Source organism: Nonomuraea sp. NPDC050540 (genome assembly GCF_044457485.1).
Lineage (GTDB): Bacteria > Actinomycetota > Actinomycetes > Streptosporangiales > Streptosporangiaceae > Nonomuraea.
This window is the reverse complement of record NZ_JBITHA010000001.1, coordinates 258,533-316,203: the sequence shown is the minus strand read 5'-3', so window position 1 is coordinate 316,203 and position 57,671 is coordinate 258,533. Positions and strand designations below refer to the sequence as shown.

The 57,671-nt window shown below is 71.4% G+C and carries 43 protein-coding genes (2 of these 43 running past the window's edge); 24 read left to right on the top strand and 19 right to left on the bottom strand.

All coding sequences use genetic code 11. The features are described from left to right. Positions 1 to 1,730 carry the 3' portion of a CHAT domain-containing protein gene (locus ACIBI5_RS01425; RefSeq protein ID WP_397242011.1) on the top strand. 883 nt of this gene lie to the left of the window's left edge, so 1,730 of the gene's 2,613 nt are visible here — the last part of the coding sequence; the start codon falls outside the window, past its left edge; it ends in the stop codon at positions 1,728 to 1,730. A 40-nt stretch (positions 1,731 to 1,770) separates the two neighbouring features. On the opposite strand, the gene ACIBI5_RS01420 is transcribed toward ACIBI5_RS01425, so the two are convergent. The 4 genes from ACIBI5_RS01420 to ACIBI5_RS01405 form a co-directional block, all read right to left on the bottom strand. Further along, the gene (locus ACIBI5_RS01420; RefSeq protein ID WP_397242009.1) at positions 1,771 to 2,586 is read right to left on the bottom strand and encodes a sulfurtransferase; all 816 of its coding nucleotides are present in this window, start codon (positions 2,584 to 2,586) and stop codon (positions 1,771 to 1,773) included. Then, positions 2,583 to 3,710, bottom strand: a complete 1,128-nt coding sequence (locus ACIBI5_RS01415; RefSeq protein ID WP_397242007.1) for an alkaline phosphatase family protein — start codon at positions 3,708 to 3,710, stop codon at positions 2,583 to 2,585. Before ACIBI5_RS01415 ends, ACIBI5_RS01420 begins: the two co-directional genes overlap by 4 nt. Positions 3,711 to 4,036: 326 nt before the next feature. Continuing rightward, positions 4,037 to 4,627 carry a DUF5998 family protein gene (locus tag ACIBI5_RS01410; protein WP_184974372.1) on the bottom strand — a complete coding sequence of 197 codons (591 nt, stop codon included), beginning with the start codon at positions 4,625 to 4,627 and terminating at the stop codon, positions 4,037 to 4,039. Between the two features lie 515 nt (positions 4,628 to 5,142). Further along, positions 5,143 to 7,908 carry a GNAT family N-acetyltransferase gene (locus ACIBI5_RS01405; protein WP_397242005.1) on the bottom strand — a complete coding sequence of 922 codons (2,766 nt, stop codon included), beginning with the start codon at positions 7,906 to 7,908 and terminating at the stop codon, positions 5,143 to 5,145. A gap of 156 nt (positions 7,909 to 8,064) precedes the next feature. Here ACIBI5_RS01405 and ACIBI5_RS01400 point away from each other — a divergent pair, with 156 nt between their 5' ends. The 7 genes from ACIBI5_RS01400 to ACIBI5_RS01370 all read left to right on the top strand — a co-directional run bounded on the left by ACIBI5_RS01400 (position 8,065) and on the right by ACIBI5_RS01370 (position 20,742). After that, positions 8,065 to 8,958: a carbohydrate kinase family protein gene (locus ACIBI5_RS01400; protein ID WP_397242003.1), complete on the top strand. Its 894-nt coding sequence runs from the start codon at positions 8,065 to 8,067 to the stop codon at positions 8,956 to 8,958. A gap of 437 nt (positions 8,959 to 9,395) precedes the next feature. Then, on the top strand, positions 9,396 to 11,405 hold the full coding sequence (locus ACIBI5_RS01395; protein WP_397242001.1) for a hypothetical protein: 2,010 nt from the start codon (positions 9,396 to 9,398) through the stop codon (positions 11,403 to 11,405). Between the two features lie 8 nt (positions 11,406 to 11,413). Beyond that, a complete protein-coding gene (locus ACIBI5_RS01390; RefSeq protein ID WP_397241999.1) occupies positions 11,414 to 13,468 on the top strand; it encodes a hypothetical protein in 2,055 nt (684 codons plus the stop codon). A gap of 11 nt (positions 13,469 to 13,479) precedes the next feature. Continuing rightward, positions 13,480 to 15,627, top strand: coding sequence for a hypothetical protein (locus tag ACIBI5_RS01385; RefSeq protein WP_397241997.1), 2,148 nt, complete (start codon positions 13,480 to 13,482; stop codon positions 15,625 to 15,627). Beyond that, complete coding sequence (locus ACIBI5_RS01380; RefSeq protein ID WP_397241995.1) at positions 15,624 to 17,795, top strand: hypothetical protein; 2,172 nt, start codon at positions 15,624 to 15,626, stop codon at positions 17,793 to 17,795. Before ACIBI5_RS01385 ends, ACIBI5_RS01380 begins: the two co-directional genes overlap by 4 nt. A gap of 14 nt (positions 17,796 to 17,809) precedes the next feature. Continuing rightward, a complete protein-coding gene (locus ACIBI5_RS01375) occupies positions 17,810 to 19,945 on the top strand; it encodes a hypothetical protein (RefSeq protein ID WP_397241993.1) in 2,136 nt (711 codons plus the stop codon). Further along, entirely contained in the window at positions 19,942 to 20,742 is an 801-nt protein-coding gene (locus ACIBI5_RS01370; RefSeq protein WP_397241991.1) for a hypothetical protein, read from the top strand. Before ACIBI5_RS01375 ends, ACIBI5_RS01370 begins: the two co-directional genes overlap by 4 nt. On the opposite strand, the gene ACIBI5_RS01365 is transcribed toward ACIBI5_RS01370, so the two are convergent. Then, complete coding sequence (locus tag ACIBI5_RS01365) at positions 20,693 to 21,910, bottom strand: hypothetical protein (protein WP_397241990.1); 1,218 nt, start codon at positions 21,908 to 21,910, stop codon at positions 20,693 to 20,695. The two genes, ACIBI5_RS01370 and ACIBI5_RS01365, sit on opposite strands and share 50 nt — an antisense overlap. Further along, on the bottom strand, positions 21,907 to 23,007 hold the full coding sequence (locus tag ACIBI5_RS01360; protein ID WP_397241988.1) for a HesA/MoeB/ThiF family protein: 1,101 nt from the start codon (positions 23,005 to 23,007) through the stop codon (positions 21,907 to 21,909). Before ACIBI5_RS01360 ends, ACIBI5_RS01365 begins: the two co-directional genes overlap by 4 nt. Before the next feature lie 228 nt (positions 23,008 to 23,235). Here ACIBI5_RS01360 and ACIBI5_RS01355 point away from each other — a divergent pair, with 228 nt between their 5' ends. Beyond that, positions 23,236 to 26,061 (top strand): BTAD domain-containing putative transcriptional regulator, encoded by a 2,826-nt coding sequence (locus tag ACIBI5_RS01355; RefSeq protein ID WP_397241986.1) that lies wholly within the window; start codon positions 23,236 to 23,238, stop codon positions 26,059 to 26,061. 10 nt (positions 26,062 to 26,071) lie between these two features. Here the strand turns inward: ACIBI5_RS01355 and ACIBI5_RS01350 are convergent, their stop codons facing one another. From ACIBI5_RS01350 to ACIBI5_RS01340, 3 genes are all read right to left on the bottom strand, one after another. Then, positions 26,072 to 28,156 (bottom strand): RecQ family ATP-dependent DNA helicase, encoded by a 2,085-nt coding sequence (locus ACIBI5_RS01350; RefSeq protein WP_397241984.1) that lies wholly within the window; start codon positions 28,154 to 28,156, stop codon positions 26,072 to 26,074. A gap of 78 nt (positions 28,157 to 28,234) precedes the next feature. Further along, complete coding sequence (locus ACIBI5_RS01345; RefSeq protein ID WP_397241982.1) at positions 28,235 to 29,119, bottom strand: glycerophosphodiester phosphodiesterase; 885 nt, start codon at positions 29,117 to 29,119, stop codon at positions 28,235 to 28,237. Between the two features lie 77 nt (positions 29,120 to 29,196). Continuing rightward, positions 29,197 to 29,691 carry a beta-class carbonic anhydrase gene (locus ACIBI5_RS01340; protein WP_397241980.1) on the bottom strand — a complete coding sequence of 165 codons (495 nt, stop codon included), beginning with the start codon at positions 29,689 to 29,691 and terminating at the stop codon, positions 29,197 to 29,199. Positions 29,692 to 29,828: 137 nt separating this feature from the next. Here ACIBI5_RS01340 and ACIBI5_RS01335 point away from each other — a divergent pair, with 137 nt between their 5' ends. After that, positions 29,829 to 30,137 (top strand): hypothetical protein, encoded by a 309-nt coding sequence (locus ACIBI5_RS01335; RefSeq protein WP_379609509.1) that lies wholly within the window; start codon positions 29,829 to 29,831, stop codon positions 30,135 to 30,137. Between the two features lie 40 nt (positions 30,138 to 30,177). Further along, positions 30,178 to 30,564, top strand: coding sequence for a VOC family protein (locus tag ACIBI5_RS01330; protein WP_397241978.1), 387 nt, complete (start codon positions 30,178 to 30,180; stop codon positions 30,562 to 30,564). Here the strand turns inward: ACIBI5_RS01330 and ACIBI5_RS01325 are convergent. Beyond that, complete coding sequence (locus ACIBI5_RS01325) at positions 30,561 to 33,596, bottom strand: glycoside hydrolase family 3 N-terminal domain-containing protein (protein WP_397241976.1); 3,036 nt, start codon at positions 33,594 to 33,596, stop codon at positions 30,561 to 30,563. The genes ACIBI5_RS01330 and ACIBI5_RS01325 overlap by 4 nt on opposite strands. Positions 33,597 to 33,715: 119 nt before the next feature. Next, a complete protein-coding gene (locus tag ACIBI5_RS01320) occupies positions 33,716 to 36,226 on the bottom strand; it encodes a DNA topoisomerase (ATP-hydrolyzing) subunit A (protein WP_397241974.1) in 2,511 nt (836 codons plus the stop codon). Between the two features lie 85 nt (positions 36,227 to 36,311). On the opposite strand from ACIBI5_RS01320, the gene ACIBI5_RS01315 reads away from it, so the two are divergent. The 3 genes from ACIBI5_RS01315 (at position 36,312) to ACIBI5_RS01305 (ending at position 39,426) form a co-directional block, all read left to right on the top strand. Next, positions 36,312 to 37,136: a TauD/TfdA dioxygenase family protein gene (locus ACIBI5_RS01315; protein ID WP_397241972.1), complete on the top strand. Its 825-nt coding sequence runs from the start codon at positions 36,312 to 36,314 to the stop codon at positions 37,134 to 37,136. Positions 37,137 to 37,210: 74 nt separating this feature from the next. Continuing rightward, positions 37,211 to 38,470: a 6-phospho-beta-glucosidase gene (locus ACIBI5_RS01310; protein WP_397241970.1), complete on the top strand. Its 1,260-nt coding sequence runs from the start codon at positions 37,211 to 37,213 to the stop codon at positions 38,468 to 38,470. Further along, positions 38,467 to 39,426, top strand: coding sequence for an N-acetylglucosamine kinase (locus ACIBI5_RS01305; RefSeq protein WP_397241968.1), 960 nt, complete (start codon positions 38,467 to 38,469; stop codon positions 39,424 to 39,426). The genes ACIBI5_RS01310 and ACIBI5_RS01305 overlap by 4 nt, the downstream gene beginning before the upstream one ends. A 172-nt stretch (positions 39,427 to 39,598) precedes the next feature. Here the strand turns inward: ACIBI5_RS01305 and ACIBI5_RS01300 are convergent, their stop codons facing one another. After that, positions 39,599 to 41,653: a type IIA DNA topoisomerase subunit B gene (locus ACIBI5_RS01300; protein WP_397241966.1), complete on the bottom strand. Its 2,055-nt coding sequence runs from the start codon at positions 41,651 to 41,653 to the stop codon at positions 39,599 to 39,601. A 246-nt stretch (positions 41,654 to 41,899) separates the two neighbouring features. On the opposite strand from ACIBI5_RS01300, the gene ACIBI5_RS01295 reads away from it, so the two are divergent. Continuing rightward, entirely contained in the window at positions 41,900 to 42,130 is a 231-nt protein-coding gene (locus tag ACIBI5_RS01295) for a hypothetical protein (protein ID WP_312896826.1), read from the top strand. An 86-nt stretch (positions 42,131 to 42,216) separates the two neighbouring features. On the opposite strand, the gene ACIBI5_RS01290 is transcribed toward ACIBI5_RS01295, so the two are convergent. Then, entirely contained in the window at positions 42,217 to 42,972 is a 756-nt protein-coding gene (locus ACIBI5_RS01290; protein WP_397241964.1) for a GNAT family N-acetyltransferase, read from the bottom strand. A gap of 31 nt (positions 42,973 to 43,003) precedes the next feature. Here ACIBI5_RS01290 and ACIBI5_RS01285 point away from each other — a divergent pair, with 31 nt between their 5' ends. The 3 genes from ACIBI5_RS01285 to ACIBI5_RS01275 are packed head-to-tail and all read left to right on the top strand — an operon-like array spanning position 43,004 to position 44,789. Then, positions 43,004 to 43,630, top strand: a complete 627-nt coding sequence (locus ACIBI5_RS01285; protein ID WP_397241962.1) for a hypothetical protein — start codon at positions 43,004 to 43,006, stop codon at positions 43,628 to 43,630. Further along, positions 43,627 to 44,196 (top strand): hypothetical protein, encoded by a 570-nt coding sequence (locus tag ACIBI5_RS01280; protein WP_397241960.1) that lies wholly within the window; start codon positions 43,627 to 43,629, stop codon positions 44,194 to 44,196. The genes ACIBI5_RS01285 and ACIBI5_RS01280 overlap by 4 nt, the downstream gene beginning before the upstream one ends. After that, the gene (locus ACIBI5_RS01275; protein ID WP_397241958.1) at positions 44,193 to 44,789 is read left to right on the top strand and encodes a hypothetical protein; all 597 of its coding nucleotides are present in this window, start codon (positions 44,193 to 44,195) and stop codon (positions 44,787 to 44,789) included. The genes ACIBI5_RS01280 and ACIBI5_RS01275 overlap by 4 nt, the downstream gene beginning before the upstream one ends. Here the strand turns inward: ACIBI5_RS01275 and ACIBI5_RS01270 are convergent. Continuing rightward, a complete protein-coding gene (locus tag ACIBI5_RS01270) occupies positions 44,686 to 45,843 on the bottom strand; it encodes a hypothetical protein (RefSeq protein WP_397241956.1) in 1,158 nt (385 codons plus the stop codon). The two genes, ACIBI5_RS01275 and ACIBI5_RS01270, sit on opposite strands and share 104 nt — an antisense overlap. Before the next feature lie 88 nt (positions 45,844 to 45,931). Here ACIBI5_RS01270 and ACIBI5_RS01265 point away from each other — a divergent pair, with 88 nt between their 5' ends. Further along, positions 45,932 to 46,672: a YaaA family protein gene (locus tag ACIBI5_RS01265; protein WP_397241954.1), complete on the top strand. Its 741-nt coding sequence runs from the start codon at positions 45,932 to 45,934 to the stop codon at positions 46,670 to 46,672. 339 nt (positions 46,673 to 47,011) lie between these two features. Here ACIBI5_RS01265 and ACIBI5_RS01260 read toward each other — a convergent pair whose 3' ends face one another. Together ACIBI5_RS01260 and ACIBI5_RS01255 are read right to left on the bottom strand one after the other, a co-directional pair. Further along, positions 47,012 to 48,232, bottom strand: coding sequence for an MFS transporter (locus ACIBI5_RS01260; RefSeq protein WP_397241952.1), 1,221 nt, complete (start codon positions 48,230 to 48,232; stop codon positions 47,012 to 47,014). Between the two features lie 357 nt (positions 48,233 to 48,589). After that, entirely contained in the window at positions 48,590 to 49,177 is a 588-nt protein-coding gene (locus ACIBI5_RS01255) for a TetR/AcrR family transcriptional regulator (protein WP_397241950.1), read from the bottom strand. A 157-nt stretch (positions 49,178 to 49,334) separates the two neighbouring features. On the opposite strand from ACIBI5_RS01255, the gene ACIBI5_RS01250 reads away from it, so the two are divergent. Together ACIBI5_RS01250 and ACIBI5_RS01245 are read left to right on the top strand one after the other, a co-directional pair. Further along, on the top strand, positions 49,335 to 50,075 hold the full coding sequence (locus ACIBI5_RS01250; protein ID WP_397241948.1) for an ABC transporter permease: 741 nt from the start codon (positions 49,335 to 49,337) through the stop codon (positions 50,073 to 50,075). 140 nt (positions 50,076 to 50,215) lie between these two features. Then, positions 50,216 to 50,368 carry a hypothetical protein gene (locus tag ACIBI5_RS01245; protein WP_397241946.1) on the top strand — a complete coding sequence of 51 codons (153 nt, stop codon included), beginning with the start codon at positions 50,216 to 50,218 and terminating at the stop codon, positions 50,366 to 50,368. Between the two features lie 268 nt (positions 50,369 to 50,636). Here the strand turns inward: ACIBI5_RS01245 and ACIBI5_RS01240 are convergent, their stop codons facing one another. The 3 genes from ACIBI5_RS01240 to ACIBI5_RS01230 form a co-directional block, all read right to left on the bottom strand. Next, the gene (locus ACIBI5_RS01240; protein WP_397241944.1) at positions 50,637 to 52,277 is read right to left on the bottom strand and encodes an RNA polymerase sigma factor; all 1,641 of its coding nucleotides are present in this window, start codon (positions 52,275 to 52,277) and stop codon (positions 50,637 to 50,639) included. Positions 52,278 to 52,518: 241 nt separating this feature from the next. Continuing rightward, a complete protein-coding gene (locus ACIBI5_RS01235) occupies positions 52,519 to 54,612 on the bottom strand; it encodes a SpoIIE family protein phosphatase (protein WP_397241942.1) in 2,094 nt (697 codons plus the stop codon). Positions 54,613 to 54,818: 206 nt separating this feature from the next. After that, positions 54,819 to 55,388 carry an HhH-GPD-type base excision DNA repair protein gene (locus ACIBI5_RS01230; RefSeq protein WP_397241940.1) on the bottom strand — a complete coding sequence of 190 codons (570 nt, stop codon included), beginning with the start codon at positions 55,386 to 55,388 and terminating at the stop codon, positions 54,819 to 54,821. A 276-nt stretch (positions 55,389 to 55,664) separates the two neighbouring features. Between ACIBI5_RS01230 and ACIBI5_RS01225 the strand changes: the two genes are divergently transcribed. The 3 genes from ACIBI5_RS01225 to ACIBI5_RS01215 all read left to right on the top strand — a co-directional run. Further along, positions 55,665 to 55,820 carry a hypothetical protein gene (locus ACIBI5_RS01225; protein ID WP_379609489.1) on the top strand — a complete coding sequence of 52 codons (156 nt, stop codon included), beginning with the start codon at positions 55,665 to 55,667 and terminating at the stop codon, positions 55,818 to 55,820. Between the two features lie 105 nt (positions 55,821 to 55,925). Next, positions 55,926 to 57,497, top strand: coding sequence for a hypothetical protein (locus tag ACIBI5_RS01220; protein ID WP_397243759.1), 1,572 nt, complete (start codon positions 55,926 to 55,928; stop codon positions 57,495 to 57,497). Between the two features lie 10 nt (positions 57,498 to 57,507). Further along, positions 57,508 to 57,671: the 5' portion of a thioesterase family protein gene (locus ACIBI5_RS01215; protein ID WP_397241938.1), read on the top strand. 595 nt of this gene lie beyond the right edge of the window; only the first 164 of its 759 coding nucleotides appear in the window; its start codon is at positions 57,508 to 57,510; its stop codon lies beyond the right edge, outside the window.

Here is a 57,671-nt window from a genome sequence, read left to right as displayed (position 1 = left end):
CGGCCGAGCTCGCCGGGCAGGACCGCGAGTCGTGGCTGCCGCTGGCCAGGGAGGTGGAGCTGCGCGCCAGGCTGGCGCTCGGGCCCGTCACGCCCGCGCTGGTGCGCGAGCTGGCCGAGTGCGCCGAAGCGCTGGAGTTCGGTCCCGCGTGTGCCGTGGCCGCGGCGGCGCTGCGGCTGGCGGCGGCGGAGGCCGCGTTGTCGATCGACGATCATCCGACGGCGTCCGAGCAGCTCGGCTACCTCACGGCGCAATGCCGGCGGGTGCGGCCGTCGGCGGGGATTCCGCTGGCGTCCAAGGCGCAGGCGGCCCATCTGGCGCAGCCTTCGCCCACTCCGCCGCTCATCCGGCAGCATGCGCTGGCTCTTGAGGCGGCTTTGCAGGAGGACTCGGCGGGGGCGTTCCGCGCGGTGCGCGACGGGCTGGCCGAGGTCGGCGGGCAGGTGGAGTCGCTGGACGATCCGGCTCTGCGGGCGCATGCGGCTCGGGCCGGGGAGCGGCTGGCGGCGTTCGGGCTGGCGCTGGCCGTCCGGGGTGGGCGGGCCGAGGAGGTGTTCGAGTGGAGCGAGCACTGGCGGGCCGTCACCGGGCAGGTGCCGGGCGGGGCGGAGGAACTGGGGCTGTCGGGTACCGAGGCCGGAGGCGGGGTTGCCCGGCGACCGTCGCAGAGCGGCCCCGACACGGGCGCGAGCCGCCCGTCCGGTTCTGAGGCGCGGGCGTGGATGGCCGGGGCCGAAAGCGGTGCGGAACGTGGGGACGAGACGGAGGGATGGCTGCGGGAGGTTCAGGAGAACCTGGGCGGGGCCGCGCTGGTGGAGTACATCGTCGACCAAGGGGCCTTGCTCGCCGTCGTGGTCACCGCTGAACACGTGCGGATGCGGCGGCTGGCGGAGGTGTCCTCTCTGGGTGAGGCGGTGGTGCGCCTCCGGTACGCCATGCGGCGGGCGGCGCTGGGCGACTGTCCTGGGGCCGGGGGCGATGTGGTCATGTGCGGGCAGGAGGTGGACCAGATGATGTTCCGCCCGCTGGCCGGCTGGATCGGGGACCGGCCGCTGGTCGTCGTCCCTTCCGGACCGCTTTACACGCTGCCCTGGTCGGCGCTGCCGTACCTGCGTGGCCGGCCCGTGACCGTCACGGCCGCCGCACTGCCGTGGCTGCGCGCCCGCACCGCGCCACGCCCCGGCCGCGCGGCCCCCCTCGTGGCCGCGACCGCCGGTCCTGACCTGAACGAGGCGCCGGAAGAGGTACGGCAGGTGCTGACCTGTCACCCCGGCGGACGCGAGATCGAAGCCCGGATCGCGCCCGTGCTGCGGGCGCTCGCCGAGGTGGACGTCTTCCACGTGGCCGCGCACGGCGTCTTCCAGGCACGCAGCCCGCTGCTGTCGAGCATCACCCTGACCGACGGCCCGCTGATGGCCTACGACCTGCTCGGCCTGGAACACCCGCCGCGCCTGGTGATCCTGTCGTCGTGCGACGCCGGAATGGCGCGCGCCCCCTGCGAGGGCGCGCCGCTGGGGCTGGCGGGCACCTTCCTGGCACAGGGTACGGCGTGCGTCGTCGCCGGCATGGTGCCGGTGCGGGACGAGGAGGCGCTGGCCGTGATGACCTGCTTCCACGAACTCCTCGCCGCCGGCCACTCCCCCTCCAGGGCCCTGGCCGAGGCGACCGCGAAGACCGGCGTAACCGCCTTCGCCTGCTTCGGCGCCGGCGACCGCCCCCTGACCACCTGACCCGGACCCACCAGGCCGGCCGGGTAGCCGGGGTGGTGGGTTAGGCGGTGGCTATGGGGTGGGTGGGGTTGGCCACCCAGTTGGACCAGGAGCCGACGTAGAGGGCCGCGGGGTAGCCGGCCAGGTTCAGGGCGAGTACCTCGTGGGCAGCCGTGACGCCGGAGCCGCAGTAGGCGCCGACCGGGGTGCCGTCGGTCACGCCCAGTGCGGTGAAGCGGGCGTCCAGGTCCGAGGCGGCCAGGAAGCGGCCGTCGGCGGTGACGTTGTCGGTGGTGGGGGCGCTGACGGCGCCGGGGATGTGGCCGGCGACCGGGTCGATGGGCTCCACTTCGCCGCGGTAGCGCTCGGCGGATCGGGCGTCCAGCAGGACACCGGTGTTCGCCAGGGACGCGGCTTCGTCGGCGGTGAGGACGGGCATGCCGCCCGGCACGGCGGTGAAGTCGCCGGGCGCGACGGTGGGTTCGTCCTTGACGATCGGCAGGCCGAGGGCGTCCCAGGCGGGCAGGCCGCCGTCGAGAACCTTGACCTGGTCGTGGCCGAAGTAGCGCAGGTTCCACCAGGCGCGGGCGGCGATCGTGGAGCCGGCGTCGTCGTACACGACCACGGTCTTGCCCCGGGTGACGCCCAGGCGGCGCATCGCGTTCTGGAAGTGCTCGGCGGAGGGCAGCGGATGCCTTCCCCCGGCGCCGGGCGCGGCGGCCAGGTCGGCGTCGAGGTCGCAGAAGAGCGCTCCGGGCAGATGACCCTCGCGGTAGCGGTCGATGCCGGGCGGCCCGCTGATCCCGCCGCGTACATCCAGCAAGGTCACGACATCGCCTGGCTCGGCCAGCTCGGCCGGGGTGATGAGCGGGCTCATCTGCTGCTTACCTCCAGAAGTGGTATGAGTTGTTCGGCGGTGGTCATCGAGCCGTGGTAGCCCGTGAAGGCCGCCTCCAGCTTGTGGGCGGTGTTGACGATCGCCAGGTCGGTGTACGGCACGGCCACCACGTCACCGATGCGTTCGATCCACTCCGCCTTCACTTTCGGCCCGAACCAACCGGCATCGACGGCCTCCTGCCTGGACACCACCCATGCCCGCCCGGCAAGGGTCTCACGCCAGGCCTCGAGGACGGCGTGCGCCGCACCCGGTTCCGCGTACACGTGTCGCGCCCTCGCCTCCCCGCCCAGCATCGCGACGCCCGCGCGCAGTCCGGGCGTCTGGTCGGCCTCGATCTTGTCGCGGGCGTTGACCATGCCGTGGTCGGCGGTGACGTACAGGGCGCCGCCGGGGGGCAGGGCGGCGGCCAGGCGTTCGGCCAGGCGGTCGACGATGGCGAGCTGGTCGAGCCATTCGGGGGTGCCCCAGCCGGTGAGGTGGCCCATGGCGTCGAGGTCGCCGTAGTAGACGGTGACGTGGGCACGCGGCTCGGCCAGGGCAGCGGCGGCGGCCTCGACCCTTTGGTCGACGGTGTCGGCGCCGAGGTAGCGGATGCCGCGGTAGACGGCCTCGGTCAGGCCGGTTCCCTCGTACATGGCGGGCGCCACATAGCTGCAGGTCACGCCTGCGGCGGCGGCGCTCTGGTAGACGGTCTCGGCGGGCTGCCAGGTGAGGGGGTCCATGACCTGCTTGTCGGGCAGGGTCCAGCGCAGGCAGTTGAACAGGTGTCCGGCGCCGGGCACGGCGAGCATGAGGCCGAGCATGCCGTGTTCGCCGGGGGGCAGGCCGGTGCCGAGGGAGCAGAGGCTCGTGACCGTGGTGGCGGGGAACCCGGCGGTCAGCACCCTTTTCGTGGCGCCGGACAGGAACGGCGCGGTCTCGGGATGGGCGGCCAGAAGTTCGGCGCCCAGGCCGTCGACGAGGAACAGGCAGACGCTGCGGGCAGGTTCCAGCCCCAGCACGTTGCCGTCGCCCACACCGAGCGCGGCCATCAGGGAACGCGGCAGATCCGGCAACGAGGACCCACCATAACCGGGCACCAGCGGAACAGCGTCCAGACTCATGACCAGATCCTAATAACACCCACAAACCAGGGCATATCCCGACGCCTCCGGCAAATCCCATGAACCACCCTGAACCCGGTCACGCCAGAAGCCCCTGACCACGGCGCCCCTGCGCGCCCCAGGCTGTGTGCGACCTGGCCAAAGACCTCTTGGAGGCTGTGCCCGGCCTGTGGCGTGGGCTTCCAGCGGAGCCTTACGTGGGCAAGGGCGGAGTCGTCACGGCGGGACGTCCCGGGCGTTCACTACCGGCCGTGAAGGGCGCGCGCCATCGCGGCGGGTGGGGCAGGTCGGCACCGCCGTAACGGAAAGATCCCCCGAAAGCGCGACTACGACGAGGCGCGCGCAGTGGCTTCGGACAGTGTCTTGGCGAACGCCAGGACGTGGGACACCGCCTCGGGCCCGTCGGCGGCCTCGCTGACGCGCAGGGAGAGGTCGTCGGCGGTGATCGCGCCCGTGTAGCCGTGGTCGGCGTCGCAGTTCTCGTCGCCGCAGGTGGCGGGTTCGAGGTCGACGTGGGAGATGGCGCCCCAGCCGATCGTCAGCGTCACCTCGGTCGGCGGCACGCCGGGCACGTAGGACGCCGGGTCGGGGACCACCCTGGTCACGGCGACGGACTGCACGCGGCTCAGGCGCACCGCCTCGGTGGTGGTCGAGGCGTGCGAGGCCGAGACGCCTTCAACGGCCGGATGCTCGTCGGTATGGCAGACGAGCAGGCGCGAGGCGGACAGCACCAGCACGGTGACGTGCCTGCGCACCTCCATGGCGGGGTCGAACGTGGCCTCGTGATGGACCACATAGGCCGTCACGGCCTCCTTGCCCAGCGCGGATTCGACCGCATCCGTGACGAGGTCGGGGTAGTAGCCGCTGCGCTCGATCGCCTCACGCAGACCCGCGGCTGAGACTCGGGTTTCCCTCATGGGTCCATCCTGCCAGGGCTCGGCAATGCTCTCACCCACCGGACAGACCACCTTATACCCCACCCCATTCCTCCTTTCCTCGCCCATTCCCCTCTTACGGCTACCAGCCCTTTGCGGGGGTGCTCGCTCCCTTTCCGTTTCGAGCCGGCCTTTCCGTTACGGCAGGCCCCGCCCACCCCCACCCGCCGACCGTGGCCGGGGACATTCCAGGGTCACGGCAAGCAGGCCGCGCAAGCGCACCACCGCAACGCGCGCCCCATAACCACCCGAAAGCGCCCCAACCCCACCCGATCTTGCGACAGCCCGGCCCGTGGGCAGCCGAACCCGGTAGCCCGGTCACAGTCGGCGCGCCGACCAGGCGAACCCGGTCGCCGGCGCAGAGCGGTGGTCAGGCTGTTCGAGGGGTAAGGCCGTTCGGTGGAAAAGGTCGTACGGGGGAGGTCGTACGGGGGAGGTCGTACGGGGGAGGTCGTGCGGGCCGGGTTAGGCAGGGCGGGGGTTAGGCAGGGCGGGGGTTAGGTCAGGCGGCGGGGGCCGCCGTCCTGGCGGGGGCCGGGTGGGGTCTTGAGCACTGCCCTGGCGCCCAGGACGATGACCTCGCTCTCCCCGACCAGCACCTGGTCCAGGTCCAGCCGGGCGACCTCCGGGAGGTCGTGGGCCAGGCGGCCCACGCGCACCAGCAGGTCTTCCAGGGCTTCCACCGCCACCGGCGGGTAGCCGTACTCGCCGAACAGCAGCGGAGCCGCGCGGACCGACCGGATCAGTCCCGCCGCGTCCTCCGCCGTCAAAGGTGCCAGCCGGAACCCCTCGTCCTCCAGCAGCCGGGCGGTCACGTCTCCCAGGCCGAACGAGACGACCGGACCGAACGCCGGGTCCTCGGCCACTCCCACCACGGTGGGTACGGCGGGCTGCGGGACCATCCGCTGGACCGCCAGCTCGACGGCATCGCCGTACTGCCCGGCCAGCTCGGTGTAGGCCGCCCGGACGGCGTCGGGCCCGCCGAGCCCGAGCCTCACGGTCCCGGCCCGCCTGGCCGCCTCCGCCCCGGTCACCTTGACCACCACGGGCCACCCGAGCAGTTCGGCCGCCCGCGCCGCCTCGTCGGGCGAGCGCACGATCGGCGCCGGCCACACCGTGATCCCATAGCAGGCCAGCAACTCGGTGGCATCGATCTCCACCGGCCCCGCCCCGGCCTCCTGCGCCGGGAGACCGCCTGGCTCGAACCCCTCGTCCTCCCGGGCACCCTGCGGCCCGGCCTCAGGACCGGCGGCCCCCGTTTCCCTGGCCCCGCCGGTCTCGGAGGCGGCCTCCGCTTCAGGGCCGCCCGCCTCGGTGGGGGGCAGGTTGAGGTGGTGGGTGACGAGGGTGTGGGCGGCCTCCGGGTCCAGGTCGGGGAGTTCGGGGGGCGTGCCCGCGGGATGCGCCAGCCAGGCCGAGTACCGGACCACGTGGGCCAGGGCCCTGACCGCCTCCTCGGGCGCCGCGTATGACGGGATCGAGCCCCTGGCCGGGGTACGGCCCACGCGGAGATCCGGGTGCATGCCCAGGTGGCCTTCGAACGTGGCCAGGACGGGCTTGCCGGTGCCCTGGGAGACTTTCAGCAGTTCGGCGGCCACGCCGGCGGTGTCGCCGGGGATCGGCGGCATGTAGATGACCACGGCCGCGTCCACCTCGTCGGCGGCCAGAACGTCGGCGAGAGCCGTACCGAACTCGGAAGGGCCCGCGGAGGCGCCGAGGTTGACGGGCGGGCGGGGCTCAAGGCCGGCGTCGGCGCTGGCGTGGACGGCGAGCAGGCCCATCGCGTCGGAGTTGGTGACCAGGCCGACGCGGGGGCCCGCGGGCAGCGGCTGGTGGGCCAGGAGTTGTCCCACGTCGAAGAGCTGGATGAGGTCGTCGACGCGGATGAGCCCGGCCTGGGCGAACAGGGAGCTGATCGCGGAGTCCGGCAGGCGCAGGGCCCGCGCGGAGTGGCCGACGGGGGTGCCGCCGCTCTTCACCGCCACGATGGGCTTACGGCGGGCGATGCGCCTGGCCAGGCGCGTGAACTTGCGTGGGTTACCGAGCGATTCGAGGTAGAGGAGGATGACCTCGCTGGCCTCGTCCTCCTCCCAGTACTGCAGGAGGTCGTTGCCGGAGACGTCGGCCCGGTTGCCGGCCGACACGAACGACGAGATGCCCATCCCGCGCTGGGCGACCCGCTGGAGCAACGCGGTGCCGAGCGCGCCCGACTGGCTGAAGAAGCCGACCCGGCCGCGGCCGGGCAGGGTGGCGGCGAGGGTGGCGTTCAGGCGGGTGGCGGGGTCGGTGTTGGCGATGCCGAGACAGTTGGGGCCGACGACGCGCAGGCCGTAGGAGCGGGCGATGCTGGCGAGCTCGTCCTGTCTGGCCCGTCCGCCCGCGCCGGTCTCGCCGAAGCCGGAGGAGACCACGACCAGGCCGTGAACACCCTTCTCCGCGCACTCCTTCACCACGTCGAGAACACTTTCCGCGGGCACGGCCACGACCGCCAGATCCACCTCGCCGTCGATGGCGCCCACACTGGGGTACGCGCGCACGCCCGCCACCGCCCGCACCTCACGGTGCACCGGGTAGACCGGGCCGGTGAAGTCGGCGGCCAGCAGGTTGCGCAGAACGGTCTGGCCGACGCCGCCGGGTTCGCGCGAGGCGCCGATGACCGCGACGGAACCGGGCGTGAGCAGGCGTTCGATGGAACGCGCCTCGGCGCGGTGCTCGCGGGCGGCGGTCACCTCGGCGGAGGTCTCGGTGGGGGCGAGGTCGAGCGTCATCCGGACCACGCCGTCGGCGAAGCGGCTCTGCGCGGTGTAGCCGGCCTGGCGCAGCACGCCCATCATCTTCATGTTGGCGGGCAGAACGTCGGCGATGAACGTCTCGATGCCGTTCTCATGGGCGGTGGCCGCCAGGTGTTCGAGCAGGACGGAGGCGACGCCCCGGCCCTGGTGGGCGTCCTCGACGAGGAAGGCCACCTCGCCCTCGGTGGCGCTGACCCGGTCGTAACGGATGACCGCCACCATCTCCGTGCCGATCGTGGCGATCAGGGCGACCCGGTTGGCGTAGTCGACGTTGGTGAACCAGGCCACTTCCTTGTCCGACAGCTTCGGACGCGGGCCGAAGAAGCGGAAGTAGATGGATTCGTCGGACAGCCGCGAATAAAAGGCGAGCAGCCGGTCGGCGTCGGCCGGGCGGATCGGACGCACGTGCGCTGTGCCGCCGTCGGCCAGCACGACGTCGGCCTCCCAGTGGGCCGGATACTGTGCATCCACAGTCCCGAGCGTAGACCCGCATCCCAGATGCCAAGACCGTTGGGCAACGCTTGTGCATCGACTGGGCACCTGTGTCCGGTCTCTGCCCACGGGCAGGCCGAGAGCTGTTAGTTTTGCGGCGGCAGGCATAGCGAGAAGACGCAAGGTGGTGGCCTCATGACGCGGGTCGTCGTGGTGGGCGATCTCATGACCGACGCGGTGGCGCGCGCCCGTTATGCGCTCGCCAGAGCCAGCGACACACCCGCGATCGTGACGATGCACGGCGGCGGATCGGGGGCGAACATCGCTTCCTGGCTGGCCGTGGAAGGTGCCGAGGTGGCCTTCATCGGCCGCAGGGGCGCCGACATCACCGGCCGCAACCGCGACATGGAGCTGATGGGCTACGGCGTGGACGCCCGGCTCGTCATGGATCCCGAGCGGCCGACGGGCACCTGTGTGGTCCTCGTCACCCACAAGGGCGAGCGGACCATGCTCTCCGACCCCGGGGCCAACGCCGCCCTGTCGCCGGAGGACCTGCCGCGTGACCTGTTCAGCGGAGGTAGCCATCTCCACCTGTCCGGCTACACGCTGATCAACGAGGGTTCCCGCGACGCCGGTCTGGCCGCGCTGGACATGGCGCGTCGCGGCGGCATGACGATCTCGATCGACTGCTCGTCCTCGGCGCCGCTGGAGCGCACCGGGGCCGAGCCGTTCCTGGAGTGGACGAACGGAGCCAAGCTCCTGTTCGCCAACGCCGACCAGGCCAAGGTGCTGACCGGACGCGACGACCCCGAGGCCGCCGTCAAGGTGCTCACCGCGTGGTTCCCGCAGGTGGTGATCAAGCTCAACGCGGACGGCTCCCTCTGGTACACCAACGGCCGTCCGGACCCGGTCCGCGCCGCCGCGGAACCAGTCGACCGCATCGTGGACGGCACCGGCGCGGGCGACGCCTTCGCGGCCGGCTTCCTGCCGCCGTGGCTGGCCGGCAAGCCTCCGGCCGAGGCCCTGGCCGCAGGCAACCGCCTGGCCGCCAAGGCCATCGTCCACCTGGGCGCCCGCCCCCGCCTCTAATCCCACACCAACCCGGCGCACCCGGACACCTGGGCATCCGTCTCAACGAGACGAGACAGACCAGGAGCGGCCGCGCCGTCAACGCGTCGCCATGAACGTGTGTGGACACCACGGGCCGACAGCTCGGGTGGACTGCGCGTGCTGACAACTCCGCGGGTGTATCCGGTGTCGGTGGGCCCGCCCAGGGGGTGACCGTGCGCGCGTCGCGGCGGGTCAGCGGCGAGGCGGAGGAGCGTCACCCTGGAAGGGCGGTCACGCCTGACGGCGGGTGGGGGTGGGGCGGCTTGCCGTAACGGACAGGCCGCCCGTAGAAGAGCGGCACACGAAAGATCCGCGCGCAGAAACCAGTACACGCAAGATCTCCGCAGAGCACAACCAACGCGGCTGAGTACCCCCTACTCAGGCGGAGGAGGTGGGCGGGGCGGAGCATCGGCTGCATGACAGCGGCTGAATTCTCGCGTGCCCAGGACCGCTTCCGTATCCCGAGGGCGCGGCGTTTCGACTGGCTTGATCCTGTGGGCCCTCCGCTGCGGCGTTTTCCCGGCCGTGATCGGCGGTTGCCGCTGGTCTGGCCGGATCCGGTCATCCCCGAGTGGCCGGACTTCTGGCCGATCAATCCGCGCGGGTTCCCGCCGCTCCAACCCCCCTCCGGCACCGAACGCCACGAGCTGACCATCCCGGTCTCCCCCACCGACACCCCCGGCGACGACACCCGCTACGAGAGCGCCGACGGCTCCGCCATCCTGCTGCTGCCCCGCTACGACCTCGCCTTCGACCAGGAGGAGCCGCGCATCCTGATCGTGGACCGCGCGGGCACGCCGACGCTGGTCGTGGTGGTCGTGCAGGTTCCGACGGGGCTGGGTGAGCTGCCGCACGAGCTGTCGCTCTCGCTGCGCTACCGGGTGCCCGAGCTGACCGGCGGCTCCGTGGTGGTCGAGGTGGACTTCCCCGCGACCAGACTTGACGGCACCGGCACGGTGGTCTCGGCCGAACTGCCGCTGACCGGCCCCGGCCTGCGGCAGCAGCTGCTGGCGGCGATGAGCTCGCTGGAGGCCCGCGCGACGGTCGTGGTCAAGCGCGGCATCACGGTCGCGGTGCCCAACCCGATGCTGCTGATCGAGCCGCCGCCGCCCCAGACGTACCGCGAGGTGGCGCTGCTGCTGGAGTGCGTGGCCGGGCCGAGCCCGCTGCTGCTGTCGGACGCCCAGCGCGTACGGCTCGGCGGCGGCACCACCCCGACCGGCGTGCAGGGGATGCGCCGGCTGCGCGTTCAGCACGAGGGACGGGGGCATTCGTTCTGGCAGGACCCGGCCAGGCCCGAGCACTTCTACTTCCTGCCCGACCGGTTCCTGCTGGGGCGGCTGCCCGGGGCCGGACGCCGGCCCGCGCTGAACATCCGGGCGACCAGCGCCGCGCGGGAGGAGGACGTGCGGGTCACGGTCGAGTTCATGGCCAGGCCGGTCGTCTCGACCGAACGGCTGGCCGCGGCCGAGCCGGTGCTGGCCGAGGAGGCCGGGCGGATGGGTTCGACCGCGCCGGTCCGGATGGAGATCCTGCCCGACGCCCAGCCGATGCTGCGCCTGGCGCTGCCGCAGGACGGGGCGGCGCCGTCCGGGCTGACCGAGCGACCGAAGGCGCAGGTGGGGCTGGAACAGGGCGTCACCCATGCGGAGACGTTCACGCTCGATGACTTCAGGCTCGTGCACGCGGCCTTCTTCGGCGCCTCGCTGAACGTCATGAACGGCGAGGTCAGGGTGGGCGCGGGCGGCGGCCAGCCCGAGGACGTGGAGCTGGAGCTGCGCCTGGACGACACCGCCGGCGACGTCCTGGAGCTGGTGCCACTGACGGCCGTGCCCAAACGTGTCACCGCCCGGCTGGTGAACGCGATCGAGAGCCCGGTCCGCGTGGACCGGCTGAAGGCCGTGGCCGTCGCCGCCGGCCGACGGGTGCCGCTGACCGTCGAGGGCGGGCCGGCGGGCAAGCTGCTGGCGCCCGGCGAGGAGCTGGAGATCGCGCTGGTCCCGGCCGAGCCGCTGCCGGACACCGGCGCGTACACGATCGTGCTCGACCAGTCGGGCGTGGCGGTGCAGGTGGACAGGGAGGCGGTCTGGAAGGCGGTCTTCGACGACAGCGCCAAGCCGCGCCTGAGCCGGGAGGTGAGCGTGGTGGCGGTGCCGGCGATGTTCGGCGACCCCTCGGGGGACCGGGTGGCGCTGTTCGTGGTCTCGATCGTGGGCGCGCAGGGGTCGGTGCAGCTCAGCGAGACGGAGCTGAAGGCCACGACGCTCGTCCACGTGCCGGTGAGCTCGCTGCTGACCGGCGCCCCGATCCCGCCGCTGCGCTACAGGACCGAGACCATCTGGCAGTCCGGCCTGGTCGGCGTCAGCCCGGTGCGCGAGACCGACGCGACGATCCTGCCGCCGATCAAGACCCGACCGAACGCGTAGGAGGAGCGATGAGCGTGCTGCAAGGGCTGCCCGACCTGGGCGCCCCCGCCGGCTCCGGGTTCGCGGCGTTCGGCAGGGAGGGCCTGGTCGTCTCGGTGCCCGACCGCCTGGAGCTGGCCCGCCGCGACGGCGTGCCCGAGCTGCTGGTGTCGTTGGAACGTTCCCTGACCTTTCCGCCGTCCGGGCTGCTGGAGCTCGCCTTCACCGCGCTGTCGTCCACGCCGGGAGTGCCCGCCGACGTGCGCGAGAGCGTGCTGGAGCTCTCGGTCGTGCTCGGGCCGATCTCACCGCCCGCGGCGCTGGCCGCCGACCAGCTCCTGGGCGCGCGGCTGGCCATCGCGCTGACGCCGGAGGCGGCGCAGGTGATCGCGCGCCTGGTCGAGGACGCCACCCTCCCGATCGACGCCGCGGTACGGCTGGCCGTGCGGGCCGTGGCCCCGAGGGCGGCGTTCCAGACCGAGTTCGACCCCCGTGACCTCGCCGCCCGCCTGGCCACCCGCCTGGGGAGCGGCGCCCGGGTCACCCGCTCCGCGCTGGCCCTGACGCTGGCGGACCTGCTCGGCGCCGGCCCGGACGCGGCCGAGGCGCTGGCGCCGCGCGCGGCGGCGCTGGTGGCCGTGCCCGCCCCCGGCGCCACCCTTGACCTGGTCCTGCGCGCGCCCGCCGAGGTCGACCACGGCTCCGTGCGCCTCGACCTGGCCGAGCCGGCCGCAGTGATCGCCCACCGGGTGCTGTCCTTCGACCCGTTCGCCGCCGCGCGCGAGGTGGCGGGCGGCTCGCTGGACCGGCACGTGCGGCTGATCACCCTGCCCGGTCTGCCAACCGGGCAGGTGCCGGTCCACGTCTCCGCCAACCTGCCGGAGCCGGTCACCGACCTGCCCACGCTCCTGGCGGACGTGCGGATACCTCCCGCGCCGCCCAAGCGTCCGCACGCGGTCTCCGGCAGCCTGACTCTGGATGGCGCCGGCCGTACCGGAACGCTGACGCTGACCCTCGCGGCCGGCGAGCCGCCGTCGGGCGAGGCGCGGCTGCGGGCGCTGATGTCCACGGGCGAGGAGGTCGAAGGGCCGTGGCGGCCGTTCGACCGGCGGCAGATCGTGCTGGACCGCGACGACTTCCCGCTGCCGCTGCGGGTGGTGCTGGCCTCCGACGCGCTGCTGGCGCTGGCGGCGGTGGACGTGGTCAGGCGGTCCGGCCGTACGGCGGGGCGGCTCGCACCGGGCACGCCCACGGTGGCGGTGCCCGATCTGCCCGGCGACCCGGTGGCCAGGCTGGTCATCCGGCCGCTGGGGCGCGGCCGGGTGCTGGAACTGCCGGTGGACGACCGGCAGCGGCTCGACCTGGATCCGGCGGTGCTGCCGGGGTTCGGCGGGCACCGGGCGCGGCTGGTGGCCCTGCGTCCGCCGGTGACCGTCGAATGGGCGCCCGAGGCGGAGACGGAGGTGCGGCGGGTCCCACTGAGCGTGGCGCGGCCGGAGGCGGAGATCGGGTGGACGGCGGACTCGCCGTTCCGGCCGGGCCTGCGCTGGCGGGTGGCGCCGGGGCCGTGGTCGGAGCCGGTGGACGGGCCGGTCATCACTGTGGACCAGGCGGCCCCGGTCGTGGTGGACGGCGTCGAGTTGGTGCCCGACCCGCGGGATCCGAGCGTGTGGGTCTATGTGCCGCCGGGGCCGTTCCTCGACCGCGAGCCCAGCCTCCTGGTGGCGGGCGAGACGGCGTTCCTGCAGCTCACCAGCCGGATCGACCTGCCCGAGCCGGCGAAGGCGGCGCTGCTGGGCGCCCTGGCCGGGCGGGCCGGGCAGGTCCGCGCCCTGCCGGTCACGGTGCCGCGCGTGGCGCTGCAGGTGAAGGAGGACGGCACCTGGCAGGACGTGGCCACCGGCGGCAGTTCGGGGTCGCCGCCCTGGCGGACCGCGCTGTCGGCCCTGCTCGACCCGTCGCGGGCGGAGGCCGTGAAGGCGGCGTTGTCGGGGACGGCGGGGCGGGCTCGCCTGGTCGCCGAGCTGATCGAGTCGGACATCGTCCGCGTCCAGAGCCGCGATCTCGCGGATCTCATCAAGTAGGGAGAAAGCTCATGCTGTTGTTGCTCGAATCCATCCAGACCCCCGACGCCACCGTCTACCGCGACAGCGACAACCCGCTGAAGTTCTACGTCCTGCCGGAAGATCCGTCGATGCGGATGGAGAACGGCAGGCCGGTCTTCAAGTACCTGATCTACCGGACGCTCAAGCCCCTGCCCAACGGGGGAAACGGCGCGGCGCTGGTGTTCATGGACATCGAACTGGCGCTCAACGAGACCCAGATGGCCGCGCTCGCGGTCCTTCTGGCCGAGAAGGTCACGCTGGAACGCGGACCGGGCGCCCAGCCGGTGGACCCGAAGGCGATCGTCCTGAGCAAGCCCGAGTTCACCGCGGGCAGCGTCACCGTGGACATGCTGGGCGGGTCCGGCAATCTCGTGCAGCGCGTCAACCACGCCGGCAAGCCGTCCATGTACGGCAACAACATCGTGGCCATCTCGGCCGAGCTGACCGAGTTCGGCGCGGCGATCTTCGAGGCCGCGATGAAGACCATCGGCGCCGGCGGCGTGCGGGTCACCTACGACCTGTCGTTCGCCGCGCGGCTGCCCGAGGTGCGGGCCACGGGCCGCTGGACGGCCAGCAAGTTCTACAGCTTCGTCCAGCAGGTCGACTTCGAGGAGAACTTCTGGTCCGAGGACGACTTCACCGAGAGCGTCGACGAGATCTTCGTCAACTCCGAGTCGCGCGTCGTGGACATCGACCCCGGTGTGCTGCCGAGCGACCACCCGGTGCTCAACACGATCAGGGGGCTGATGACCCAGCACCTCGACGACGCCATCAAGCGCAACCTCATCGAGGCCATCCCGCCCGAGAACCGCGACTTCTCCAAGGTCCGCGACGCCGACTTCGAGAACATCAAGCGCAGCGTCATGGTCAACAAGTCGTCGGACGTGTTCATCCAGTTCAGGGAGAAGCAGGTCACGACCGTGACCAAGGGCCCGCAGGCCAACGTCAAGTCGCTCGCCGATCTCGGGCTGAACTTCAAGGACTTCTCCCAGGAGGTGGACGCCGACCATCCGTTCCTGCGTCAGCTCAACCTCACCGTCCAGGTCAACGCCGAGTTCGAGGTGCTGCCGATCTTCAGCGTGGACGTGACCATCGACTTCCCGCCGCACACCGCCCAGCACGGGGTCAGGACGTTCACGTTCAGGAAAGCCGACGACGTGGGCAAGTTCGACGCGTTCCTCGACGGGCAGCCGAAGAAGTTCAAGTACCGCTACGTCGTCAACTACAAGGGCGAGAGCCGTACGTTCACCAGCCCGCTCATCGACCACGAGGGCGACGATCTCAAGATCAACATTGATGACCTCGGTCTCTGGATGGTCGACGTCGAGATCGGCGACATGAACTTCGACCAGGTCACCAAGGCCGTCCTGACGCTGCGGCACCCGGAGATCGCGCCGGGCGACCGGCCGGCCAAGACGTTCCAGATCGACAAGAACTTCACCAAGCAGAGCGTCAAGGCGGTGCTGCTGCAGCCCGCGCAGCCGTATGGCGGGTCGCTGAAGTACTTCATGAAGGACGGCAGAGAGTTCGTGCGTGAGCTCGCCGGGCTGACCGACAAGACGTTCATCGTGGACGACCCGTTCTCGGCCAACAAGACCATCCAGGTACGCAGCAGGGGCGACTTCGAGCGTTCCATCGACACGATCTTCATCGACTTCGACTACAGCGAGACGGGCAACGACTTCCAGCAGACCCCGTCGGTGATCATCGACAAGGGCAACCGGGGCGTCAACGTCACCTTCCCCGTCATCGACGAGGCGAACGGCAAGCTGACCTTCCGGGCGATCACCACCTTCCGCGACGGGCGCGTCTCCGACCCCGGGCCGAAGGAGCTGACCGAGCGGACGCTGGTGGTCGGCGAGCAGGCCAACATCCTGAGCGTCACCGTGCTGCCCGACCTCATCGACTGGACCAAGGTCAAGCTCGCGACGGTGGAGCTGACCCACGGGGCGGAGAGCGAGACGTTCGTCTTCCGCAAGGGCGAGGCCACCGAGCGGACCTGGGAGCTGGCGCTGCCCGACGGGGAGAAGAAGGAGTACCGCTGGTTCGCGAAGTTCTTCATGGAGGCCGGGGACCCGATCACGGACCGGTCGCCGGAGCCGGTGGACGACGAGAAGCTGGTCGTGGAACTGCCATGATCATCGAGGCTCCGCCGTACTTCATGATCGACGGTGTCACCGTGATGCGGGACCACGCCGACCCGCGCCAGTTCTACTACCTGCCGCTGTCGCCCTCCTTCCGGATGGAGGGCGGCGTGCCGGCGTTCAGCCTGCTGAAGTTCTTCTCCGCCTCGGGGGCGGGCGGCTTCGCCGACTTCGACGTGCACCTCGGCCTGGGCCCCCAGCAGTTCGCGCAGGTACGCGCGGAGGTCAAGCGGCTGGCCGGGCTGGCCGACGAGCCGAGCCTGGCGCCGCTGCCGGTCTTCGACGGCGGCGTCACGCTCATGCTGTTCGGCCGGCAGAGCGGCGAGAGCGGCGGAACCTTCGTCAAGGCGATCCGGCACGGCGGCAAGCCGTCCCTGTTCGGCGACAACAACGCGGCCTTCTCCGTCGAGCTCGACGCGCGCGGCGTGGAACTGCTCGACCAGGCGATGGAGCTCGCGCTGTCGCCCATCGGCGTCGTCTACCAGCTCGACTACCTGGCCCTTCGCCCCGCCTACCACGTACGGCTGAGCATCGACTGGAACCGGGCCCAGGAGATCCTCGACGAGTCGTTCGGCCAGGAGGGCCTGTTCACCTCCTTCCAGATCCAGGACGTGATGGAGAAGCTGGAGGAGCAGCGGGCGATCGTCTTCGAGGTCGACACCACGGTCCCCGAGGACGCCGACTCCGGCACCTTCGCCGCCCGCAGGGACGCCGCCGCGGCCCGCGCCCGCGACATGATCACCGACGCGTTCTTCGAGAGCTCGCTGGACCCGCTGCGCGAGCCGCCCGACGGCTGGGACCGGGCCCGCGAGGTGGTCCGCTCGTTCTCCCCCGCGCGCAGCACCCCGCTGGGGGTGTTCACCTACAAGAAGACCCACTTCACCAGGATCGACCGCAAGCGCCTGGACGTGAACCTGTCCGAACGCTCCACGGTCCGCCGCACGATCTACCCGCAGGGGCACCTGAGCGGGTTGTTCCGCGAGAGCGGCGGCGTGGACAGGACCAAGCACGTCAAGGTGATCAACGCCGACCATCCGTGGTTCCAGCGGCGCCGGGTCAAGGTCATCTCGCACGCCGACTTCGTCAAGGACCCGGTGCGCTCGATGACGGCCTTCCTCACCTACCGGGGCGAGGTCAAGAGCGTCCACCTCGACCAGAGCCGTCAGGAGGACACGGTCGAATGGCTCTCCCACGTCGAGGACGGCAAGCTGATCGAACCGGTCGGCCTGCGCTTCGCCGTGGACCTCCACCCCGACCCGACCGGCGAGCGGCCGCACCGGCTGGAGTCGGAGACGACGCAGGTCACCGGCGAGACCGCGCCGATCCAGCCGCGGGCGCTGTTCGCCCAGGAGCAGATCCCGGTCCTGACCCGCGCGTCGTTCCCGTGGGAGCGCTACCCGCTCGTGCAGGTGGAGCTGCGCTACGACGACCCCGTCCACGGCATCCGCCAGCACGACGTCGTGCAGCTCACGCAGAGCCACCCGTCGGACACCTGGGAACGGTTCCTGGTCGGCGAGCCCGCCGGGCCGGTCATGGCGCGGATCACCTACCGGGCCGCCGACAACCGCGACCGGGTCACGCCGCTCGCGCCGGTCACGCAGCCGCTCATCGACGTGCCCGACCCGTTCCCCTCCCGGCTGCGGGTGACGCTGACGCCCGTCCTGGACTGGACGCGGGTGGAACGGGCCTTCGTCGACCTGTCGTACGAGGACCCGGCCAACGGCATCCGGATCGGCGACTCGATCGAACTGGTGCAGGGGCAGCAACCGCGGCAGTTCGTCGCCGACCGCCTGGACGTGACGGTCGAGCGGGTCGGCTACCGGGTCACGATGCTGATGCGGGACGGGAGCGTGGTCAAGGCGCCGCGTTCCAGCACCCTGCGTTCCCAGATCTTCGTCGGCCCGCTTGGCCAGCGGGCGATCGCGGTGCGGGCGCCGGGCGACTTCGACGGCGTCAAGCGGATCGAGGTGGGGGCCAGGACGCCCGGCGGGTTCTCCGACGCGTTCACCTTCGAGTCGGCCGGCGCCAGCGCCGTCTTCGACTACGAGTTCACCACCCAGGCGGACGACTTCTACGAGCTCAGGGTCGAGCGCTTCTTCACCAACGGGCTCAAGTCCACGCGCGACTGGCAGGTGCACGACACCGACGCCGTCGTCGTCTGACCGGGGAGGTCGGGATGTTGCAGCTTGGGTCGCAGACGTTCGAGGTCGACGGGGTCACGGTGTTCCGCGACCACGCCGATCCGGACCAGTTCTGGTATCTGGCGACGGAGGTGGTGCTACGTACCCGCTCCGACGGGCGGGCGGCGTTCAGCTTCCTGCAGTACCGGCCCGATGTGAAGGACGCGGGGATCGAGGGCGGGGGCTTCCTCATGCTGGAGACGGCGGTGAGCCTGCCCGCCGCCACCCGGAGCAAGATCATGGGTCAGGCACAGGCGCTGGCGGCGAACCCCCGGCTGGTCGCGGCACCGGTGGAGGCCGGCAGTGTGCGGTGCCTGGCGCTGAACCTGGAGGGACCGGGCGGGACCACGGCGCCGCCCGGCGCGTTCACGCCCGTGACGCGGATCATGGGCGCGGCCAAGCCGTCGCTGGTCGGGGAGGAGACGGCGGCCTTCTCCCTGGTGCTGGACGAGGCGGGGGCGACGATCCTGGAGGCGGCCTTCGCCAACGGGCTGACGCCGATCGGGGTGGTCTACGACCTGACGTACTCGGCGCTGACCCCGGACCTGCACGTGGAGATCACCGCGGACCTCGACCGGGTCTACACCCATTTCTCCGCCGGGCTGGAGGCGCAGATCTACTGGCTGCGGGTGGGGATCGACGCCGGGTTCGAGGAACTGGTCGCGAACGGGGCCATCAAGATCAAGGTGATCGACTTCGAGGGGACCGGGGACCAGGCGGAGAAGTGGGCGCTCGACTTCTTCAAGACCGACCTGCTGTCGAAGTGGTTCGAGCCGTCGTTGTCGCTGGGCAAGCTGCAGGGCCCGACACAGCCGGAGGGGCTGGACGCCATCTTCGACCGGGCCAAGAAGCTCATCAAACCAGGCACCCCACCCGGAGGAACACCCCCAGGCGGCACCCCGCCCGGCGGCACCCCACCCGGAGGAACCCCGCCCGGGGGCACTCCTCCCGGGGGCACTCCTCCCGGAGGAACCCCGCCCGGGGGCAGCCCTCCTGGCGGCAGCCCACCTGGGGGGACGCCGCCACCGCCGCCGCCTCCTCGGCCCGCGCCCAGCCCCCAGGAAGGCGCCGCGGCGTCCATCCCGGCGCTGGTCTCCTTCAAGCTCAAGGTCCTCCGTCAGGAGGAACGCAAGAAGGTCACCCTCGTCTTCGAACGCCGCAAGGCCGTCAAGCGCACCTACGCCCCCCAGGGCTTCGTCGGCCTCCTGCTCGACGACCTGGCCGACAAATCGTCGTATTTCCTGAAGGTTGATCTGGCCGACTCCTTCTTCAAGAAGCTCGACGTCCACGTGGCCGCGCCCGTGGACTTCGTGGACATCGGCCTGTTCGCCACCGACGTGGCCATCGACTACGGCGGCAACGGCCCCGAGGACTTCCGCCTCACCCAGGCCGCCCCGGGACCGGCCCGCTTCACCACGTTCCTGAACGCCGCCCGCGACCTCGACTTCACCGTCGGCATGGAGCACCACTTCCACGCCAACTCCGGCTGGATCGGCGAGAAGCTCTCCTACCAGGTCCCGCCCCGCCGTACCAAGGACCGCACGCTCAAGGCCGACCCCCAGGACGACCTCGGCTTCCTCAAGCTGGAGATCTTCCCGAACCGCATCGACCCCGGCATCGTCGACGCCGTGGACGTGGACCTGCGCTACGACGACGGCCACACCTTCCAGCGCCGCGACATCTTCCGCGTCCGCCCGAAGGACGCCGCCCGGCAGTGGCGCCTGCGCCTGACCAGACCGGCGGAGAGGTCGTGGACCGCCCAGCTCACCCACCACCTGAGCGACGGCACCACCCGCGTCACCCCGGCCTTCTCCGGCGACGCCTCCTTCCTGCCGGTCAACGACCCCTTCCCCGACTCCCTCGACATCCTCGCCCTCCCCCTGTTCGAGCAGGGCACGGTCAGGATGGCCTTCCTGGAGGTGGAGTACGACGACCCGGCGAACACCTACCACCGGCGCGCCCGCCTGGAGATCCCCGGCACCGCCGTGAGCCCGCTGCCCCTGCGCGTCGCGCTCATCGACCCGGCCCGGCGCGAGTTCCGCCACCAGGTCACGGTCATCCGGCAGGACGGCGCGCTGATCCGCCACCCGCAGGCCCTGGGCGCGGACACCCTGATCGGCATCCACCTGTGAGAGCCGCCCTGCGCGCGATCGCCCGCCAAGACCTGCCGCCGCTTCTGGACGGCCTCCTCGACCGGCTGGCGGCCAGCCGCTGGCCGGAGGTGACGTGGCGGTGGAGCCGCCTGACGCCCTCGGGCTGCCCGGTGGAGCTGACGCCGGGACCCGACGGGCTGAGCTGGGCGGCGGAGGTGGCGCCGCCCGAGTTCCCCGACGCGGACCGGCTCGGGGAGGTACTGCGCGTGCTGGAGGAGGCGGGCCAGCCCTGCCTGGAGCCGATGCCGGGGCGGGTGGCGTCGGCCCGGTTCGGCGCGTGGATCGGGGGCAAGCCCGACGGGCGGCTCAAGGTGTACGCGGAACTCGCGGACGGCCCGCCGTACCCCATGCCGGAGCCGATCGCCGCGGTGGTGGCGAGGCTGCCGGTGGGCGCCCGCCCGCGCATGGCCGGGGCGGAGCCGAAGACGGGCAAGACGGAGCTGTACTTCCGGCTGCCGATGCTGGACGACCCGCTGGATCTGCTGCCGGTCCTGCTGGAGAGCGGCCACGCGGCGGCCGTGCGCGCCCTGGAGGAGCACCTCCCGGGCGGGCTCGGCCGCCTGCGCGGCCGGCGGCTCGGGCTGAGCGTCGCCTGGCACAGCGGGTCGCGGGGCAGGCCGCGGCTGGCGCTGTTCGCCTCTGCCAGAACACTCTTCCCTGAGGAACCCGAGCCGCACCCCGGCGTTCGCCGGGGCCTGGTCACGATGGGCCTGGACCCGGAGGGTCTCAGCCTTCCTGTGGTTGTGGCACTCTCTCCCGTCCCCGCGCGGCCCTGAGCCGTCCTGCCCAGTGGACCACGGCCATCGCGGCGGCGAGCGTCTCGGGACCGAGCAACAGCGTGGCGCAGCCGAGCCGGTACCAGAACGTCGCGGTGAGCGGGCCGAGCACGAGCCCCTCGGCGGTCCATTCCAGGACGGTGACGACGACCGGCAGCAGCAGGAACCAGAACCAGGCCAGCACCCCGGCGAACCCGGCCAGCCACACCCACCGGAACCACCGGGCGGCGCGGAGGTCGGCCGGCGCGGCGGCGGCCAGTTCCGCGGCCTGGGCCGGGGTCAGGCGGCCGAAGGCCTGCCGCAGCATGAGCGACTTGACCTCCCACAGGTTGCGGCAGCCGAGCCAGTTGACCAGGACGGCGTACAGGTCGGTGCGCATGAAGATCATGCACTGCCAGAGCAGGCCGGTGAGCTTCACGAAGACCCAGACGGCCAGGGTGGCGTCGACGGGCTCCGGCGGGCCGGTCAGGCGGATGCCGAGCAGGACGGCGAGGGTGACGACGTCGATGGCCATGCCGCCGAGCAGGGGCCCGTAGCGTCTGCGCCGGGGCACGCTCCACACCTGGGTGAGGTCGGTCTCGAAGACCAGCAGCATCATGCGCCGGTCCACGCCGAAGCGGGACCTGATGCCGATCGCCCGCGCGGCCAGCCAGTGCCCGGCCTCGTGCAGCGCCATCGACGCCATCGAGAACGGCACCAGCAGCAGCGCGCTCAGCCCGATGTCGGCCAGCACGAACGCGTCCTCGCCCGGCTTGGGGAAGAGGCGAGGTTCGAGGACGAAGACGGCCAGGCAGAACGCCGCGCAGGCGGCGTAGATCGTCCAGGCGACCGGGCCGAAGAACGGCCTGACGTGCTCCTCGCGTACGCCGCCGAGCCAGCGTCTGCCCTGGATGGGCGCGGTCTTGGGCGCTTCCTGTTGTTCGCCGTCGTCGACGAAGCCGAGTTCCTGGAGCACCTCGACGAAGGAGGGAACGTCCACGGGTTCGCCGGCGAACGCCTCGGCCTCGCGCGCCGCCTCCTCGGTGGTGGCGCCGCGCTGCAGGGCGGTGATGACCACGCCGCCGACCGCGGGGATGGTGATGAAGGTGCCCGATTCGGGGTCGCCGACCAGGACCTCCTCCCCTTCCTCGACGAGGCTCAGCGGGCGCAGCCGTACGGTCTGGGTCATGGGGTGCCTCTCCGCGGTGCGAGCGCGCAGGCCGGACAGCCGGGATCGGACGGGAACGGCTCCCACACCGGCACCAGTCCCGTCCTGAGATCGAGCATCACGCGCGCCCCCGCGGCCCGAGGCGGCTCGAATCCGGTCAGGTAGCGCAGCGCCTCGTAGGCGATGAGCGAGCCCATCTGCGCGGCGATGGGGCCGATGAGCGCGTTGTTGAGCTGAAGCCCCTGGCTGAGCCGCTGGGCGACGCCGCCGGAGGTGGGCGAACTCGGATCGGGCCGGTCGGACTCGTCGCACAGCAGGCACGGGCTCCTGCCGGGGTCGACGGAGCAGTACATCAGCTGCGTACGGCCCATGCCGCCGCCCACGAGGGGGATGCCCGCGCGCAGGGCGGCCTCGTTGACCCAAAGGTGGGCGCCGGGTTCGCCGTCCAGGCCGCCCGCGATGAGGTCGACGCCGTCGGTGAGGTCCTTGAGGTCCTCGGGTCCGGCGATCCACCGGTCGACGGCCCGTACCTCGATGGAGGGGTCGTACTCGTGCACCCACTCCGCGGCCCGCTCGACCTTGGATCTGCCGATGTCGGCGTGGCGGTAGAGGAACTGGCGGGCGAAGTTGCGCGGGGCGACGTCGTCGCGGTCGACGATGGTGAGCCTGCCGACGCCGAGGCCGGCCAGCGACTGCACGACCGAGGATCCCCCGCCGCCGGCCCCGAGCACCAGCACGTGGGAACGGCGCAGCTTGCGCATCATCTCGGCCCTGGACACGCGCAGGCCGGAGAAGGCGCCCAGGAAGGTCATGGTGGAGAAGTGGCGTTCGTCGGCCTCGGGGTCGCCGAGCCAGCGTTCGCCCGCGTCCTCCAGCAATCCGAGTGAGTCGAGCCCGTCGAGTCCGTCGGCGACGTCGTCCTCGCTCAGTTCGACGCCGCGCGTCCGCAGCGCGGCCGACAGCCCGGCGGCGGTGGCGGGGCCCTTGGCCAGCTCGTCGAGGAGGGCGGCGACCTGGCCGCCGGGGTCGGCCAGCGTCAGCGCCTCCCGGGGATCGTGCACCAGGACGAGATCCTCGCCCAGGGACTCCCAGGCGCATTCCTTCAGAACGACTCGCACAGCCTCTCCTCGAAGGACGGTCAGAGCCGATCGGGCGAGGTAGCACCGTCCTCGCCCGATCGCGGTGAATCAGGCGTCCCGAACGGTGGCCTTGACGGCCTCGACCTTGCGAACCTCGATCTTCATGCGAACCTCCCTTCCCCGCGTCTCTACGTGATCAAGAGTCCTGTGCAGCGCCACAAAAACGCCATAAAGTCACCACTGACGCCCCCATAACTGGAGGTTCATGTGGAATTCGGTATCCTCGGACCTCTTCTCATTTCCGGCGACGACGGCTCAGTCCAGCTCCCCCGCAAGCCGCGCGCCGTCCTCAGCGCGCTGCTCCTGCACCCCAACCAGATCGTCTCCAGGGACCGGCTCATCGCCGCCGTCTGGGAGCAGCCGCCGCGCTCGGCCGTGTCCAACCTGCAGACCTACGTCTCCCAGATCCGCCGCGCCGCCATCGACGTCGAGACGTGCGAGCCCGGCTACCGCCTGCGCGCCGACCCCGGGCACCTGGACCTGCTGGCCTTCGGCGAAGCCGTCCAGGGGGCCCGCGAGCACGCCGCCCGCGACGACCTGGCCGCCGCGCACGTGCGGTTCCAGCGCGCGTTCCGGCTGTGGCGCGGCCGCCCAGCCGAGGACGCGCCGCTGGCGCGCACCCTCGCCCCCCGCATCGCCGAGCTGGAGGAGCAGGCCGACCGCGCCCGCGCCGACTGGACCGACGTACGGCTCGCGCTCGGCCTCCACCAGGAGCTGATCACCGAGCTGTACGCCCAGCTGGAGGCCGACCCCCTGCGCGAGCGCCCCTGGCGCCAGCTCATGCTCGCCCTGCACGGCGCCGGAAGGCGGGCCGAGGCGCTCGACGCCTACATGCGCGCCCGCAAGGTCCTCGTCGACGAGCTCGGCGTGGAGCCGGGCCCCGAGCTGCGCGAGCTGCACGGCGCGCTGCTCGCCGGCGAACAGGCCCACCCTCCGGTACGGCGGGCTGCCCCCACCTGGACCGGCCTGTGCCAGCTCCCGGCCGACCTGGGCGACTTCGTGGGCCGGGCCGCCGAGCTGGCCACCGTGACCGGCGCCCTGGACGTGGGCGGGTCAGCCCCGGCCATCGTCGTCGTGTCCGGGCCGCCGGGGACGGGCAAGAGCACGCTGGCCGTACACGCGGCTCATCGGATGCGTGAGCGCTATCCGGACGGGCAGCTGTTCGCCAGGCTCGGCGGCATGGACCCCGGCGACGCCCTCGCCGAACTGCTCAAGGCGCTCGGTGTCGACGGCGAGATGCTGCCCGCGGCGACGGAGGACCGTGCGGCGATGTACCGGGCGCGGGTCGCCGACCGGGCGGTGCTGGTCGTGCTCGACGACGCCCGCGACGAACTGCAGGTGCAGCACCTGCTGCCGGGCACGCCGCGCAGCGCGGTGATCGTCACCTCCCGCGGCCCGCTGGCGGCGCTGCCCGGCGCGACGGCGGTGCCGCTGGAGGTGCTGCCGTTCGAGGACGCGCAGCGGCTGCTGGCGGGGATCGCCGGGCGTGACCGCGTCGCCGCCGCCCCGGACTCGGCCGAGACGATCGTGCGGGTCTGCGGGCGGCTGCCGCTGGCCATCCGTATCGCCGGAGCGCGCCTGGCCACCCGGCCCGCCTGGCCGCTGGCCGACTTCGCCGAGCGCATCTCCTCGGCCAGCCTCGACGAGCTGCGCTACGGCCGGCTGGATGTGCGCAGCACGTACGCGATGGGGTTCGCGCCGCTGTCGATCGCGGCCAGGCGGGCGTTCCTGATGTTCGGCGTGACCGGGCTCGACAGCGTGGCCGACTGGTCGATGCGGGCGCTGCTCGGCCAGCCGCCCCGCCTGGCCGACCAGGCCGTCGAGGATCTCGCCACCGCCGGCCTGATCACCGCCAGCGAGATCGACGGCGCCGGGCAGGCCCGCTACCGGATGCACGACCTGCTGCGCGACTTCGCCCGGGAACTGGCCGTGGACGGGCAGGCCGACGCGTTGCGCCGCCTGTCGCAGGAGTCGCTGGAGCGCCTGATGGCCGCCACCACCGAGCTGCCGCTGCCCCTCGTGCCCCCGGCGCCCGACGCGCCGCCCCGCACGCCGCCCGCCGGTCCGCGCCGCCGCGCCTGGCTGCTGGCCGAGCGCAAGACGCTGCTGGCCGTGGCGCAGGCCGCCGCCCCGTCCATGGCCGCCCGGCTGGCCGAGGTGATCACGCCGTTCCTGACCATCCGCGGCTTCCACGACGACGCCGACCGCCTGCTCAGCGCCGTCAGCGCCGTCACCGACCGCAAGACCGCCCGCCGTCTGCGGCTCATGCGCGTCGACGTCGGCCTCGACCGGGGCCGCGCCCGCGAGGTCGGGGCCGAACTGCGCGAACTCCTGGCCGCCGCCGAAGCCGACGGCGACCAGCACGAGGCCGCCTACGCCCTCACCATGCTCGGCACCTGCGCCGCCGCCGCGGGCGACCTCGGCCGCGCGCTCGCCCACACCACCCTCGCCGCCGACCGCTTCCTCGAGTACGGCGACACCAACGGCCTGGCCAACGCCTGGATCGCCATGTCGGTCATCCACCTGCACCAGGCCCGCTGGCCCGAGGCGGCCGAGGTGTGCGAGCTCGGCCTCGTGCTGACCGGCGGCGCCCAGAACGCCCAGTACCACGCCGATCTCCTGCGCGGCCTCGGCATCGCCCGCTTCGAGATGGGCAAGGTCGAGAACGCCATCGAGCACTACGAGGAGAGCCTGCGCCTGGCCCGCGAACTCGACTGGGCCAAGGGCGAGCGCATGACGTTACGCCGCCTGGGCGAGGCGCACGCGGCGCTCGGCCACTTCGAGCAGGCCACCGCGATGCTGGCCGAGTGCGGCAGGATGTTCGCCGCGGCCGGGGACGTGCACGGGGAGGCGCTGACCGAGTTCGCGCTCGGCGAGACCTGCCGGTGGCGCGGGGACGAACAGGCGGCCCTCGGCCACTTCCAGACCTGCGCCGCCCTGCTCGGCCCGCTGGGCGAGCCGACCTGGCGGGTGCGCACGCTCAAGGAGATCGCCCGCTCCCGCGCCGCCCTGGCCACGGCCGGACGCGGCTAGGACGTGGTGGCTAGGACGTGGTGGCCAGGACGAACGGCAGCACGGCCGGGGCGCCGGCGTGGCGGATCAGGGCGGCGCCCAGGGTCATGGTCCAGCCGGTGTCGACCCGGTCGTCGACCAGCAGCACGGGACCCCCGCACGCGGCGATCGCGGCGCCGAGCTCCTTGGGCATCGCCAGCGTGGCCCGGATCGCCTGCACCCGCTTGGCGCTGTTGAACTGGCTGCCCGGCGACCCCGCGCGGTAGCCCAGCTCGCCCAGGTAGGTGAGGCGGCCGACCTGCGCCAGCCGTTCCGCGAACCCGCGCACCAGCACCGGCCGCGAACCCGATGGCACGCTGACCACGGCCACCGGCCGCTCGCGCCACTCCCACGCGGCCAGCACCTGCACCACGGCCTTGAACATCTCGTCGGAGACCGCCGCGTCGCCGCCGGCGAACAGCTCGCGCAGCCGGTTGCCCCACCCGATGTCGGTCATCCGCCCGAGTGCCCGCCCCGGCTCGGCGCCCAGCTCGGACTTGATCCGCCCGGACAGGTCGGACAGGCCCGTCGGCCACTGCTTGCGCGCCTCGATCTCCACGCCGGGCCGCCCGAGCCGCTGCCGGGCGGACTCGACCGCCTGGGCGCCGATCTCGGCCGAGCGGTGCTGCCCGGTGCAGTTGTCGCAGCGCCCGCACGGCTTGGCGGCCTCGTCGTCGAGCAGCTTGCGCAGGAACTCCTCGCGGCACTCGCCGGTGCTCTGGTAGGCGAGCATGGCGTCCTGCTCGGCCTTGCGCTCGGCGGCGATGCGGGAGTAGCGCTCGGCGTCGTAGTCCCAGGGCTCGCCGGTGGCCTCCCAGCCGCCCTTGACCCGATGCACGGCCCCGTCGACGTCGAGGACCTTCAGCATCATGTCCAGGCGGCTGCGGCTGAGGTCGACCCGGCTCTCCAGCGCGGGCGTGGACAGCACGCCGCCGCTCTCCTCCAGGGCGGCCAGCGTCGCGCGTACCTGCTGCTCCGGTGGGAAGGCCAGCGAGGAGAAGTAGGCCCAGATGTCGCGGTCCTCGGTGCCGGGCAGCAGGATCACCTCGGCCCGTTCGACGCCGCGCCCGGCCCGGCCGACCTGCTGGTAGTAGGCGACGGGCGACTGCGGCGCGCCGACGTGGATGACGAAGCCCAGGTCGGGCTTGTCGAAGCCCATGCCGAGCGCGCTGGTGGCGACCAGTGCCTTGATCTTGTTGGTGAGCAGCGCCTCCTCGGCGGCCAGGCGCTCGGACGGCTCGGTCTGGCCGGAGTAGGCGGCCACCTCGTGGCCCTGCTCGCGCAGGTAGCCGGCGATCTCGTGGGCGGCGGCGACGGTCAGCGTGTAGACGATGCCGGAGCCGGGCAGCTCGTGGAGGGTCTGCGCCAGCCAGGCCAGCCGCTGCTCGGCCGTGGGGAGCCTGACCACGCCGAGGTGGAGGCTCTCGCGCTCCAGCGGCCCGCGCAGCACCAGGGTCTGCTCGCCCATCTGCTCGGCGACGTCGCGGGTCACGCGCGCGTTGGCGGTGGCCGTCGTGGCCAGCACCGGGATGCCGGGCGGCAGCTCCTCGAACAACGTCGCCAGCCGCCGGTAGTCGGGCCGGAAGTCGTGGCCCCAGTCGGAGATGCAGTGGGCCTCGTCGACCACGACGAGCCCGGCGCTCTCGGCCAGTTCGGGCAGCACGTTGTCGCGGAAGTCGGGGTTGTTGAGCCGTTCGGGGCTGACCAGCAGCACGTCGACCAGGCCGTCGGCGACCTGCTCGTAGATCCGGCCCCATTCCTCCGGGTTGGCGGAGTTGATGGTGACGGCCCTGATCCCGGCCCGCTCGGCGGCGGCGATCTGGTTGCGCATGAGCGCCAGCAGCGGCGAGACGATGACCGTGGGCCCCTCGCCCAGGTCGCGCAGCAGCCCGGTGGCCACGAAGTAGACCGCCGACTTGCCCCAGCCCGTGCGCTGGACCACCAGCACCCGCCTGCGGTCGACGACGAGCGCCTCGATCGCGGACCACTGGTCGTCTCTGAGGCGCGCGTGGTCCCCCGCGAGCGCCCTGAGTCGCGTCTCGGCCTCTTCGCGCAACGCGGCGGTGTCGTCAAACATGCTGTCCTTGTTACCAGTCCGCGCCGACGAAATCACATCGGCTCCTCTTTACGGCTCCCGCACGATGCGGGCGGGTGGTCAGAGCAGCGGCACGATCGGTCTGGTCACAGGCGGCAGGCCGGCCCCCAGCACAGGAGCGGGGACCGGAGCCGTGGGAGCGGGGGACGGCGTCGGGCAGACCCGCCTGTTCGTCATGGAGACCAGCTCGGGCGGCGTGGTGAAGCACACGTGGGTCTCCAGCGCCCGCCGCAGCGCCTTGGGCCGGTTGGTGATCAGCCCGTCCACCCCGGCCGCGACGACCCGGCGCATCGCCGGGCGCCGGTTCACGGTGAAGGCCAGCACCTTGAGACCCAGCCGGTGCGCCCGGCGGACGTAGGCGGGGGTCATGGCGCGGTGTTTGACGCTCACGTACTCGGCGTACTCGGCGATGTCGGTCAGCTCGGCCTCGGCCGGCGACCTGCTGAGGACCGCCCGCTCTCCCCTGGCCTGGAACCTCTTGATGAACTGCCAGTCGAAGCTCTGCACGATCGTCAGCGGCGGCGCGAGCGCCATCAGCCCGGCCAGGCGCTCGGCCACCTCGGGCGCGTCGGCGGGGTGCTTGACCTCCAGCAGCAGCCCGGGGCCGCCTTTCATGGCCTCCAGTACGGCGCGCAGCGTCGGCACCCGCTCCCCGGCGAACTTCTGGTCGAACCAGCTCCCGGCGTCCAGCCTGCCGATCTCCTCCAGCGTGAAGTCCCGCACCCGCCACGGAGCGCGGTCGGGGAAGACCTGCTCGACGTCGGTCGTGCGGGCCAGCGACGCGTCGTGGATGACCACGAGGTGGCCGTCCCGGGTCTGGTGGACGTCCAGCTCGTAGAGATCGGCGCCGGCGGTGCCGGCGGCGCGGAAGGCGGCCAGAGTGTTCTCCGGCGCCACCTTGGGAGCGCCTCGATGGGCCACGATCAGCGGGTCCGGATCAAACATGATCCCTATTCGAGCGCATCCGGCGATCTTTGCCCGGTAGGACATGCCGTAGCGGTCGAATAGGGCATTTGTCCAGGTCAGAGCTCCACGGGCAGCAGCTTCCCGCTGTGGACGTCGTAGATCGCTCCGCCCACCGGCAGCGGGTGCGGGAAGAACGGGGTGGTCCTGATCCGGGTCAGGTCGTGGCGCAGGGCCGCCTGCTGGTCGGGGACGGTGTGGAACTCCAGGCTGCGGGTGTCCACGCCCTGCTGCTGGGCGAGGGCGTGCACGTCGTTGTCGGAGACCTTGGACATGCCGCAGTCGGTGTGCGGCATCACCAGGACGCGCTCGACGCCCAGGAGGAAGACCGCCAGCACCAGGGTGCGCAGGACGTCGTCGGTGACGCGGGCACCGGCATTGCGCAGGATCTTGGCGTCGCCCGGCACCAGGCCGAGCAGCCCCAGAGGGTCGATGCGCGAATCCATGCACGTCACCACCGCGAGCCCGCGGGCCGCGCGTCCGGTGAGGTCGGAGCCGGTGAAGCCGGCGGCGTACGTGGCGTTGGCGGCCAGCAGGTCGTCGAATTCACTCATGAGTCAGATGATGCCGCACGCTCGTTTCCTGAGGGTTTCCGGGGTGCCCGCCAGGCTGAAGTGGCGAACGTCCCACGATCACCCCTTACTCTTTGTGATGGAGATGTAGCCACACGTGATTGATGGAGAAGGTTGCCGTGAGCCGGTCAGAAACCCTCGCCGCCTATCTGCGCTCCCAGGCGCGCCGCCGCCTCGACCGGGTGGAGTCCAACGACGAGGGCAGGAACGCCCGCGGCGCGCTCGCGCTCTTCGACGCGGCCGCGTACGCGGCCAGCCTGCCCGACGACGACCCGCTGATCGCCATGCTCGACAAGGCCGGCTGCTACGGCCCGCTCGGCTGCGAGGACTTCGACCCCGGCGAGGCCGGGGCCCGCCTGATCCGCGACTGGCAGGCCGGTGAACCCCACGAACTCCTGCTGGCCCTGCCCGCCACCGTCACCGCGTGACCCAGGTGTCGGGCGCCCAGGATGAGGTAGAAGTCTGGGCATGACAGGCATCGCCAGATTCCGCACCACCGTGCTCGACTGCCCCTCGCCCATCGAGCTGGCCCGCTTCTACTCCGAGCTGCTCGGCTGGCGTGTCGTCAGCGAGGAGGACGAGACCTGGGTGGTCGTCACCGACGGCGGCCCGCCCGCCCGGCTGGCCTTCCAGCTGGCCGAGGACCACCAGCCGCCGGACTGGCCGGACCCCGCCCGGCCCCAGCAGTTCCACCTCGACGTCACCGTCGACGACCTGGACCTCGCCGAGGATCAGGTGCTGAAGATCGGCGCGCGCAAGCACGAGCACCAGCCGAGCGAGGACGACACCTTCCGCGTCTTCCTCGACCCGGCCGGTCACCCGTTCTGCCTGTGCGTGGGCGAGACCTCGGACTAGCCCACGAGCAGTTTCACGGCGCCGGTCAGGTCGCCCGCCGCGAGCGCCTGATCGGCCCGCGCCTGAGCCGCCGGGTCGTGGCCGGCCGCCTGCGCCAGGTCCCTGGCCACCGAGACGAGCGCGTCGTCGTGCGCGTAGGTGTCGGTACGCGACCTCTCCAGCAACGCGGCGGCCACACCCACCGCCCGCAGCACGGTACGGCCGTCGCGCACCGACCCGTCGGCGTTCCAGTGGCGCTCCGGCAGCACCGCACCCAGCACCGCCGCGGCCGCCCTGGACAGCCCGTCGCCCCTGCCCAGCTGTTCACGCACGGCCGCCAGACGCGTGCGCGCCCGATCGGTGCGCAGCCCGAACCCATAGGGGAACAGCGGACGGTACACCGGGTCGCCCACGTTGATCGGCACCTGCTCCATCGAGGCGGGCCAGGTGAAGGGCAGCCGTCCCGTGTACGGCACCGCGCCGAACATCGGATCCGACACCCCGGCTCCCTCGGTCCCCGGCAGCCAGGCGGCCACGACGGCCTCCACGCCCGACAGGTCGCCGAGCAGCAGCGGCCGTCCCGACACCACGACGACGACGCAGCGCAGCGCGCCGCAGACCGACGCGACCGCCGCCTTGTCGGCCGCCGACAGCTCCAGCGTGCGCCCCTGGCGCCCGACGTCGCCGATGCCCTCGGCGTACGGCGTCTCGCCCACGACCACGACGCCCACGTCATGACCGGCGGTGGGGGCGGAGGCGTCGGCCGAGTAGGTGACGGAGGAGGCCCGGCCGCGGATGCCCTCCAGGATGGTCGTGCCCGGCGTCGTCGGTCCCGAGGCGCCCTGCCAGCTGATCGTCCAGCCGCCGGACTGGTTGCCGACGTCGTCGGCGTTGGACCCGGCCACGTACACCTTGGCGGTCCTGGGCAGCGGCAGCACGGCGCCGTCGTTCTTCAGCAGGACCTGCGACTTGGCGGCGGCCGTACGGGCGATCGCTCGATGGCCGGGCGAGCCCACGGCGGCCAGGCCCGAGCGGTCGGCGAAGGGCCGATCGAACAGCCCCAGCCGGAACTTCTGCGTCAGGACACGGCTCACCGCGTCGTCCACGCGCGCGAGCGTGACGCGGCCCTCGGTCACCTCGGCGGTGAGCGCGGCCACGAACTGCGGGTACGCGTGCGGCACCATGATCATGTCGAGCCCCGCGTTGATCGAGGTGCGCACGTCGGACGGGTAGTCGCCGGGGATCTGGTCGATCGCCGCCCAGTCGCTGATCACGAAGCCCTTGAAGCCGAGCCGGCCCTTCAGCACGTCGGTGATCAGTTCGCGGTGGGCGTGCATCTTGGTCGGGCCGACGCTGGAGTAGGACGGCATGACGCTGCCGGCGCCCCGCCTGATCGCCTCGGCGAACGGCGCCAGGTGCAGCGCCTCCAGTTCTTGCCGGGTTCCGGTGAAGACGCCCTGGTCGATGGTGTAGTCGCCGGTCGAGGAGGTGCCATAGGTCGTGCCGCCGTCGGCGACGTAGTGCTTGGCGGTGGCCAGCACGCCGTGGTCCTGCAGGCCGTCCACGATCGTGGCCATCCGGCCGGCCAGCGCGGGGTCCTCGCCGAACGACTCGTAGGCGCGCCCCCACCGCTCGTCCCGCGAGACGCAGAGACACGGCGCGAAGTCCCAGGGGATACCGGTCGCCTTGACCTCCTTGGCGGTGATCTCCCCCGTCTTCTCCACCAGGGCCGGGTCACGCGTGGCGCCCAGGCCCACGTTGTGCGGGAAGATCGTCGCGCCGATCACGTTGTTGTGCCCGTGCACCGCGTCCACGCCGTAGATGAGCGGAATCTGCAGCCGGGTCTGCCGCGCGCGCAGCTGGAACCCGTCGACCATGTCCGCCCAGCCCTTGGGCGTGTTCACCGACGGCGCCGAGCCGCCGCCCGACAGCAGCGACCCGAGCAGGTACTCCGCGATGTCGTCCTGCCTGCCCAGCGCGCCGCGCTCGGCCTGCGTCATCTGCCCGGCCTTCTCGGCGAGCGTCATGCGCCCGAGCAGGTCACGCACCCGCTCCTTCACGCTCCTGCCCTTGTCGAGGTACGGCAGGCCGTGCGCGTTGACCACGATCGCGGGCTCGTCGGCGGGCGGCCGGACACCCTCGCCCGACAGTACGACCGGGATCGTCTCGGCGACCTCGGCCTGCCGGTCGGCGAGCGTCCTGACGGTGAACGCCTTGGCCGAGCCGGAGGCGGTGCCGGCGGGGAAGGCGAGCACGCCCTCGGCCGGGGTGTAGTCCTGGCCGGGGGTGGCGGTGCCCTCGCCGGTCCTGTACGTGACATCGGCGTCGGCGGGCAGCGGCCTGCCGTCGGCGGTGGTCACGGTGACCTTGACCTCGGCGCCGCCCTTCTCGTTCACGGGGTAGACCGGGGCGTCGGTGCTCAGCCTGACCGGTCTGGGGGGCGCGGTGCCGTACACCTGGACGTCGTCGAAGACGAGGGTGCCCGAGGCGGTGGGGAAGCGGATCGCGTACCCCCACATCGCGACCAGGTCCAGCTCGCCGTCGGTGGGGGCGCCGCCGGGCTGGTAGTCGCCCCGCCGTACGAAGTCGGCGAATGGGACCTGGATCCGCCGCCAGCCCGCCGTGTCGTCGGTGAAGGACGACTCGAACAGCTCGGCGCTGCCCGCGCCGGCGCCGCCGTCCTTGACCTCGAAGAACACCCGCTGACCCGAGGCCGCGCCCTTGACCCAGAAGGAGAAGCCCGAGTAGGGCGACCAGTCCTGGGTGGCGGCCAGGTCGTGGGACCAGCCGCCCCACTGGCTGACGGTGTACTCGGCGGACAGGGCCCGGTTGGCGCTCGCCGCGCCGGGCCGGTCGGGCGCGGCGGCGATGGCCAGCCGGGGCGTGGAGGCGGCGTCGTTGCCCCACGGGTAGACGCCCGCGGGGACGGTGTCGGACTCGAAGTCGGTGATGTCCGGCGGCTCCGCCGCCGCCCGCGCGGGAGCGGCTAAGAGCGTGGCGCCCAGCAGGGCCAGGAGGGCGAGAAAGCGCGTTCTGCGGCGGTGCGGGGTCACGACGCCTCCAGGATCTCGATGAGACCCCATAGTGACCCGAATCGCCCAGCCCGGCTAGAGAGCGCTCTCTCCGATTTCCGGCCGGGCTTTGCCCTCGGGTGAGGGCAAAGCCCGGCCGGTCAGAACAGCTCTTCCGCTCCCGTCTGGGCCGAAGGCCGGGCGGCGGGCGGGGTGTCGGCGGTCAGGGAGCCGCCCACCGCGCCGATCGTGTGGGTCAGGCGCAGGCCGGAGCCGTCGCGGCGGCTGATCTCCTCGGGCAATGGGATGGGCTTGCCCGTCGCCGAGACCGCCTTGGCCGGCGCGGGGCCGACCCAGGCGAGCAGCAGGACGTCCTCGCCCTTCAGGAAGCGCTGGGCGCGTACGCCGCCGGTGGCGCGGCCCTTGGCGGGGAACTCGGCGTAGTCGGAGACCTTGCCGCCACCCACCTGGGTGCCGGGCAGGGCGGTGGCCGATCCCGCGACCGTGACCACCTGAGCCGGGCGGGACGGGTCGACCGCGCCGAAGAAGATGACCCTGGCGTCGCCGTCGAGCCTGATGCCCGCCATGCCGCCCGCCGGCCGGCCCTGGGGGCGTACCGAGGAGGCGGAGAAGCGGAGCATCTGCGCGTCGGAGGTGACGAAGACCAGGTCGGCGTCCTCGGAGTCGAGTTCGACGGCGCCGATCACGCGGTCGCCGTCCTTCAGCGTGATGACCTCGAAGTCGTCGCGGTTGCCCGGGTACTCGGGCACGACCCGCTTGACCACGCCCTGCGCGGTGCCCAGCGCGAGGCCGGGGCTGTCGGGGTCGAGCGAACCCAGGCCGACGACGATCTCACCGGAGTCGAGCGTGATGAACTCGGCCACCGGATGCCCGCCGGACAGCGACGGCGGGTTGGCCGAGGGCGGCAGCGTGGGCAGGTCGGCCACCGCCACGCGGACCATGCGGCCCTCGGAGGTGACGACGCCGACGCTGCCGAGCGCCGTACTTCGCACCGCCGAGACCAGCACGTCGTGGGCGGTGCGCTCGCCTTCGCCGGGCAACGCCGTGGCGTCGGGGGTGCGGGCCAGCAGCCCGGTGGACGACAGCAGCACCAGGCACGGATCGTCGGCGATCATCAGCGACGCCACCGGCGTGCGGGCCACTCCGGCCGACTCCAGCAGCACGGTGCGGCGCGGCGTGCCGTACTTCTTGGCCACCTCCGCCAGCTCGCCTGAGACCACCTGACGCAGCCGCGCCTCGGAGCCGAGGATCTCGCTGAGCTCGGCGATCTCCGTGCTCAGCCGCTCCTTCTCGCTGTCGAGCTCGAGCTTGTCGAAGCGGGTCAGGCGGCGCAGGGGCGTGTCGAGGATGTAGGCGGCCTGGATCTCGGTCAGCTCGAAGACGTCCATGAGGCGCTGGCGGGCCTGGCCGGAGTCGTCGGAGGAACGGATGACCTGGATGACCTCGTCGATGTTGAGCAGCGCGATGATGAGGCCGTCGACCAGGTGCAGGCGCTCCTGCCGCTTGCGGCGGCGGTACTCCGAGCGGCGGCGCACGACGGTGATGCGGTGGTCGACGTAGACCTGGAGCAGCTCGCGCAGGCCGAGCGTGCGGGGCTCGCCGTCGACGAGGGCCACGTTGTTGATGCCGAAGGTCTCCTCCATCGGCGTCAGCCGGTAGAGCTCCTCCAGCACGGCCTCCGGGACGAAGCCGTTCTTGATCTCGATGACCAGGCGCAGGCCCTTGTGCCGGTCGGTGAGGTCCTTCAGGTCGGCGATGCCCTGGAGCTTCTTGCTGGTCACCAGGTCCTTGATCTTGGTGACCACGCGCTCGGGGCCGACGGCGTAGGGCAGTTCGGTGACGACGATGCCCTTGCGGCGCGGGGTGATCTGCTCGACCGTGCACTTGGCGCGCATGCGGAAGGTGCCGCGGCCGCTCTCGTAGGCGTCACGGATGCCCTGCAGGCCGATGATCGAGCCGCCGGTGGGCAGGTCGGGGCCGGGCACGTACCGCATCAGCTCGTCGAGCGAGGCGTCCGGCTTCTTGATGAGGTGGCGGGCGGCGGCGACGACCTCGCCGAGGTTGTGCGGGGCCATGTTGGTGGCCATGCCGACGGCGATGCCGGTGGTGCCGTTGACGAGCAGGTTGGGGAAGGCGGCCGGCATGACCGTGGGCTCGGTCTCCTGGCCGTCGTAGTTGGGCTTGAAGTCGACGGTGTCCTCGTCGAGCGACTCCACCATGAGCATGGCGGCGGGAGCCAGCCTCGCCTCGGTGTAGCGCATGGCGGCCGGCATGTCGTCGGGCGAGCCGAAGTTGCCGTGGCCGTCGACGAGCGGCAGTCGCATCGAGAACGGCTGCGCCAGGCGCACGAGCGCGTCGTAGATCGCGGAGTCGCCGTGGGGGTGGAGCTTGCCCATGACGTCGCCGACGACGCGCGAGGACTTGACGTGCCCGCGGTCGGGGCGCAGCCCCATCTCGCTCATGGAGTAGAGGATGCGGCGCTGCACCGGCTTCAGACCGTCGCGCGCGTCTGGCAGCGCGCGTTGGTAGATGACCGAGTAGGCGTACTCGAGGAAGCTGGTGCGCATCTCGGAGGAGACGTCGATATCGACGATCCTCTCCTCGAAGTCCTCCGGAGGCGGGGTCGTGGTGCGTCGGGCCATGTCGAACATTTTGACGGAGGATCGGGGGTGTCCGCGACTCAATGGCCAGACGAGTATCTTGACCAAGCAATTGCTTGGGACGTACGTTCAGGCCATGATTGAGTTTCACCCTGTGACCAAGCACATCGGCGCCGAGGTGACCGGGGTCGACCTGCGCAAGCCACTGGCGCCGGAAGAGGTGGCCACACTCCGCGAAGGCTGGCTGCGCCACCTCGTGCTGTTCTTCCGCGACCAGCACATCGACGACGACCAGCACCTGCAGTTCGCGCTGAACTTCGGCACGCTCAACCATCCGGCGTTCAAGAAGGACTCCAGCAGCCCGATCCACGTGCTGGACCAGACCGACCCCAAGGGCGAGGGCGGCGACGAGTGGCACAGCGACAACACCTTCGAGCCCACGCCGCCCATGGGCTCGCTGCTGCGCTGCGTCCAGCTCCCGAGCGTCGGCGGCGACACCTGCTGGGCCAACACCTATCTGGCCTACGAGACGCTGTCGCCGTCCCTGCAGCGGCTGTGCGACGAGCTGACGGCCGTGCACGACATCACGATGTCGATGAAGAAGGCCATCTCCAAGGGACACCCCTTCGTTCTTGAGGAGATCCAGGCCAAGTGGCCGCCGATCGAGCGGCCGATCGTCCGCACCCACGCCGAGACGGGACGCAAGGCCCTGTTCGTCAACCGGGCCTCGACCACCCGCCTGGCCGGGCTGACCGACCGGGAGAACGAGGCGCTGCTGCCGCTGCTCATCGACCACATCCGCTCGCCCGAGTACCAGGTACGCCTGCGCTGGCGGCCGGGCACGATGGCGTTCTGGGACAACCGGCCCACCCAGCACTACGCGGTGGCCGACTACACCGAGCGCCGCCGGATGCACCGGGTCACCGTCAACGCCTTCCCCGAACACCAGGACGGCGCGTAGGAGCCCCCTTCCCCCGAGAGCGCCTTTGACCCTAGAATGAGTTAGGAAACTTTCCTAATAAGCTGGGAGTCAGGGTGAAACTCGCCGTTGTCGGGGGCGGCTCGACGTACACGCCGGAACTGATCGACGGGTTCGCCCGCCTGCGCGATGATCTGCCGATCACCGAGATCGCGCTGATCGATCCGCACGCCGAACGCCTCGAACTGGTCGCGGGCGTCTCCCGCCGCATGCTCGCGCGAGCGGGGCATCCGGCGAAGGTCGTCGCCACGCCCTCGGTCGAGGAGGGCGTGGCCGGGGCGCAGGCCGTCCTCTTCCAACTGCGGGTCGGCGGCCAGGCCGCCCGCAACGTGGACGAGACGCTGCCGCTGCGGTGCGGCTGCGTGGGCCAGGAGACGACCGGCGCCGGAGGTCTCGCCAAGGCGCTGCGGACCGTCCCGATCGTGCTCGACCTGGCCGAACGGGTGCGCGAACACGCCCCGGACGCCTGGATCGTCGACTTCACCAACCCGGTCGGCATCGTCACCCGCGCCCTGCTCGACGCCGGGCACCGCGCGATCGGGCTGTGCAACGTGGCCATCGGCTTCCAGCGCACCTTCGCCCGCTACCTCGGCGTCGAGCCGGGCCGGGTCAGCCTCGGCCACGTCGGCCTGAACCACCTCACCTGGGAGCGCGCCGTCTACCTCGACGGCGAGGACGTCCTGCCCCGGCTGCTGGCCGAGCACGGCCAGGAGATCGCCGACAACATCGGGCTGCCGCCGGAGCTGTTCGCCCGCCTCGGCGTCGTGCCCTCCTACTACCTGCGCTACTTCTACGCCCACGACATCGTCGTCGCCGAGCAGCGCACCAAGCCCTCGCGCGCCGACGAGGTGGCCGCCATGGAGGCGCGACTCCTGGAGATGTACGCCGACCCGGCCGTCGACACCAAGCCCGAACTCCTGGGCAAGCGCGGCGGCGCCTTCTACTCCGAGGCCGCCGTCGCGCTCATCGCCTCCCTGCTCGGCGATCGCGGCGACGTCCAGGTGGTCAACACGCGCAACGCGGGCACGCTGCCGTTCCTGCCGGACGAGGCGGTCATCGAGGTGCCCGCCACGATCACCGCGACCGGCGCCGTCCCGCTGCCCATCGACCCGCTCGACCCCCTCTACGCCGGCCTGATCGCCAACGTCTCCGCCTACGAGAGCCTGGCACTCGACGCCGCGATCCACGGCGGCGCCGACCGCGTGCGCAACGCGCTGCTGGCCCACCCGCTGATCGGCCAGGAAGCCGTCGCGGGCGAGCTCACCGACCTGCTGCTCGAGGCCAACGCCGCGCACCTGCCGTGGGTGAAGCCGTGAGCACGCTGCTCGCCGTCGACGGGGGCAACAGCAAGACCGACGTGCTCGTGCTCTCCTCCGACGGCACCGTGCTGGCGCGCGGGCGGGGCGGACCGTTCGTCCCGCAGAGCGCCGGCGTCCCCGCCGCCGCCGACGTCCTCGAAGACGCGGTACGGCAGGCGCTCGGACCCGGCGCGGCCCCGCCGTACGCCGACCGGATGGCCGCCTACCTGGCCGGCGCCGACCTGCCCGCGGAAGAGGAAGCCCTGGCCGCCGAGTTCGGCGCCAGGGGCTTCGCCCGCGACATCGTGGTCGGCAACGACACCTTCGCCCTGCTGCGGGCGGGGGCCTCAGGCCCGTCCGGCGTGGCCGTGGTCTGCGGCGCCGGCATCAACGCCGTCGGCGTCTCCCCCACCGGCCAGGTGGCCCGCTTCCCCGCGATCGGGCCGCTCGTGGGCGACTGGGGCGGCGGCGTCGGGCTCACCAACGAGGTCATGTGGCACGCCGCCCGCGCCGAGGACGGCCGCGGCGGCCCCACGGCCCTGGCCGGCCTGGTCACCTCCCACTTCGACGCCCCCACGGTCGAGCAGGTGGCGCTCGACGTGTACTTCGGCCGGCTCGACCCGCTGCGCCTGCTGGAGCTGACCGCCGGCCTGCTGGAGGTGGCCGCCGCCGGTGACGAGATCGCGATCAGCCTGGTCACCCGCATGGCCGACGAGATCGTCGGCATGGCCAGGGTCTGCCTGACCCGCCTGGACCTGCTGGAGACGCCCACCGAGGTGGTGCTGGGCGGCGGCGTGCTGCGGGCCAGGCACCCGCTGCTGATGGACCTGCTGGACGCCCGCTTCGTCAAGCACACCCCGGCCGCCAAGCCCGTCGTGACCGACACCCCGCCCATCGTGGGCGCGGCGCTGAACGGCCTGGACGCCCTGGGCACCACGCAGGAGGCCGAAGCCCGGCTCCGCGCACAGTTCTGACGAGGAGGGGGCTGCCGTCCGGACGGCAGCCCCCGGCCGCGTTCCTGGAGACCACCGTCGGCCCCTGACGGCCGCCAGGTGGAACAAGCCGTGGCCGCCCGTCTCCCCGCCGCCCTGGCGGGCGCATGCCGAAGCCGCCGCACGTGCTGTGCGGCGGCTTCGCCCGTGGTGTCTAGGCGTCGATGTGGTCGCGGTCCACCTCGGCCGCGCTGCTGACGATGAACTCGCGCCGGGGCGCCACGTCACTGCCCATCAGCAGGTTGAAGATGCCCTCGGCCGCCTCGGCGTCCTCGATGCGCACCCGGCGCAGGATCCGGTGGCGCGGGTCCATCGTGGTCTCGGCCAGCTGGTCGGCGTCCATCTCGCCCAGGCCCTTGTAGCGCTGGACCGGGTCCTTCCACCGCTTGCCGCGCCGTTCGAGATCGCGCAGGACCTTGTGCAACTCGGCGTCGGTGTAGCAGTAGATGTACTTGTCCTGGCCCCGGCCCGGATTGGTGAGCTCGATGCGGTGCAGCGGCGGCACGGCGGCGAACACGCGCCCGGCCTCGACCATGGGCCACATGTAGCGGTGGAACAGGGTCAGCAGGAGGGTCCTGATGTGGGCGCCGTCGACGTCGGCGTCGGCCATCAGGATGATACGGCCGTAGCGTGCGGCCTCCAGGTCGAAGGAGCGGCCGGACCCGGCGCCCACCACCTGGATGATCGCGGCGCACTCGGCGTTCTTCAGCGTGTCGGCGACCGACGCCTTCTGCACGTTGAGGATCTTGCCGCGGATCGGCAGCAGCGCCTGGAACTCCGAGTCGCGGGCCAGCTTCGCGGTGCCGAGGGCGGAGTCACCCTCGACGATGAACAGCTCGCTGCGGTCGACGTCGTCGCTGCGGCAGTCGACCAGCTTGGCGGGCAGCGCGGAGTTTTCCAGGGCGCTCTTGCGGCGCTGGTTGTCGCGGTGCTCGCGGGCGGCGATGCGGGCCTTCGCGGCGGCCACGATCTTCTCCAGCATCGCGCGCAGCGGCTGCTTCATGCCGCGCGGCGGGTTGGTGAAGACCGCCTTGAGCTCGCGCGAGACCACGTGGGAGACGATGCGGGTGGCCGCCGAGGTGCCGAGGACCTCCTTGGTCTGGCCCTCGAACTGCGGCTCGGGCACCCGGACGGTCACCACGGCGGTCAGGCCTTCGAGGATGTCCTCCTTGGTGACCGGGTCGTCGCCGTTCTTGAGCAGCCGGGTCTCGCGCAGCTGCTCGTTGAGCGTCTTGACCAGCGCGCGCTCGAAGCCGGTGACGTGGGTGCCGCCCTTGGGGGTGGCGATCACGTTGACGAACGAGCGGATGGTCGAGTCGTAGCCCTTGCCCCAGCGCACCGCCACGTCGACGGTCAGCTCGCGCTGGACCTCGGTGGGGGTCATGTGGCCCTGGTCGTCGAGGACGGGCACGGTCTCGTGGAAGTGGCCGAGCCCCTGCAGCCGCTGCACCTCGCAGACGGCCTCGTCGCGCGCCAGGAACTCGGTGAACTCGGAGATGCCGCCGTCGAAGCGGAACTCCTCGGTCTGGCCGTCGTGGATCAGGGCCAGCGTCAGGCCCGGCACGAGGAAGGCGGTCTGGCGCAGCCGTACGTGGATCTCGTCGATGGAGACCTCGGCCTCGGCCAGGAAGATCTGGGTGTCGGCCCAGAAGCGCACCCGGGTGCCGGTGACCTTCTTGCTCAGCTTGCCGCCGTCGCGCAGGCCGGACTTCTTCTTGAACTTGGCCGTGGGGCCGTCGCCGTCGAAGACGCCGGGCACGCCGCGCCTGAAGCTCATCAGGTGGACCTTGCCGTAGCGGTCGACCTCGATGTCGAGGCGGGACGACAGCGCGTTGACCACCGAGGCGCCCACGCCGTGCAGTCCGCCGGAGGCCGCGTAGGAGCCGCCGCCGAACTTTCCGCCCGCGTGGAGCTTGGTGTAGACGAGCTCCACGCCGGGAAGCCCGCTCTTGGGCTCGATGTCCACCGGGATGCCGCGGCCGTCGTCACGCACCTCGATGGAGCCGTCCTCGAACAGCTCGACCTCGATACGGGTGCAGTGACCGCCCAGCGCCTCGTCGACGCCGTTGTCCACGATCTCCCAGAGGCAGTGCATGAGACCGCGGCTGTCGGTGGACCCGATGTACATGCCAGGGCGCTTGCGGACGGCCTCGAGGCCCTCAAGCACCGACAGGTGACGAGCTGTGTAACCCGCCTCCACTACCGTCACTCCCGCTCCTCTGGTCTAGCCATCGAACACGTGTGCGTAGCTTACCGTTCTTCCCGCTGACGCGCGTACAAGCTTGCCATCCCGGCACGTTTGCCGTTACCAACCGGCTGATCATCATTACTTTCGGACACATTCCGCTCTCGGCGTAGCGACGCGCCGGTTGGGAACGTCCAGGTCCGGTTAGATGTTGTCTCAAGTGACTGCGCCAGATCCTCGCTTCGGCGGGGGTGACCAGAAAGGCGATACGTGACTGGAGCTCTCGCCCCCGTTAAGCCGCTGACGGCCCTCGACCGTTGTGACCGTTGCGGCGCCCAGGCCTACATTCGTGCGACCCTGCCGGTAGGTGGGGAGCTGCTGTTCTGCGCCCACCATGGGCGACAGCACGTGGCGGCACTGCGCGATAAGGGCGCCGATATCCTGGACGAATCGGCCCGACTCAGCGAAACCCCTACGATTGCCCCCGACAGCGAGCGCTGACTCAGCACTCGCTCCGAGATAACCACATATAGCGCTACGCACGACGCGGCCGCCCCTTCAGGCGAGGGGCGCCGCGTCGTGCTGTTTCAGGACCCCTGTGTACGGCCCGCCGCCCCCAGACCTTCGCCCACCCGGTAGTGGTAGCCCTCTCCGGCCACCTCGAAGCCCTCGCCGCGGTAGAGCCCTATGGCGTTCTCGTTCGCCTCGGTGACCACCAGGTAGGCCGACGACATCCCGGCCGGCACGGCGCGCCGTACCAGCGCCCTGATCACACTGCGGCCCAGCCCCCGGCGGCGGGCGGCCGGCAGGGTCGCCATGCAGTAGATCCCGAGCGTGTCCCCCTGCGGGACGCCGCGGCCCACGGCCAGGGGCACGCCGTCCCGCTCGACCGCGGCGTACCAGGCGGGCACTCCGGTCACGATGCGCCGCGCGTCGCCGATCCGGTCGGCGTAGCGGCCGTCCACGGACCACCAGGCGTCCATCCAGGCGTCCCAGGGCTCGTCCTCGATCCGGACGGGGTGCGCGGGCGCCTCGGGCAGAGAGCCCAGGCGGGCGACCATGGCCAGGACGGGCCGCGTACGCCGGTAGCCGCGCCGTTCCAGGACCCGGTCGAGGCCGGGATCGCCGACCGTGAAGACGGGCTTCAGCCCCCGCTCGGCGTAGAACCTTTCCGCGTCTTCCAGTGCCGCGTCCATGTCCTCCGGTACATTCCGGGCATATACCGAGTTCGCCCGATCGGTCACGCCACCGGCGTATCGCAGGACCCAGCCGTCGCGCTCGTGCTGTTCGAACGCCGGCCACGCTTCGTGCACCAACCTGCGAAAATCCATGACAAAAGCCATGAACGGCACGATATCTATTACGATTCCCCAGGTGTCCTCCCCATCCCACGAAACGACGCCGCGCGGCCGGGCCTGGATGTGGTTCGCGGGCCTCGCCGCCGTGATCCTCCTCCCGCTGGCCATCGCGTGGCCGCTCGGCGGGCTGGCGGACGCGGGAAAGAACGAGCCGCCCAAGACCGCGCTCGGGCAGAAGCTGACCGGCAACCGCTTCCAGCTCGTGCCGAAGAAGGCCGCGTACACCACCAACGACCCCAACCCGTCGCCCTTCGGCGAGCCCGACAAGGGCCGGTACGTGGTGCTCGACCTCGACGTGACCAACGTCAGCCGGTTTCCCGCGTCGCTGTCCGACATGGCCGCCCGCCTCGCCATCAAGCTCGACGGCAGGCCGCTCGACCAGATCATGTCCATCAAGGACCAGCTGATCATGCGTCCGGGCGACAACCGGGGCAGCCTGCTCAACCCCGGCATGGCCGAGACCGTCCGCCTGTCGTGGGAGGTCGCCGCCGAGGCTCCGGACCCCAGCCGGCTCAGCGTCGCCGTCCACGACGAGGACTACCAGCCGAGCTGGTCGCTGCTGGGCTACTACTCGGGCACCTCGCTCTGGTACAGGCAGGACGATCCGCGCTGGATACTGGACACCCCGCTGGAGCGGGCATGAACAAGCTGATCGCACTGGTCGCCTCGGCGCTGCTGCTCGTGGCCGTCGGCGCCGCCCAGCGGCTGCGGCCCGACGCCGACCGCGTCTACCAGCCCCTCTCCTCGGCCGGCGCCATCGGCCAGGACGTCCGCACCACCCCGTACACCGTCCGGGTGGAGCGCGCGGAGACCGGCCGCGAGCTGGTGCTGACGGGTTTCCTGGACAAGAAGGAGAAAAAGACCACCAAGGGCGTGTGGGTCGTGGTCCACCTGACCGCCACCGCCACCCAGGAGCGGGTCCAGCTGGGCACCGTGGAGCTCCAGGCGTTGAACGGCACCCGCTACGCGGTCACCGACCGCTTCTCCACCCTCGGCTCGGCCGACCTGGAGGCGGGCATCCCGCAGCGCGGCACGATCGCCTTCGAACTGCCGCCGGACGCCGTCAAGGGCGCCATCCTGCGGATCACCAAGGCCAGGTACACCACCATCCACCGGCTCAACGCCGCGCTGGGCCCCGGGGTCGAGGTGCCGCTGGGGTTGTCCGGCGCCGCCGTACCGACGGTGACGATCGAGGAGGACGACGCGTGAGCGGGCGGCGCGCGAAGCGCGGCAAGGGCGTGAAACACCTCTGGTACGGCCTGGGCCTGGCCGCCGCCGTGGCGGCGCTGGTGGCCGTGCAGGTCGTGCCCAAGCTGGAGGACTACGGGCTGCGCTCGGGCGGCGAGCCGATCGACGCCGCGGCCGGGTCGGGCGCGGCGTTCGAGGGCTCGACGTGGCGGCTGATCGGCATCGGCCAGACCTCGGGCGACGACCTCCCGCCCGGCACCACGGCCGTCACCGCGGTCATCGGCGTCACCCCGCGCGACGCGGCGGCCAGCAAGGCCATGTCCAAGGGCTGCGAAACGGCCGTCCGCGACGCCCGCGCCCGCACCTGGACGCCGACCACGCGGGTGAAGGGCGTCCCCAAGGTCTCCACGCTGTGCACCCGGATCGACGAGAAGACCTACAAGCCGATCCTGGCCAAGCCGGGGGTGGAGTCGAAGTTCCAGGCGAGCTTCGCCGTCCCGGCCGACGCGGTCAGCTCTCTGCGGGTTGAGGTGCGTCTTCCCGACCACCACGAGAATTTCGTACGGCTGACGCCGTCCGCAGCGCCATCTGCAGGGCCGCCGCCAGCAGGCTGATCCGCAGCACCTCGTAGACCGCCGTGACCCCGAACTTGATCGGCCCGTGCCACACGGTCCACCAGTTGCTCTCGTGCGGCCCGATCAGGTTGACCACGCCGATGAACGCCCAGTCGTGGCCCACGCCCAGCAGCGTGTAGCACAGGCAGAACACCAGGAAGAAGACCGGCCCGGCGCGCAGCACCATGCGCAGGCCGTTCAGCATGGGCGTGTACTTGTCACGCAGGTCGCGCGAGACGAACTCGGCCACCTTCCGCACCGGCTCCGGCGCCGCCTCCTTCACCCGTCCCGCGCCCGACTCGACGCGGGTGCCCTGGATCAGGGCCTCGCCCTGGCCCATCTCGCGGCCGTAGACGACGGCGGCGATCGTCACCCAGACCAGCGGCAGGACCAGCGCGTCCTTGAGATTCGGCACGACCACCGCGACCGCCTCGCCCACCGGCCCCAGCACGCCGCCGATGACGTCGGCGGCGGCCACCCAGGCGGACCTGGAGGTCAGCCACTCGATCCGCTCGCCGATCCAGTGCTCGACGCTGATCACCGCGAAGAACATCCACATGGACTCCAGCGCGATCGACAGCAGCCCGAGTCGCCCCTTCGGCCACCGCTCGTACGCCTTGCCGACCGCGACCCGGGCCGCGAACGCGCCCAGGGCGATGAACGAGGTGGTGAGCAGCGGGTTGAAGCTGAGGTTCTCGATCTCCTGCACCCCGAAGAGCTCCTGGGACAGGATGCTGTACTGCCGCACATCGTCGGTGAACAGCCCCCAGGCCCCGTAGAAGGCCAGGAACGGCAGCATGGTCTGCGCGATCAACGTCGACAGCCGCCCGCCCTGCCCTTCGGCGGCGCCGGCCAGGATCGCGTTTCTGCGCAGCACCTGAAGCATGGCCACGTACGAGGCCAGGGTGGCCAGCACGGCCAGGCTCATGACCGCGAAACCCAGGTACTTGCGCGGGGCCTCGACGTCACCGGCGTAGACGGCGCCGACGAGGATCAGGTCGTGGACCACCCGGCCCACCGTGTAGAAGAAGGCCAGGGGCAGGAAGGACCGCACTGCCAGGACAAGTGCATCCCAAGGCAGCCAAACGGGGGAGAGTGACGCTTTCATCGCTGTGGATGCTACCGGCCCTAAGCTGTCTGACGTGCTGATTCTGCTGCCGCCGTCCGAAGGCAAGGCGCCGGAGGGCTCCGGCGCCCCGCTGGGCGAGCTCTCCTTCCCCGCGCTGGACAAGGCCCGCAAACGCGTGCGAACCGCCCTCGCCAGGGCGTCCAAGCGCCGCGACGCCATCGACGTCCTCGGCCTCACGCCCGGTCTGGCGGCCGAACTGGAGAAGAACCTCGCGCTGGAGAGCGCACCGGCGCTTCCGGCCGCCGAGCTCTACACCGGCGTCCTGTACGACAACCTCGGCCTGGCCACCCTCTCCCCCGCCGACCTGCGCAGGGCCGAGGAGTCGCTGCTCATCTTCTCCGGGCTGTGGGGCGTGCTGCGGATCACCGACCGGGTCCCGCCGTACCGGCTGTCCATGGGTGTGACCCTGCCCGTGCTGGGCGGGCTCGCCGCCTTCTGGCGTCCCATGATCACCAAGCAGCTCGACGGGCTGCCCGGTCTGGTGGTCGACATGCGCTCCGGCACGTACGCGGGGGCGTGGAAGCCGGGCGACCGCTCGGTCGCGGTGCGGGTCTTCCGCGACGGCAAGGTCGTCAGCCACATGGCCAAGGCCACCCGGGGCGCGATCGCCCGCGCTCTGGTGCGCTCGGGCGAAGACCCCACGACCCCCGCCGACCTCGCCAAACTCCTCGACACGTACGGCTTCGCCACCACCCTGGGCCCTCGCCCCAAACCGGCCCACCCCTGGCACCTCGACGTGGAGGCCACCGCCTAGCCCAGACCGCTAGAGCGGCACAGGCAAGCACACGCCGCGCAACCGGCCGGCCGGGCAGGCAGGCAGAAGCTGCGCAGACGAGCAGTCGGGCTGGCGCGGAGGCAGCACAAGCGGCCCAGGGGCGCAGACCGCCTGGGAGCGCAGCCCGTCTGGGGCGCGGGCCGTCTGAGGCACAGGCCGTCTGAGGCACAGGCCGTCTGAGGCACAGGCCGTCTGGGGGCGCAGACGGCGCACGGGCGCAGCCGACGTGGGGCACTCAGGCGACGCAGGCAGCGCGGGAGCGCAGGCGGCGTGGCGGCGCGGGAGCGCAGGCGGCGTGGCGGCGCGGGCGCGGGTGGTTCAGGCGGGGACTTGGTTGGGTTCGTCGGAGAACGTTCTGACGTCCTTGCTGGCCGCGGCCACCCCCGCCACCACCAGCATGATCCCGCCGATCCCGACCAGCGCCCACGCCCCGCCGAACGCCGCGGCCAGCGACCCGCCCAGCACCGGCGCCAGCGGGTTGAGCCCCCGGCTGACCAGTGTGAGCGCCGCGCCCACCCGCCCGAGCATGTCCTCCGGCACCAGCCGCGAGACCACCGCGGAGAGCACGACGTTGAACGTCGGCGTGGTCAGCGAGAACAGCAGCAGAGGCACCATGGGCCACCACGGCCCGAACGGGAGCGCCATGGCCACGATCGCCCCGCCGAACACCGTCGTGAAGACGACAGCCAGCTTCCCCGGCGCCAGCAGCCGCCCCAGCCACCCCGACAGCAGCGCACCGGCCAGCCCGCCGATCCCCGTGGCGGCGAACACGGTCCCGGTGTTGAGCGCGTCACCCCCACGCTCGCCGATCAGCACCACCAGCGGAATCAGGAACGCGCCGCCGAGCAGGTTGAGCATCATCGCGATGAGAAAGATCTCCCGCAGCCCCCGCCGCCGCCACAACCACCCGACGGCCTCCCCGGCCTCCCGGCGCATGCCCTTCCTGACCGGCTCAGGACTCCCCTGGGGCCGCCGCGGCACCCTGGCGAGCAACGTCGCCACCCAGGCCAGCAGATAACTCACGCAATCCACCACAAAGGGCACAGCCTGCCCCAGCCCATACAGAAGCCCACCGACCGGCGGCCCGGCCAGCGCCGCCGCGTGCCGCCGCGACTCCTCCTGCGCGTAGGCGCTCCGAAGCTGTTCGGGCGCGACAACCCCGCGAATCGCCGTATCCCAAGCAGGCCCGACAAAGGCCACACAAACCCCATCGACCACGGCCAGCGCCACCAGCACCCAAACGTGCGCCTCCCCCACAAGAATGACCCCAGCCAGTACGGCCGCCGCCAGCACCTGCACCGCCTGCGCCCCGAGCAACGTCCGCCGCCGATCCCACCGATCGACCCACACCCCGGCCGGCATCTGCGCCACGAGCATCGCCGCCGCCTTGGCCCCGGCCACGACCCCCGCCAGCCCCGGCGAACCGGTGAGCGCGAGCACCAGCATGGGCATCGCGATCCTGGTCATGTCGGTACCCAGCTGCGAAACCACACCGCCGATCCAGAGCAGCTGGAACTGCTTGTTCCCACGCAGAGACACGAGACTTCCTCAACCACGGCCGAAGGGGACGTTCCACAACCCGAACGAAGCCCGCCACCCTACCCGACCCCCACCCCCACAACCCACCGCACAAACCGTCCAACCCCAGATCCCGCCACGAGCCGCAGTCGCCAACCCCGGACAACCCGTGCGCCGTCCCACCCGGCAGCCCTCACGGCCGCCGGGCGCGGGAGCCCCACAGCCATAGCCCCGCACAAGCCCTCGCCGAACCCGGCACGAACATGTGATCGCCCAACCCGTCACAAGCATGTGATCGCCGAACCCGTCACAAGCATGTGATCGCCGAACCCGTCACGAGCGTTGGATCGCCGAACCCGTCACGAGCCCCCGCGACCGTCAGCGGGCCACCAGCCCGTCCGTCACCGCGTCGATCAGCCGGTCCATGATCGCCGGATACAGGTCGGCCCCCAGCTCGTCGGCATGCAACGGCACCAGCAGCACGGCCCGCAGCACCCCCACCACCACCCGGGGATCCCCCGCCATCCGCCCCTCCACGAACTCCAGCAGGTCCGCCAGCGGCCCACCCTCCACCTGCGCCATCCGCTCGGGCGTGAGCTTGGTGGCCAGCAGCGCGACCTCTTCGGGATGCGCGAGGAGCCGCCGATACAGGGGGTTCGCCTCCAGCTCCGCCACGGTGGCCCGCAGGAACCGGCGCAGCGAGTCCCGGGTGTCCTCGCCCCGGTTCAGCCCTTCGTCGATCACCCGCCGCCTGACCTGCTCGCCCTGCCGGAGCATGGCCTCCAGGTAGAGGTCCTCTTTGGAGTCGAAGAAGGCGTACAGGGACGTCTTGGCGATTCCGGCGGGCTCGGTGAGCTCCTGCAGGGACGTCTTGCGCAGCCCTTGGGCCGCGAACAGCCGCGTCGCCGCCTCCAGCAGCTGCTCGGTGATCCGTGCCCGCTCACGCTGGTTGAATGCCGGCGGCATGCGCAGCGCCTCCTGTGAACAAAAGTCCGTACCGTTCACAGCGTACCGCGCCGCAGACCGACGCGACCGCCGCCCACAAGACCTGAAACCAGCGAACCCGCACAGTAGAGCGCGATCCGGCGAGCCCACGGAAGCCCGTACCTGATAAGGGTCGTCCATGGGCTCCTCACTGATCAACATCACCCCGCTGCTGCCCGTCGCGCTCGCCCTGCTGGTCGCCGTGGGCGCGACGGTCGCCTGGCTGGGGCGGCTGGGCCACGGTCCCGCCGTGGTGACCGCCTGCGCGCGGGCCGCCGTCCAGCTCGGCGCGGTCTCGGTCGTGATCACCTGGGTGCTGCGACTACCGGTCGCGACAGCCGCGTTCGTCCTGCTCATGTACGGCGTGGCCGCCTTCACCGCAGGCCGCCGCATCACCGGCGGCCAGGGCGGCTGGTGGTGGGCCGGCGTCCCGATCGCCGCCGGCACCGTGCCGGTCCTGGCTCTCCTGATGGCCTGCCAGGTGATCTCCACCGACGGTCTCGTCGTCATCCCGATCGCCGGAATCCTGCTGGGCGGCTGCATGACCGCCACCACCTTGGCCGGAAAACGAGCCCGGGACGAACTGGCCCAACGTCACGGCGAGGTCGAAGCCGCCCTGTCCATCGGTCTCCTCCCCAGAAGCGCCCGACTGGAGATCTGCCGCCCCGCCGCCGCGCAGTCCCTGGTCCCGGCCCTGGACCAAACCCGCACCGTCGGCCTGGTCACCCTGCCGGGCGCCTTCGTCGGCATGCTGCTGGGCGGCGCCACCCCACTGGCGGCCGGGCTGGTCCAGCTGGTGGTTCTCATAGCCCTGCTCGCCGCCGAGGCCGTCGCCTGCGTAGCCACCATCGAACTGGCCGCCCGCGACACCTGGCCCTGATCCATGGCTCACCGAGAGTAACCATCAGCGCCCTCGCAAAATACCGCCAACAACAACCACACCTCGCCACACAATGACTACCTTTAGCAGCTTTCGGGCATAAATATGCACATATGTCCGATCAGCCGAGGAGGCCCGCCGTGCGACGTCTAACGGGAACCATCGTGGCCACCGCGGTCATCACCGTGACCTCATGGGCAGCCCCTCCCGTCGACGCCCACACGGCCGGCAGGTACGGCGACGCGGCGACAGCCACCTCCTCCGCCCAAGGCGAAGCCGAGCGCCGCCAGTGACCTGAACCCCCACATCAGCCCACGGAACGCCAATCGCACGCAGAGCCCGCACAACGGCGCCGAACACCATCGACCCACGTCCCCCACGGGGCGCCGAAAAGCACAGGGGCGCACCACAGCACGGGCCACCGCCACCTTGACGCAAGGCGCTCGCGATCCCGCGCCACCCGCCGGCCGCCACGTGCAGGGCGGAAGGAGAACGGTGTCCTGGTAAACGCGCAGGCCCCGCACCCCCATCAGGGGTACGGGGCCTGCGAAAACCAGCTGACTAGTCCAGATAGTCCCGCAGGACCTGGGACCGCGACGGGTGCCGCAGCTTGGACATCGTCTTCGACTCGATCTGGCGGATCCGCTCCCGGGTCACGCCGTAGACCTTGCCGATCTCGTCCAGCGTCTTCGGCTGCCCGTCGGTCAGCCCGAAGCGCATCGACACGACGCCCGCCTCTCGCTCCGACAAGGTGTCGAGAACGGAGTGCAACTGCTCCTGCAGCAGCGTGAAGCTGACGGCGTCGGCCGGAACGATGGCCTCGGAGTCCTCGATGAGGTCACCGAACTCGCTGTCGCCCTCCTCGCCCAGCGGCGTGTGGAGGGAGATCGGCTCGCGGCCGTACTTCTGGACTTCGACGACCTTCTCGGGCGTCATGTCCAGCTCACGGGCGAGCTCTTCCGGCGTGGGCTCGCGGCCGAGGTCCTGCAGCATCTGCCGCTGGACCCGGGCCAGCTTGTTGATCACTTCGACCATGTGGACCGGGATGCGGATGGTCCGCGCCTGGTCGGCCATGGCGCGGGTGATCGCCTGCCGGATCCACCACGTGGCGTACGTGGAGAACTTGTAGCCCTTGGTGTAGTCGAACTTCTCGACGGCGCGGATCAGGCCCAGGTTGCCCTCCTGGATCAGGTCCAGGAAGAGCATGCCGCGGCCGGTGTAGCGCTTGGCCAGCGAGACCACCAGGCGGAGGTTGGCCTCCAGGAGGTGGTTCTTGGCCCGGCGGCCGTCCTCGGCGATCCACTCCAGCTCCGCCCGCACGTCGACGGGCAGGTTGTCGACCTCGCCGCCGAGCTGCTCCTCGGCGAACAGGCCGGCCTCGATGCGCTTGGCCAGCTCGACCTCCTGCTCCGCGTTGAGCAGGGGGACCTTGCCGATCTGCTTGAGGTAGTCCTTGACCGGGTCGGCGGTGGCTCCCGCGGCGGCCACCTGGGCGACCGGGGCGTCATCGTCGTCGTCGGAGAGGATGAGGACTTCTTCCTCGTTCTTCTCCGGCACCGCGGCGGCGGCCGCGGCTTCGGCCTTGGGCTCTTCCTCGGCGTCGTCGTCGGACTCTTCGCCCTCGGTCTCGGCCTCGGCGACGATCTCCTCGTCGTCGACCTCGATGTCCTCGAGGTCTTCGAGATCGACATCGCCCTCAAGGTCGATGTCCTCGTCGTCGGACCCTTCCTGGGCCTTGGGCTTGGCGTCGGCCGGGCCGGTGTTGTTGTTCTCCGGCTTGTCGGCCTTCTTGGCGGGTGCGGCCTTCTTGGCCGCCGGGGCGGCCTTCTTGGCAGGAGCAGCCTTCTTGACGGGCTCGGCTTCAGCCGCGCCCACGACCGCGGTCACGGTCTCGGGCTGCTGCTCCTTGGCGGCCGCTGCGGTCTTCGTCTTGACGGGGGCAGCGGTGCGGCGCTTTGCTGGACCACGAGACTTCTTCGGTGCCGCCGAATCCGCGGCGGTCACCACCACGGTCACGCCCTCTTTACTGAGGTTCCGCAAGAACGCGGCGGCGTGCGACATCGGGATGTCCGCCTCCTCGAAGGCTTGGCGGACATCCTCAGACTCGAGGAAACCCTGCGAGCGCCCACGCTCGAGCAGTCGCTGAATGACGGGCTCGTTCAGCTCTTGTGGCTTCGAGCGAGTCGAACTTGCAGGCGACACGAACACCTCTCGAACGAACGCGTGGCGACAATGGACCCAGATCCCCGCTGGGGGGCTATGCCTCTCTAGGAGTACGGCGAGGCCGTGCGGAGCGCAAACGGACCATCCAGCATTCTGGCATGACCCAGCACTTCATACGGCCACCTCCCGGCGGTTGACCTCCACCCTAGGCCGACCCGGACAGTAGTGCGTACGTAAGGGCGGCACTGATACCCGAAAGCAACCCTTATGACTGTTTCATTCAGTCACTCTTCGTGGCCGGCGGAACATGAATGGCCAGCGCGGTAACGTCATCATCCTGTTCATATCCCGACAACATCCGGTCTACCAGGAAGTCCAGCAGCATATGCGGACTACTGACCACCTCGGGCGGAGCTTCGGTCACAACAGAGCAAAGTTCCGCGAGGCCGGCGTCCAGCCCGCGCTTCCTGTTTTCCACCAGACCGTCGGAGTAGAGCACGGCCGTATGGCCGGGCGGCACCACGAACCGGAACTGCCTTCGGCTGGTCGGCCAGCCTAGCGGAGTACCGGGCTCGGCGTCGCACAGAATCGCCGTACCCTGCGGCGAAACCAGCACGGGCGGCGGGTGACCGGCCAGCGCCAGCGTCCCCTCTCCCGTCACCGGCTCGACCACCATGTACGCCAAAGTCGTGACCTGCTCCTCCTCTTCGGTGGCCTCGAAGACCCGGTCGAGACCGGTCAGCACGGCCGCCGGAGGCGGGTTGGTCAGCGCCAGCGCGCGCATGGCGTTGCGGATCCGGCCCATGCCTGCGGCGGCCTTGACGCCCTTGCCCATGACGTCGCCGACCACCGCGGCCACCCGTCCGTCCTGGAGCACGAAGGCGTCGTACCAGTCGCCGCCGACCTGCACGTGGCGGCTTCCGGAACGGAAGCGCTGCGCCAGCACCAGCCCCTTGACCACGGGCAGCCGGTCGGGCAGCAGGCTGCGCTGCAACGTCTCGGCGGTGCGGTGCTCACGCTCGAACAGCGTGGCCCGCTCGACGGCGAGCGCGCACTGCCCGGCCAGGGCCTCCAGGAAGACGCCGTCCTCCTGTGAGATCTTCTGCGGCCGCGTGAAGGAGAAGCGCAGCGCGCCCAGCGCCCGGCCCGCGGCGAGCAGCGGCAGGCCCACCCAGGCCCGCTCGTCGCTGTGCTTGAGGTAGGCCGACAGGACCTCCTCGCTGCCGCCGGCTTCCAGCAGCTGCGACTTGAGGCTCTCCGGCGACTCGGCGAAGACCGGCCGGCGGCTGTTGACCGCGATCGTCATCACGCTGGTGTGGGCGAGCGGGATCTCCTCGCCCGCCGCTCCCGGCACCTCGGGCACGCCCTCGCCGTTGATCAGCTGCAGCATGGCGCGGTCGGGATCGAGCAGCGCGACCGCGGAACGGTCGGCGGCCAGCGCGGTGCGCCCGACGTCGATGATGACCTGGACCACGTGCTCGACCGTCAGCGCCTCGGCGAGCAGCGCGGTCGCGCCCTGCAGCCTGGCCGTGCGCAGCGCGGCGGCGCCCAGCTGGTCGGTCAGCCTGCCGCGCATCTCCTCGGCCTCGCGCTGCGGGGTCACGTCGGTGTTGGCGCCGACCCACTCGACCACCCGGCCGTGCCTGATGATCGGTACGGCCCGCACCTCGAAGTGCCGGTAGCCGCTGGCCCGGGTGCGCACCCGGTAGTTCCACTCGAACATGGTCCGCCCGCGCAGGGCCTCGCGCCAGGCCTCCTCGGTCTGCTGGCGCTCGTCGGGATGGACCGCGTCGAGCCAGCCCTGCCCCAGGTACTCCTCCAGCCCCTGGCCGGTGATGGCGCGCCACTGGGGCGCGTCCTCGACCACCGCGCCCGTGGGCGAGGTGATCCACACCAGCTGCGACTGCGCCTCGACCAGCGAGCGGTAGCGCTCCTCGCTGCGGCGCAGCTCCTCCTCGGTCTGGCGGCTCTCGGTCACGTCGAGCCCGACCAGCGCGACGGCACGCAGCTCGCCGCCCTCGTCGTGGATCGGCGAGAACGACAGCGACCAGTGCCGCGTGTCACCCTCGGCCGAGCGGACGCGCACCCGGCTCTCCGTGACGGGCCCGTCGCTCTCGATCACGGCCTGTACGGCGTGCGTGATCAGCTGGCTGAGGTCGGCGGTGAGCGTCTCGGCCGGCGGCTTTCCGGTCAGCTTGTCCGCGGGCACGCTGACGACGTCGGTGAACACGTCGTTGACCCGCTGGACGCGGCCTTCGACGTCGAAGAAGGCGAAGGCGAACTCCGCCTCGGAAAGCAGGCCCTTGAACAGGCCGGAGTCTGAGATGTCCACATCCGACTCCCGGGGACGGGGAACGGAGGTCTCGGCGCTCATGGTCGGCACCTCCGTCGCGTGCCAGGGTCTCCCACGCGGCACATCTCCATAACTGTGTATCGGCGTAGCGCAGCTCCGGGCGACCGGATTCTGCTGTACATCATCGGCGATGGGTGTGCGCGGACGGAAGCCCCCGCCACCCGCGGGTCTCCACTATGGACAACGCATCCTGTCAAAATCGCTCCACATTACGCAGCAAGATCAGGCTACTTGGCCTTCGCCGCCCTTTTGGCCTCTTGCTTGGTTGCCCTGACCTTGCCCAGGCTCTCCGGGTCGGTGACGTCGGCCACCGACCTGTGGGAACCCTCCTCGCCGTAAAGTCCTGCCGCCTCGCGCCAGCCGGGTGGCCGCACGCCGAGCTGCTTGCCGAGCAGAGCCAGAAAAATCTGTGCCTTCTGCTTGCCGTAGCCCGGAAGATCTTGCAGTCGCTTGAGCAAGTCCTTGCCGTCGGCGGCGTCGGCCCAGATCCGCTCGGGCTCGCCCTCGTAGCGTTCCACGAGGTAGGCGGCCAGTTGCTGGACGCGGCTCGCCATCGACTTCGGATAGCGGTGCACGGCGGGTTTCTCGGCCAGCAGCGCGGCGAACGCCTCGGGGTCGTAGGAGGCGATCTCCCCGGCCGTGAGGTCGTGCCCGAGCCGCTCCGAGATGGTGTGCGGGCCGGTGAACGCCCACTCCATCGGGATCTGCTGATCGAGCAGCATGCCGACGAGCAGGGCGAGCGGGCTGCGGCCGAGCAGCTCGTCGGCCTCCGTCCGCTGGGCGAGCTGGATGCGCATGGCACCAGCTTCGCACGAAAGGGTCTCTCACGTTCGGTGGTCGGCATCGGTGGACCTACAGCCGGGCGAGAACGTCTAGTAAACGTAGGGAACACAGTCGGCCTGGAGGCTTGACACCGGCCCGAGAACAGATGAAATGAGAGCGCAAGTCGCTCGCGTCCGTCTCCGGGGGGTTTGCCCTCGGGCTTGCAGAGGAATCTCACGACTATGCTCGCTCTGGCCACACGCATGCTCAAAGAGCCAGTTAGTCATCGGCTGGCCGAAGAGTTTCTCACCGTGCCTGTCGACACGATCGACCGATGTGTGGCCGATGTGTGCGCCTGCGCGGAGCACCTCGGCATCGAGGCGACTCCCCAGATCGTGGAGCGCATCGCGCGCGAGCACCTGCTCGCCATCGTGAACTCCGCGCCCCCGCCCCGTAGCGCCCGATAACATCGGGGTCACCAGGCTGCGTGAAACGCGCCGTTTGTGCCTGGAATGCGAGAGAGTGAGGGCGTGCGCCGACATCGAACCAATCCTGATGAAGTCTTCCAGGAGATGCTGCAGGCGGCGCGCGAACTTCTCGCCGTACGGACGCCGCTCGACGCGGAGCTGATGGTCTCCGACATGATCGGCGCCTGGTGGGGAAAGCGCGTCAAAGGCGGTGACGTCGAGCAGGTGCTCGGCGAGGGCCTGGTCGACTACGCGGCCAAGGCCGGCACGCCGGCCTCGCTGACACTGCTCATCTGCCTGGCCTACCTCGGCACCGCGCGTCAGGGCGCCAAGGCCGAGGGCGCGGCGCTGGCGATGATGGAGGGCGGCGTGGCCAGGCCCGGCTGGGCCGACCGGGTGGGCGCGGTCAAGCCCACCGGCTGTTACGTCTCCCGCGACGCCTACGGCGACCAGGACACCGTGATCTGCACCTTCGCCTACCGGTGGGGCGAGGCCGCCGCCGACCGCCCCCAGGACCGGCACGCGCTGGTCATGGTCGTCGACCACAACATGAACGGCATGGCGCGCGACGCCTGGGTCTCCTCCCACGTGGAGAAGCTGCTGGACCAGGCCAGGGCCGAGGCCGGGGCCGACCCGATGCTGCTGTTCGAGGAGATCGAGCCGCAGCAGGCGCGGGCGCTGCTGGAGTCGGCGATGAAGGCCACCGGCGGAGCGCAGGAGCTCGACGGGAGAGAGCGAGGGACGAGCCAACGAGCGGCGAAGCGGGCGCGACCATCACACACGGTGCCCAAGACGCCGCCACCGGTCAGCGACAGCTACAGCGCCTACCACGCCTTCGCCCGCTCCCGGCTGAAGGCGCTGCCGCCCGGCCGCAAACGCCCTGCGCCGCTGCACATCGAGGCGCCCTACAGCCGCGAACGGCGGGCCATGCTGGCCGCGGAGTTCCTGTCCTCCGACGCCGCCGAGCACCTGTCGGACCCGTCGGCGGCCTCGCGCTGCGCCGACCACATCATCGACTACGGCTGCGAGCAGGACTTCAACCGGCCGATGCGGGTCAGCCCGGTCAAGTGCGAGACGTTCCTGCTGGACTGGCTGCCGCGCAAGGTGATGCTCAGCCGGGCGGAGCAGGAGGCGATGCCGCACGTGCTGTCGGCGTGGGTGCGCTTCGCGGCGGGCCGTACCGGACTGCCGGAGCGAGGACTGCGCGCGACGCAGGACGCGGTGTGGGAGGCGACGGCGAAGTTCCCCGAGGCCTACCGCGACCCGACCTCCTTCGGCCTGGAGCTGCCGCTGCTGGAGCGGCTGCTGCCGGACGGCGACCTGTCGGCGCTGGCCAGGCGGGTCTTCGCCTTCCCGTACCTGCAGGGCATGCACGGTGACATCGACCTCGACAAGCTGGACCCGGCCGACCAGGCCGACCGGCGCACGCTGCTGCGCTTCGACCACGTGGGCGAGATCGACGAGGAGCACCTGGCCTGGCACGAGGAGATCGCGACCAGGCTGTGGGACGGCGACCCGCCGCAACTGTGGGAGGCCGCCCAGCGCCTGCTGGATCTGGGGCACGACCGCCACGACGTGCTGCACGTGCTGATCGAGATCGCCGAGCGCATCGGCGGCGACCCCGAGGAACTCGCCGCCGCCCTCGACGACATCGCCGACATCCCCGACGAGATCTAGAACCATGCCGATGTACTCCTGGCTGGGCCCCGGCCGCTACCTCGCCACCGAGCACACCCAAGGTCCCTGGCACCCGGGCTTCCAGCACATGGGCCCGGTCACCGCCCTGATCGCCTACGAACTGGGCCGCACCGCGCCGGTGCCGGGGCTGGAGTTGTCCCGGCTGGCCGCCGA

Coding starts and splice junctions, on each gene's coding strand:
- ACIBI5_RS01420 (WP_397242009.1), bottom strand. CDS start 2,586: ATGAGCCCGCTCATCACCCCGGCCGAGCTGGCCGAGCCAGGCGATGTC.
- ACIBI5_RS01415 (WP_397242007.1), bottom strand. CDS start 3,710: ATGAGTCTGGACGCTGTTCCGCTGGTGCCCGGTTATGGTGGGTCCTCG.
- ACIBI5_RS01410 (WP_184974372.1), bottom strand. CDS start 4,627: ATGAGGGAAACCCGAGTCTCAGCCGCGGGTCTGCGTGAGGCGATCGAG.
- ACIBI5_RS01400 (WP_397242003.1), top strand. CDS start 8,065: ATGACGCGGGTCGTCGTGGTGGGCGATCTCATGACCGACGCGGTGGCG.
- ACIBI5_RS01395 (WP_397242001.1), top strand. CDS start 9,396: ATGACAGCGGCTGAATTCTCGCGTGCCCAGGACCGCTTCCGTATCCCG.
- ACIBI5_RS01390 (WP_397241999.1), top strand. CDS start 11,414: ATGAGCGTGCTGCAAGGGCTGCCCGACCTGGGCGCCCCCGCCGGCTCC.
- ACIBI5_RS01385 (WP_397241997.1), top strand. CDS start 13,480: ATGCTGTTGTTGCTCGAATCCATCCAGACCCCCGACGCCACCGTCTAC.
- ACIBI5_RS01380 (WP_397241995.1), top strand. CDS start 15,624: ATGATCATCGAGGCTCCGCCGTACTTCATGATCGACGGTGTCACCGTG.
- ACIBI5_RS01375 (WP_397241993.1), top strand. CDS start 17,810: ATGTTGCAGCTTGGGTCGCAGACGTTCGAGGTCGACGGGGTCACGGTG.
- ACIBI5_RS01365 (WP_397241990.1), bottom strand. CDS start 21,910: ATGACCCAGACCGTACGGCTGCGCCCGCTGAGCCTCGTCGAGGAAGGG.
- ACIBI5_RS01350 (WP_397241984.1), bottom strand. CDS start 28,156: ATGTTTGACGACACCGCCGCGTTGCGCGAAGAGGCCGAGACGCGACTC.
- ACIBI5_RS01345 (WP_397241982.1), bottom strand. CDS start 29,119: ATGTTTGATCCGGACCCGCTGATCGTGGCCCATCGAGGCGCTCCCAAG.
- ACIBI5_RS01340 (WP_397241980.1), bottom strand. CDS start 29,691: ATGAGTGAATTCGACGACCTGCTGGCCGCCAACGCCACGTACGCCGCC.
- ACIBI5_RS01330 (WP_397241978.1), top strand. CDS start 30,178: ATGACAGGCATCGCCAGATTCCGCACCACCGTGCTCGACTGCCCCTCG.
- ACIBI5_RS01320 (WP_397241974.1), bottom strand. CDS start 36,226: ATGTTCGACATGGCCCGACGCACCACGACCCCGCCTCCGGAGGACTTC.
- ACIBI5_RS01315 (WP_397241972.1), top strand. CDS start 36,312: ATGATTGAGTTTCACCCTGTGACCAAGCACATCGGCGCCGAGGTGACC.
- ACIBI5_RS01290 (WP_397241964.1), bottom strand. CDS start 42,972: ATGGCTTTTGTCATGGATTTTCGCAGGTTGGTGCACGAAGCGTGGCCG.
- ACIBI5_RS01280 (WP_397241960.1), top strand. CDS start 43,627: ATGAACAAGCTGATCGCACTGGTCGCCTCGGCGCTGCTGCTCGTGGCC.
- ACIBI5_RS01255 (WP_397241950.1), bottom strand. CDS start 49,177: ATGCCGCCGGCATTCAACCAGCGTGAGCGGGCACGGATCACCGAGCAG.
- ACIBI5_RS01250 (WP_397241948.1), top strand. CDS start 49,335: ATGGGCTCCTCACTGATCAACATCACCCCGCTGCTGCCCGTCGCGCTC.
- ACIBI5_RS01235 (WP_397241942.1), bottom strand. CDS start 54,612: ATGAGCGCCGAGACCTCCGTTCCCCGTCCCCGGGAGTCGGATGTGGAC.
- ACIBI5_RS01230 (WP_397241940.1), bottom strand. CDS start 55,388: ATGCGCATCCAGCTCGCCCAGCGGACGGAGGCCGACGAGCTGCTCGGC.
- ACIBI5_RS01220 (WP_397243759.1), top strand. CDS start 55,926: ATGCTGCAGGCGGCGCGCGAACTTCTCGCCGTACGGACGCCGCTCGAC.